General features: G+C 70.4%; 50 protein-coding genes (2 of these 50 running past the window's edge). 25 read left to right on the forward strand and 25 right to left on the reverse strand.

Features of this window, described 5'->3' with window-relative positions; translation table 11 throughout:
* Positions 1-117 carry the 5' end (the start) of a mandelate racemase/muconate lactonizing enzyme family protein gene (locus tag ABT147_RS08825; protein WP_351403532.1) on the reverse strand. Its footprint begins 1041 nt before the window's first position, so only the first 117 of its 1158 coding nucleotides appear in the window; its start codon is at positions 115-117; the stop codon falls past the left edge of the window.
* Between the two features lie 258 nt (positions 118-375).
* Between ABT147_RS08825 and ABT147_RS08830 the strand changes: the two genes are divergently transcribed.
* The 6 genes from ABT147_RS08830 to yjfF all read left to right on the forward strand — a co-directional run bounded on the left by ABT147_RS08830 (position 376) and on the right by yjfF (position 7592).
* On the forward strand, positions 376-1107 hold the full coding sequence (locus ABT147_RS08830; RefSeq protein ID WP_351403533.1) for an SCO2400 family protein: 732 nt from the start codon (positions 376-378) through the stop codon (positions 1105-1107).
* A 408-nt stretch (positions 1108-1515) separates the two neighbouring features.
* Positions 1516-2562 (forward strand): LacI family DNA-binding transcriptional regulator, encoded by a 1047-nt coding sequence (locus ABT147_RS08835; RefSeq protein ID WP_351403534.1) that lies wholly within the window; start codon positions 1516-1518, stop codon positions 2560-2562.
* 142 nt (positions 2563-2704) lie between these two features.
* Positions 2705-3718: a substrate-binding domain-containing protein gene (locus tag ABT147_RS08840; RefSeq protein ID WP_351403535.1), complete on the forward strand. Its 1014-nt coding sequence runs from the start codon at positions 2705-2707 to the stop codon at positions 3716-3718.
* Between the two features lie 159 nt (positions 3719-3877).
* Positions 3878-5410 (forward strand): sugar ABC transporter ATP-binding protein, encoded by a 1533-nt coding sequence (locus ABT147_RS08845; RefSeq protein ID WP_351403537.1) that lies wholly within the window; start codon positions 3878-3880, stop codon positions 5408-5410.
* Between the two features lie 11 nt (positions 5411-5421).
* Positions 5422-6558 (forward strand): ABC transporter permease, encoded by a 1137-nt coding sequence (locus ABT147_RS08850; RefSeq protein WP_351403630.1) that lies wholly within the window; start codon positions 5422-5424, stop codon positions 6556-6558.
* Positions 6558-7592 (forward strand): galactofuranose ABC transporter, permease protein YjfF, encoded by a 1035-nt coding sequence (gene yjfF / locus ABT147_RS08855; protein WP_351403538.1) that lies wholly within the window; start codon positions 6558-6560, stop codon positions 7590-7592. Before ABT147_RS08850 ends, yjfF begins: the two co-directional genes overlap by 1 nt.
* A 232-nt stretch (positions 7593-7824) precedes the next feature.
* Here the strand turns inward: yjfF and ABT147_RS08860 are convergent, their stop codons facing one another.
* From ABT147_RS08860 to ABT147_RS08875, 4 genes are all read right to left on the reverse strand, one after another.
* Positions 7825-10200 (reverse strand): zinc metalloprotease, encoded by a 2376-nt coding sequence (locus tag ABT147_RS08860; RefSeq protein WP_351403539.1) that lies wholly within the window; start codon positions 10198-10200, stop codon positions 7825-7827.
* Between the two features lie 303 nt (positions 10201-10503).
* Complete coding sequence (locus ABT147_RS08865; RefSeq protein WP_351403540.1) at positions 10504-10812, reverse strand: hypothetical protein; 309 nt, start codon at positions 10810-10812, stop codon at positions 10504-10506.
* Positions 10805-11848 carry a hypothetical protein gene (locus ABT147_RS08870; RefSeq protein ID WP_351403541.1) on the reverse strand — a complete coding sequence of 348 codons (1044 nt, stop codon included), beginning with the start codon at positions 11846-11848 and terminating at the stop codon, positions 10805-10807. The genes ABT147_RS08865 and ABT147_RS08870 overlap by 8 nt, the downstream gene beginning before the upstream one ends.
* Positions 11849-12094: 246 nt before the next feature.
* Entirely contained in the window at positions 12095-12532 is a 438-nt protein-coding gene (locus tag ABT147_RS08875; RefSeq protein WP_351403542.1) for a MarR family winged helix-turn-helix transcriptional regulator, read from the reverse strand.
* Between the two features lie 122 nt (positions 12533-12654).
* On the opposite strand from ABT147_RS08875, the gene ABT147_RS08880 reads away from it, so the two are divergent.
* Positions 12655-13677: an NADP-dependent oxidoreductase gene (locus tag ABT147_RS08880; RefSeq protein ID WP_351403543.1), complete on the forward strand. Its 1023-nt coding sequence runs from the start codon at positions 12655-12657 to the stop codon at positions 13675-13677.
* 156 nt (positions 13678-13833) lie between these two features.
* Here the strand turns inward: ABT147_RS08880 and ABT147_RS08885 are convergent, their stop codons facing one another.
* Both ABT147_RS08885 and ABT147_RS08890 read right to left on the reverse strand, forming a co-directional pair.
* Positions 13834-15018 carry a serine hydrolase domain-containing protein gene (locus ABT147_RS08885; protein ID WP_351403544.1) on the reverse strand — a complete coding sequence of 395 codons (1185 nt, stop codon included), beginning with the start codon at positions 15016-15018 and terminating at the stop codon, positions 13834-13836.
* A gap of 43 nt (positions 15019-15061) precedes the next feature.
* Entirely contained in the window at positions 15062-17614 is a 2553-nt protein-coding gene (locus ABT147_RS08890) for a M14 family zinc carboxypeptidase (protein WP_351403545.1), read from the reverse strand.
* Between the two features lie 280 nt (positions 17615-17894).
* On the opposite strand from ABT147_RS08890, the gene ABT147_RS08895 reads away from it, so the two are divergent.
* The 3 genes from ABT147_RS08895 (at position 17895) to ABT147_RS08905 (ending at position 20685) form a co-directional block, all read left to right on the forward strand.
* Positions 17895-18473 (forward strand): TetR/AcrR family transcriptional regulator, encoded by a 579-nt coding sequence (locus ABT147_RS08895; protein WP_351403547.1) that lies wholly within the window; start codon positions 17895-17897, stop codon positions 18471-18473.
* Positions 18474-18537: 64 nt separating this feature from the next.
* Positions 18538-19713 carry a GDSL-type esterase/lipase family protein gene (locus tag ABT147_RS08900; protein ID WP_351403548.1) on the forward strand — a complete coding sequence of 392 codons (1176 nt, stop codon included), beginning with the start codon at positions 18538-18540 and terminating at the stop codon, positions 19711-19713.
* Positions 19714-19860: 147 nt separating this feature from the next.
* On the forward strand, positions 19861-20685 hold the full coding sequence (locus tag ABT147_RS08905; protein ID WP_351403549.1) for an EI24 domain-containing protein: 825 nt from the start codon (positions 19861-19863) through the stop codon (positions 20683-20685).
* Between the two features lie 150 nt (positions 20686-20835).
* On the opposite strand, the gene ABT147_RS08910 is transcribed toward ABT147_RS08905, so the two are convergent.
* Both ABT147_RS08910 and ABT147_RS08915 read right to left on the reverse strand, forming a co-directional pair.
* Complete coding sequence (locus ABT147_RS08910; RefSeq protein WP_351403550.1) at positions 20836-22092, reverse strand: pyroglutamyl-peptidase I; 1257 nt, start codon at positions 22090-22092, stop codon at positions 20836-20838.
* Positions 22093-22251: 159 nt separating this feature from the next.
* Entirely contained in the window at positions 22252-22869 is a 618-nt protein-coding gene (locus ABT147_RS08915; protein ID WP_502983053.1) for a TetR/AcrR family transcriptional regulator, read from the reverse strand.
* 120 nt (positions 22870-22989) lie between these two features.
* Here ABT147_RS08915 and ABT147_RS08920 point away from each other — a divergent pair, with 120 nt between their 5' ends.
* Entirely contained in the window at positions 22990-25482 is a 2493-nt protein-coding gene (locus tag ABT147_RS08920) for a glycoside hydrolase family 3 protein (protein WP_351403552.1), read from the forward strand.
* Between the two features lie 79 nt (positions 25483-25561).
* Here the strand turns inward: ABT147_RS08920 and ABT147_RS08925 are convergent, their stop codons facing one another.
* Together ABT147_RS08925 and ABT147_RS08930 are read right to left on the reverse strand one after the other, a co-directional pair.
* Positions 25562-26554, reverse strand: a complete 993-nt coding sequence (locus tag ABT147_RS08925) for an aldose epimerase family protein (protein ID WP_351403553.1) — start codon at positions 26552-26554, stop codon at positions 25562-25564.
* 15 nt (positions 26555-26569) lie between these two features.
* Positions 26570-27475 carry an SGNH/GDSL hydrolase family protein gene (locus tag ABT147_RS08930; RefSeq protein WP_351403554.1) on the reverse strand — a complete coding sequence of 302 codons (906 nt, stop codon included), beginning with the start codon at positions 27473-27475 and terminating at the stop codon, positions 26570-26572.
* Positions 27476-27762: 287 nt separating this feature from the next.
* Between ABT147_RS08930 and ABT147_RS08935 the strand changes: the two genes are divergently transcribed.
* Positions 27763-28257: a DUF3145 domain-containing protein gene (locus ABT147_RS08935; RefSeq protein WP_351403555.1), complete on the forward strand. Its 495-nt coding sequence runs from the start codon at positions 27763-27765 to the stop codon at positions 28255-28257.
* A gap of 147 nt (positions 28258-28404) precedes the next feature.
* Here ABT147_RS08935 and fabF read toward each other — a convergent pair whose 3' ends face one another.
* The 5 genes from fabF to fasR form a co-directional block, all read right to left on the reverse strand.
* Positions 28405-29676, reverse strand: a complete 1272-nt coding sequence (gene fabF / locus ABT147_RS08940) for a beta-ketoacyl-ACP synthase II (protein WP_351403557.1) — start codon at positions 29674-29676, stop codon at positions 28405-28407.
* A gap of 102 nt (positions 29677-29778) precedes the next feature.
* Positions 29779-30027, reverse strand: coding sequence for an acyl carrier protein (locus tag ABT147_RS08945; protein ID WP_286257020.1), 249 nt, complete (start codon positions 30025-30027; stop codon positions 29779-29781).
* Positions 30028-30128: 101 nt separating this feature from the next.
* On the reverse strand, positions 30129-31160 hold the full coding sequence (locus tag ABT147_RS08950; RefSeq protein WP_351403558.1) for a ketoacyl-ACP synthase III: 1032 nt from the start codon (positions 31158-31160) through the stop codon (positions 30129-30131).
* A gap of 9 nt (positions 31161-31169) precedes the next feature.
* A complete protein-coding gene (locus ABT147_RS08955) occupies positions 31170-32084 on the reverse strand; it encodes an ACP S-malonyltransferase (RefSeq protein WP_351403559.1) in 915 nt (304 codons plus the stop codon).
* 89 nt (positions 32085-32173) lie between these two features.
* Complete coding sequence (fasR, locus tag ABT147_RS08960) at positions 32174-33376, reverse strand: fatty acid biosynthesis transcriptional regulator FasR (RefSeq protein WP_351403560.1); 1203 nt, start codon at positions 33374-33376, stop codon at positions 32174-32176.
* 62 nt (positions 33377-33438) lie between these two features.
* On the opposite strand from fasR, the gene ABT147_RS08965 reads away from it, so the two are divergent.
* On the forward strand, positions 33439-34104 hold the full coding sequence (locus tag ABT147_RS08965; RefSeq protein WP_351403631.1) for a pirin family protein: 666 nt from the start codon (positions 33439-33441) through the stop codon (positions 34102-34104).
* Between the two features lie 7 nt (positions 34105-34111).
* On the opposite strand, the gene ABT147_RS08970 is transcribed toward ABT147_RS08965, so the two are convergent.
* From ABT147_RS08970 to ABT147_RS08980, 3 genes are all read right to left on the reverse strand, one after another.
* Positions 34112-35998, reverse strand: a complete 1887-nt coding sequence (locus ABT147_RS08970) for a serine/threonine-protein kinase (protein ID WP_351403561.1) — start codon at positions 35996-35998, stop codon at positions 34112-34114.
* A 124-nt stretch (positions 35999-36122) separates the two neighbouring features.
* Complete coding sequence (locus ABT147_RS08975; RefSeq protein WP_351403562.1) at positions 36123-36950, reverse strand: serine hydrolase domain-containing protein; 828 nt, start codon at positions 36948-36950, stop codon at positions 36123-36125.
* Between the two features lie 19 nt (positions 36951-36969).
* The gene (locus ABT147_RS08980; RefSeq protein ID WP_351403563.1) at positions 36970-37446 is read right to left on the reverse strand and encodes a GNAT family N-acetyltransferase; all 477 of its coding nucleotides are present in this window, start codon (positions 37444-37446) and stop codon (positions 36970-36972) included.
* Positions 37447-37542: 96 nt separating this feature from the next.
* Between ABT147_RS08980 and ABT147_RS08985 the strand changes: the two genes are divergently transcribed.
* Positions 37543-38037 carry a MerR family transcriptional regulator gene (locus ABT147_RS08985; RefSeq protein WP_351403565.1) on the forward strand — a complete coding sequence of 165 codons (495 nt, stop codon included), beginning with the start codon at positions 37543-37545 and terminating at the stop codon, positions 38035-38037.
* Positions 38034-39047 (forward strand): aldo/keto reductase, encoded by a 1014-nt coding sequence (locus ABT147_RS08990; protein ID WP_351403566.1) that lies wholly within the window; start codon positions 38034-38036, stop codon positions 39045-39047. The genes ABT147_RS08985 and ABT147_RS08990 overlap by 4 nt, the downstream gene beginning before the upstream one ends.
* Positions 39048-39186: 139 nt before the next feature.
* Here the strand turns inward: ABT147_RS08990 and ABT147_RS08995 are convergent, their stop codons facing one another.
* The 3 genes from ABT147_RS08995 to ABT147_RS09005 all read right to left on the reverse strand — a co-directional run bounded on the left by ABT147_RS08995 (position 39187) and on the right by ABT147_RS09005 (position 42126).
* Entirely contained in the window at positions 39187-40047 is an 861-nt protein-coding gene (locus ABT147_RS08995; RefSeq protein ID WP_351403567.1) for a DUF4429 domain-containing protein, read from the reverse strand.
* Between the two features lie 76 nt (positions 40048-40123).
* Positions 40124-41332, reverse strand: a complete 1209-nt coding sequence (locus ABT147_RS09000; RefSeq protein ID WP_351403568.1) for an alpha/beta hydrolase — start codon at positions 41330-41332, stop codon at positions 40124-40126.
* Between the two features lie 116 nt (positions 41333-41448).
* Positions 41449-42126, reverse strand: a complete 678-nt coding sequence (locus ABT147_RS09005; RefSeq protein WP_351403569.1) for a TetR/AcrR family transcriptional regulator — start codon at positions 42124-42126, stop codon at positions 41449-41451.
* Between the two features lie 100 nt (positions 42127-42226).
* On the opposite strand from ABT147_RS09005, the gene ABT147_RS09010 reads away from it, so the two are divergent.
* The gene (locus ABT147_RS09010) at positions 42227-43852 is read left to right on the forward strand and encodes an MFS transporter (protein WP_351403570.1); all 1626 of its coding nucleotides are present in this window, start codon (positions 42227-42229) and stop codon (positions 43850-43852) included.
* Between the two features lie 285 nt (positions 43853-44137).
* Positions 44138-44443 carry a small hydrophobic protein gene (locus ABT147_RS09015; RefSeq protein WP_351403571.1) on the forward strand — a complete coding sequence of 102 codons (306 nt, stop codon included), beginning with the start codon at positions 44138-44140 and terminating at the stop codon, positions 44441-44443.
* 204 nt (positions 44444-44647) lie between these two features.
* Here the strand turns inward: ABT147_RS09015 and ABT147_RS09020 are convergent, their stop codons facing one another.
* Together ABT147_RS09020 and aceE are read right to left on the reverse strand one after the other, a co-directional pair.
* The gene (locus tag ABT147_RS09020) at positions 44648-45403 is read right to left on the reverse strand and encodes a potassium channel family protein (RefSeq protein ID WP_351403572.1); all 756 of its coding nucleotides are present in this window, start codon (positions 45401-45403) and stop codon (positions 44648-44650) included.
* A gap of 97 nt (positions 45404-45500) precedes the next feature.
* The gene (gene aceE / locus ABT147_RS09025; protein ID WP_351403573.1) at positions 45501-48248 is read right to left on the reverse strand and encodes a pyruvate dehydrogenase (acetyl-transferring), homodimeric type; all 2748 of its coding nucleotides are present in this window, start codon (positions 48246-48248) and stop codon (positions 45501-45503) included.
* A gap of 414 nt (positions 48249-48662) precedes the next feature.
* Between aceE and ABT147_RS09030 the strand changes: the two genes are divergently transcribed.
* From ABT147_RS09030 to ABT147_RS09055, 6 genes are all read left to right on the forward strand, one after another.
* Positions 48663-49100: a DUF3052 domain-containing protein gene (locus ABT147_RS09030; protein ID WP_020115348.1), complete on the forward strand. Its 438-nt coding sequence runs from the start codon at positions 48663-48665 to the stop codon at positions 49098-49100.
* A 190-nt stretch (positions 49101-49290) separates the two neighbouring features.
* Positions 49291-49749, forward strand: coding sequence for a peroxiredoxin (locus tag ABT147_RS09035; RefSeq protein WP_351403633.1), 459 nt, complete (start codon positions 49291-49293; stop codon positions 49747-49749).
* Positions 49750-49862: 113 nt separating this feature from the next.
* Positions 49863-50438, forward strand: coding sequence for a calcium homeostasis/redox stress adaptation protein (locus ABT147_RS09040; protein ID WP_351403574.1), 576 nt, complete (start codon positions 49863-49865; stop codon positions 50436-50438).
* A gap of 139 nt (positions 50439-50577) precedes the next feature.
* Positions 50578-51153, forward strand: coding sequence for a TerD family protein (locus ABT147_RS09045; RefSeq protein WP_033527290.1), 576 nt, complete (start codon positions 50578-50580; stop codon positions 51151-51153).
* Between the two features lie 125 nt (positions 51154-51278).
* Positions 51279-52424 carry a DUF475 domain-containing protein gene (locus ABT147_RS09050; protein WP_351403575.1) on the forward strand — a complete coding sequence of 382 codons (1146 nt, stop codon included), beginning with the start codon at positions 51279-51281 and terminating at the stop codon, positions 52422-52424.
* A 114-nt stretch (positions 52425-52538) separates the two neighbouring features.
* Entirely contained in the window at positions 52539-53276 is a 738-nt protein-coding gene (locus ABT147_RS09055) for a TerD family protein (RefSeq protein ID WP_351403576.1), read from the forward strand.
* A gap of 136 nt (positions 53277-53412) precedes the next feature.
* On the opposite strand, the gene ABT147_RS09060 is transcribed toward ABT147_RS09055, so the two are convergent.
* A complete protein-coding gene (locus ABT147_RS09060) occupies positions 53413-54258 on the reverse strand; it encodes a TerD family protein (RefSeq protein WP_351403577.1) in 846 nt (281 codons plus the stop codon).
* A 190-nt stretch (positions 54259-54448) separates the two neighbouring features.
* Here ABT147_RS09060 and ABT147_RS09065 point away from each other — a divergent pair, with 190 nt between their 5' ends.
* Entirely contained in the window at positions 54449-55615 is a 1167-nt protein-coding gene (locus tag ABT147_RS09065) for an HpcH/HpaI aldolase/citrate lyase family protein (protein ID WP_351403578.1), read from the forward strand.
* A gap of 53 nt (positions 55616-55668) precedes the next feature.
* Positions 55669-57671 carry the 5' portion of a phosphoribosyltransferase gene (locus tag ABT147_RS09070; RefSeq protein ID WP_351403579.1) on the forward strand. 541 nt of this gene lie beyond the right edge of the window, so only the first 2003 of its 2544 coding nucleotides appear in the window; it begins with the start codon at positions 55669-55671; its stop codon lies beyond the right edge, outside the window.

A 57671-nucleotide genomic window follows, 5' to 3' on the forward strand; every position in this document is an offset into this window, starting at 1 on the left:
GCCCAGCATGCGGGTCTCGCCGACGCCGGTGAGTCCCTCGTCGGTGTGCACCTGGACGTAGGTCAGGTTTCGCCACGGCGTCCCGACCACGTGCGTGCTGATTCCCGTGATGCGCACGGTACTCCCTGTCCTCTGTGGTCTGTTCGAAATTTCGTCGCTCGTTCGAAATGCTGGTCGCGACAGTAAGGATGACCCGGTCGGAGTGTCAATGGGTCGAACGCACAACGGTTTCGCGTCGATGGCGCCGATGGCCGGGAACGCGCGCAAATGATCAGGACCGTACCCGCCCCCGCAGGCCGGTACACGAGGCCCCTACACAACCTTCACGGGCCCACCCGGGAACGTCACCGCTGCGGAACATAATCTTCCGGCGTCATGGATTACTGCCACCCGTGCCAACGGCACCTCAATGGCGCCCTCTCCTGCTCGGGGTGCGGCGCGTCGGCCGAAGAATGCCGGACCCACGCGGACGCGCTGGCCGCCAGGGACGACACGGCCGTGGACGAACGCGAGGACGCGTTCGAGGACGACACCCCCGAGACCCCCGGCGGCGGACGCCGCGCCCGGTCCCGGTCGCAGGGCCGGGGCCGCGGTGTGCGGGTCGGCCGGCGCGACCGCAAGGCCGCCGCGCACCGGCGCCGGCGCCGGCGGGTGCTGATGGTCGGGGCCGGGCTGCTGCTCGCCGCGGGCGGACTGAGCCTCGCCGAACTCGGCATGGAGGCACCCCCGACGGAGCCCCGCGCCGCCGTGGTGGACGACGCCTCCGACGCGTCCCCGACGGCTTCGGCGGACGACCCCGAAAAGGCCGAACGCGGCTCGGGCGACCCCACCGAGGCCGACAAGGACGGGAAGAAGCCGGACAAATCGGCCTCCCCGTCGGCCTCCGAGTCCGAGAAGTCCGACACCGAGGACGACGCCGAGGACACCGACAAGCCCAAGGACCGCTCGGAGTCCCACGCCACCGCGAGCCCCGCTCCTTCGGCACAGGACCCGACCTCCGACCCCGAGGACACCGACACCCCGACCGCCGGGCCGACCGAGGACGAACCCGCCCCGGAGCCCAGTCCCTCGGCGACGTGCAAGCAGTTCCTGTGGTGGTGTTCCTAGCCATCACCGCAGGTGAAAGCCCCCGGGCAGGGGTCCGTGCCCGGGGGCTTCGTCATGTCCCGGGCGGCCGTTCCCCGGCCCCCGTCGACCGTCGCGTTATCCAACCGTGACGACCTCCCTGACGCAGCCCTCTTGACCGCCATGAATTGTTAGCGCTCACAATGACCTCCGCATTCACCAGTCGACGCCCCAGGGCATCCGAGGAGGTACGAGCGCCGTGCCAGCAGCGCCCCAACTCGCCTTACCAGTGGCTGACCTGGGGCTTTCCGGAATCCCGGCGTGAGGCCGACGGCGCGGAACCATCCGCCCGCCGCACCCGGCTCGCCCGCGACAGGCGAGTTATCGGCAACACGGGACCCGTCCGCACCACCCGATCCGTCCACCGTCGTCCACCGAGGAGGTGTGGCCGTGACCCACTCGCAGCTCCGGCCGCCCACCATGGCCGACGTGGCACGCCAGGCGGGTGTCTCCCACCAGACCGTCTCCCGCGTCCTGGGGGACCACCCCAACGTGCGGGACGAGACCCGGGCCAGGGTGCAGCGCGCGATCGAGGAGATGGGCTACCGCCGCAACTCCTCCGCACGGGCCCTGGTGACCCGGCGCACCCAGACGCTGGGCGTGGTCGCCTCCAACACCACGCTCTACGGGCCGGCCAGCACGCTGTTCGCGCTGGAGGAGGCGGCCCGCGCCGAGGGGTACCTCGTCTCGACGGTCGGTCTGCGCGAACTGACCGTGGAGACCCTCTCCGAAGCCCTCGACCGCCTCAGTGACGGCGGTGTGGAGGGGGTGATCGCCCTCGCCCCGCAGCGGTCGGCGGTCGAGGCCCTCGCCGAACTCCGCCACCCCTTCCCGGTGGTGGCCGTGGGCACCGGCTCCGGCGCGGAGATCCCGAGCGTCAACGTCGACCAGCATCTGGGCGCACGGCTGGCCACCGGGCATCTGCTGGCCGCCGGGCACCGCAAGGTCTGGCATCTCGCCGGACCCGAGTACTGGCAGGAGGCGGCGGACCGGACCGCCGGCTGGCGGGCCACCCTCGAAGAGGCGGGCGTCGAACCGCCGCAGCCGCTGCGCGGGGACTGGAGCCCGCTGTCGGGCTACCGGGCGGGCCAGGAACTGGCCGGCTGGGTGGGCCGCGGCCTCACCGCCGTCTTCGTCGCCAACGACCAGATGGCGCTGGGGGTGTTGCGCGCGCTGCGGGAGGCGGGCGTACGCACGCCCCAGGACGTCGCGGTGGTCGGCTTCGACGACATCCCGGAGTCGGAGTTCTTCGCCCCGCCGCTCACCACCGTCCGGCAGGACTTCTCGACGGTGGGCCAGCGCAGCATCGCCCTTCTGCTCGACCTGATCGAGGGCCGGACCCCTGCCGGGCCGTCCCGGATAGCCATCGAACCCCAACTCGTCGTCCGCGCCAGCACTTTCCCGTACTTTCCCCAGCCGGGGACCGCTCCGGGCTGACGCGGCACCGAACGACCAAGCCCTTTCCCTCCATCAGCGTGGCCGACATTTCGAACAATGATCGACAGGTTGGACGTAGTGCGGCCGGTCCACCACGAGTACCAACGGTCCGTCCCCGGACCGGCTCTTCAAAGGAGAAGACATGCTCAACAGACGTAACTTCCTCACCGCGGCGGTCGGCGTGGTGGCCACGGCCGGTCTGGCGGCCTGCGCCAAGGAGGACGGCACCTCCACCGGTTCCGACTCCTCCTCCGGCGGCGGCAGCAAGAAGATCACCCTCGGCTTCTCCCAGGTCGGCTCGGAGAGCGGCTGGCGCAGCGCCAACACCGACTCGGTGAAGTCGGCGGCCGAGGAGGCGGGCTTCAACCTCAAGTTCTCCGACGCGCAGCAGAAGCAGGAGAACCAGATCTCCGCGATCCGCAGCTACATCACCCAGGGCGTGGACGTCATCGCCTTCTCGCCGGTGGTCGTCACCGGCTGGGACGCGGTGCTGAAGGAGGCCAAGGCCAAGAAGATTCCGGTCGTCCTGACCGACCGCTCCGTCGAGACCTCCGACGAGTCCCTGTTCGTCACCCTGGTCGGCTCCGACTTCACGGACGAGGGCCGCCGCGCCGCCAAGATCCTGGAGAAGGTCCTGGAGAAGGCCGGCCACAAGGGCAAGGTGAAGATCGCCCAGCTGGAGGGCACCACCGGTGCCGCCCCCGCGATCGAGCGCGCCAAGGGCTTCAAGGAGGTCATGGACGCCGAGCACAAGGACGACTGGGAGATCGTCGTCAGCCAGACCGGCGAGTTCACCCGCGCCGGCGGCAAGCAGGTCATGGCGGCCTTCCTGCAGTCCAACCCGGACATCGACGTGCTGTTCGCGCACAACGACGACATGGGCATCGGTGCCATCCAGGCCATCGAGGCGGCCGGCAAGAAGCCCGGCAAGGACATCCTGATCGTCACGGTCGACGGCGTGAAGGACGGCTTCATCGCCATGTCCGAGGGCAAGATCAACGCCATCGTCGAGTGCAACCCGCTGCTCGGCCCCCAGCTGATGGAGGTCGTGGAGAAGGTCAAGAACGGCGAGAAGGTCGAGCGCTGGATCAAGACCAAGGAGAGCGACTTCATGCAGGACCAGGCGAAGGACGCCCTCCCCACCCGCAAGTACTGACCCGCCCGGGACGTACGGATCCGACCGGGACCCACTGATCCGGCCGGTACGTACTGCCCCACCGCACCCACCGGCAGGGAGCCCCCTCCGACCGGACCCCCGGTCCAGGGGCTCCCTGCGGGCCGAACGCATTCGATGAATCGCATGAGGAGCGCTGCCATGGCAGAGCCGCGGCCCGTCCTGGAGATGACGGGCATAGTCAAAGAGTTTCCGGGGGTACGGGCTCTGTCGGGCGTCGACTTCCGGCTCTTCCCCGGCGAGATACACGCTCTGATGGGCGAGAACGGCGCCGGCAAGTCCACCCTGATCAAGGTGCTCACCGGGGTCTACACCCTGGACGGAGGAACGATCACCCTCGCCGGCGAGTCCGTGCGGTTCGCCAGCCCGCTGCAGGCGCAGCTGGCCGGGATCAACACGGTCTACCAGGAGGTCAACCTCTGCCCCAACCTGTCGGTGGCGGAGAACATCTTCATCGGCCGTGAGCCCACCCGCTTCGGCCGCATCCAGTGGAAGCGGCTGCGCAAGGAGGCCGCGGAGCTGGTCGACCGGCTCGGCCTCGACATCGACGTGACGGCCCCGCTGTCCTCGTACCCCCTGGCCGTGCAGCAACTGGTCGCGATCGTGCGGTCGGTGGGCACCGGCGGCGAGGAGGGCAAGGGCACCAAGGTCCTCGTCCTCGACGAGCCGACGTCCAGCCTCGACCGCGACGAGGTCCTCGAACTCTTCCGCCTGATGCGGCGGTTGAAGGACGAGGGCGTCGCGATCCTCTTCGTCTCGCACTTCCTCGACCAGATCTACGAGATCTGCGACCGCATGACCGTGCTGCGCAACGGCACCCTCGTCGGCGAGCACCTGGTGAGTGAACTCGACCAGGTCGGCCTGATCCAGCTGATGATCGGCAAGGACCTGGACCAGCTGGAGGAGCTGCACGAGCAGCAGCTGCACGCCGACGTCGGCGAGACCCTGCTGCACGCGGACGGCCTCGGCCGCACGGGCGGTATCGCCCCCTTCGACCTGGACATCAAGAAGGGCGAGGTCGTGGGCCTCGCCGGCCTGCTCGGTTCGGGCCGCACCGAACTCGCCCGGCTGCTCTTCGGCGCCGACCAGCCCGACAGCGGCAAGGTCACCGTGGGCGGCAAGCAGGTCCCGATGAACGCCCCGAACGACGCCATCGGCGCCGGGGTCGCGTTCTGCTCGGAGAACCGCAAGGCCGAGGGCCTGGTCCCCGATCTGACGGTCCGGGAGAACATCATCCTGGCCCTCCAGGCGTCCCGCGGCTGGACCCGCCCCATTCCGGTCGCCCAGCGCGACGAACTCGTCGCCAAGTACATCAAGGCCCTCGACATCCGGCCCGCCAACCCCGAGGCCCGCGTGGGCCAGTTGAGCGGCGGCAACCAGCAGAAGGTGCTGCTCGCCCGCTGGCTGATCACCCAGCCGAAGCTGCTGATCCTCGACGAGCCGACGCGCGGCATCGACGTCGGAGCCAAGGCCGAGATCCAGAAACTGGTCGTCTCCCTCTCCGAGGACGGCATGTCCGTCCTCTACATCGCGGCCGAGCTGGAGGAGGTCCTCCGCCTCAGCCACACCATCGGCGTGCTGCGCGACCGCAAGCTGGTCGCGAAGCTCACCAACGGGCCGGAGATCACCACCAGCAGGATCCTGGAGACCATCGCGAGCGGAGAACACCAGTGAGCACCCCACCCGTGGCGACGACGGCCACGACCGGCACGGCATCCCGCTGGCGGGCGCTGACACACCACCACCTGTTCTGGCCCGTCGCGGTCCTGGTGGCCCTGCTGCTGATCAACGTCCCCTTCACCCCCGACTTCTTCTCCATCAAGATGACCGACGGGCACCTCTACGGCAGCCTCGTCTCGATCGTGCTCTTCGGCTCGCCCCTGATCCTGGTGGCGGTCGGCATGACCCTGGTCATCGCCACCGGCGGCATCGACCTCTCCGTGGGCGCGGTCGTCGCCATCACCGGCGCCCTGACCTGCTCGTACATCAGCGACCAGGCCGACCAGAACGCGCTGGCCGGGGTGTTCCTCGCCATGGGCATCGGTCTGGTGGCGGCGGTGGTCTGCGGCCTGTGGAACGGCTTCCTGGTCGCCAGGATGGGCATCCAGCCGATCATCGCGACCCTCATCATCATGGTCGCGGGCCGGGGCGTCGCCCAGCTGATCACCGACGGCCAGATCATCACCATCAACAGCGAGCCGTACAAGCTGATCGGCGGCGGCTACTGGCTGACGCTGCCCTTCTCCATCTTCGTCGTGGCCGCCGTCGTCGCCGTCACCGTGGCCCTGACCCGGAAGACGGCCCTCGGCCTCCTCGTCGAGTCCGTCGGCGGCAACGCCGAGGCCAGCCGCCTGGTCGGCATCCGCTCCCGCCGCATCAAGATCATGGTGTACGTCTTCTGCGCCCTGTGCGCGGGCATCGCGGGCCTGATGATCAGCTCCAACACCTCGGCCGCCGACGGCAACAACGCCGGCCTGTGGATCGAGCTGGACGCGATCCTGGCGGTCGTCATCGGCGGCACGTCCCTCCTCGGCGGCCGGTTCTCGATCGGCGGCACGGTGATCGGCGCCCTGGTCATCCAGACCCTCACCACCACGATCTACACGATCGGCGTGCCCACCCAGACCAACCTGGTCTTCAAGGCCGCCGTCGTCATCGTCGTCTGCCTGCTCCAGTCCCCGAAGTTCCGCGCGAAGGTCTTCGGCGCCAAGTTCGGCCCCAAGTCCGGTGCGAAGAGCGGCGGCACGGGTACGTCGCCGGCGGCACCGGCGAAGACCGCCACGACGCCCGCCGACGCGGCCCCCAAGATGGAGGTGTCGTGATGACCGCGACCACCAAGACCCCGCCGTCCCCTGACAGCCGTACGGCACCGGCGCCCACGTCCAAGGTCTCCGCCCTGCTCGGCGACCGGCGCCTGCCGGTCCTGGTGACCGCCGCGCTCTTCCTCGCGATGTACATCGCGGGCCTGAGCCGCTACCAGAACTACGGTTTCGGCGAACCGCAGGTCTTCCTCAACCTGTTCATCGACAACGGCTATCTGCTGGTGGCCGCCGTCGGTGTCACCTTCGTCATCCTGTCCGGCGGCATCGACCTGTCCGTCGGCTCGGTGATCGGCTTCACGACGATGTTCACGGCCTGGCTGGTGGAGCGCCAGGGGGTGCCGCTGCCGCTCGCGGTCCTCCTCGCCCTGGCCGTCGGAGCGTTCGGCGGCTTCCTGATGGGTTATGTGATCCAGAACTTCGAGATCCAGCCGTTCATCGTGACCCTCGCCGGGCTCTTCCTCTTCCGCGGCCTGTGCCTGGTCATCAGCAAGGAGTCGATCTCGATCAGTGACTCCTCGGTGAGCAGTCTGGCCGAGACGCGGGTGCCGCTCGGCCTGGGGGAGCTGTCGATCGGTGCGATCGCGGCCCTGGTCGTCATCGCCATCGCGTTCTACGTGCTGCACTACACCCGCTTCGGACGCCGGGTGTACGCCATCGGCGGCAGCGAGCAGTCAGCCATGCTGATGGGTCTCCCGCAGGGCGGCACCAAGATCGCCGTGTACACGGTGAGCGGCTTCTGCTCGGCCTTGGCCGGCCTGCTGTTCATGCTGTACATCCAGTCCGGTGACCCGTTGCACGCCGTCGGCATGGAACTCGACGCGATCGCCGCGACCGTCATCGGCGGCACGCTCCTCACGGGCGGCTCCGGCTACGTCATCGGCACCCTCTTCGGCGTCCTCGTCCTGGGCCTCATCAAGAGCATCATCCAGTTCGAGGGCACCCTCAGCTCCTGGTGGACGAAGATCGCCACGGGCGTGCTCCTCTGCGCCTTCATCCTCATCCAGCGGGCGATGACGGCACGCAAACAGACCTGAACCGAGGAGCTCCCGGCCCGTCGGCTCCCGCGGTCCGTCGCACCCACCGTGCGGCGGACCGCGCGGTGTGCGCCGACATCGCGACGAATGGTCGGGCTCGATCTCAACCGAGCAAACCGGAAAGACCGAGCGTACGGCGGCGACGCGCTCCAACCGGCCACGGGCGACGGGCTGACCGGCTGACGGGCGACGGCCCCTGACATGTCGTCAGGGGCCGTCTGTCACTGCGGAGTCACCGGTCGGCGTGGCCCTCCGCGATCTGCTGCCTCTCCCACTGCACCTTGCGCACCACCTCGGGCTTGACCTGACGCTCCTCCAGGGTGGTGGCGAGCCCGTCCAGCAGGTGGGTCGCCGAGTCGCGTCGGCCCAGTTCGTCCAGGCCGACCGCGTAACGCGTCACGTCGTGCGTCAGACGGATGTGGCCGAAGGTGTCCGCCGCGGCCCCGAGGTCGCCGTAGGCGTGCTCGGCCAGTTGTCCGCCCGCCTCGGCGTCGGTCCCGGCCGCCTCGACGCTCACCGCGCCGTTCCGGGTCGTGAGGACCTTGCCGGGCACGGCGGCCGCGGTGGTGAGACACGCGGCCGAGTGCCTGGCGACCGCCGCGTCGGGGATCCGCTCGGTGACCTCGCGCAGCACGTCGTTGGCGTCATCCATGACGCGGCTGCCGCCCAGCGCGAGGACACGTCCCACGGTGTCGGTGAACACGTCGTCAGCGAGGCGTTCCTGATCACGGCTGGCCGGACGCTCCACCCGGACGGTGATCGGGTCCGCCAGGATCTGGCCGCCGGCGGGGTCGGTGGCGGTCGAGGCCCCGTCGCGCGCCGACCGCAGCGCCGCGTACACCTGGTAGGCGCCGGGCTCGGAGATCTGCCAGCCACCGAGACCCGAGGAGAGGACGACCTGCTCGTACAGCGATTCGTTCGGTTGCAGCAGGACGGGCTCCGGACGCAGGCAGTAGCGCAGGTACGGCTGCACCACGCGGGCCTCTGTCGTACCGTCCCGCTGGACGAGGATGCTGAGTTCGTCACTGCGCAGCGTCGCGCGGTTCACCATCGTGGGGACGCCGGAGGTGTTGGTCAGCTTCAGCTCCCCGATCACCGGCTCCAGCATGCCGAAGCGGTAGGCCTGTTGCCGGTCGGTGCCGCGGTTGAACCGCAGGGTGAGCTGCAACGGCCCCGTACCGGCGCTGCGTCGCGCCTGCTCGAAGCCGTGGTGGTCGAACCAGGGGATGTTGCCCTGCTGCACGAACCGCGCGGGAGCGTGCCGCAGGAAGCGGAGTTCGTCCTCGGAGAAGAAGTACCGGAAGCCGGCGAAGAACGCCCGCGGTCCGCCGGGGAAATCGTGCGGGTAGTTCATGAAGCTGAAGGCACGGGGCTCGTCGCGCAGCGGGATCCAGGGCGTCTCCAGCGACTTCTGCCACGAGTGCGCGAGGTTGAAGCAGTGACCGATCTCGTGCACCGCCGTCCAGTAGGCCATCCGGCGCGCGAACGCCTCGGGGTCGGGGTCGTTCGGCGGCCGTTCTGAGATGAACGACTTCGAGAACACCGCGCAGCCCTGCCGCTGGGCGGAGCCGATGTCGTCGAACATGATGCCGCCCAGGCCGGGGCCTTCGTCGTGCCGACCGGCGAAGAGCGTCCACACCTGCCACTGGGCGACCCCCTGCCCCGTGGGGCCGGGCTTCCAGGCGGACCAGTGCCGCTGCATGGCGTCGTGCATCTCGATGTCGGACCAGGTGCCGTTCACCGACTCGGAGAGCGGAATCTCGTTGCTGCCCCGGGTCCGCGTGACATGGATGCCCTGCCGGCTGAACGCGTCCTCCACGGTGAGGGTGGTGTTCGGGAGGTCGGGCGGCCGCACGGGGTGGTCGTGCAACGCGTACTCGACGGTCTGTTCGGCGTCGGAGACCCGGTCGTACTCGATCTCCACCTCCCGGAAGTGCGGCGTGACCTGCGCGTAGCGCACCACCTCGTCCGGGGCGTCCGGCCGTACGAAGGTCACCAGCGCGCCCATGGGCTGCAGGGGCGGAGTGCCCGTGAGCTGGACGCGGATCGCGGTGCCGGGCCGCAGGGCCGTGTTGCCGTCGCGGTACTTGATCGGCCCGGCGTACGTGCCGTTCGGCTCCTTGCGGACCTTGGCGAGCCAGGTGAGCCGGCCGCTGGTGAGCCGCCAGACCGTGCCGGAGACCGTCATGGTGGGGGCCGGGCCGTCCACGTCCACGCGCAGTTCCTCGAAGGAGACCACGGCGCTCTCGGGTGCCGCGATCTCGGCCGGCGCCGGGGCCTGACCGGACACGGCCTGCTGCGAGGCGAGCGTTTCGCCGTCGCCCGACGACACGGCCGGCATCAGGGGAAAGCCCACCGCCGCCGTCGGCACCGGCGCGGCCTCGACGGGGCGAACGGCCTCGGTGGCCTGCGCGAGGCCCCCGGGCGGCACGGGGAGGTCGAGGCGCAGATACACGCCGCTGCGCTCCGTCGCCGCGATGCCTCCGGCCTCCGCCGCCGCCTCGCGCGCGGCCTGCTCCTCGCCGCCCAGACGGCGGGTGATCGTGCCCATCACCGCGCTGACGAGCTGGTCGAACTCACTGCGCTGGCTGGATTCCTGGGTGGTCATGCTGCCTCCCGCTTCCGCCCGTGCGGAGCACGGGCGGATGAAGGTGAACGGTGAACGGCCGGGAGCCCGGACCGTTCCGGACCGGGGAAACGTGGCCTGAGCGACGTCGGCCCATGAGCCGGAGCCGTCGGAAGCGGCTGCGGGGGGCATCATGCGGGGAAACACGACGTCGGACGACGCACGGAATGTTGTGATTCACCCGACAGGCGGGTTTGTTCCCACTGGCCAGTCAAAGCCCGGCGGGGGAGAGCCGCAACCGGACCGAGGGGGCCTGAGGGTCATCCGGTCGTGCGGCGACGGGCCTCACGCATAGCCGCGAAGACCGCTGCCGGTCACGGCGTGGAGAGCGGCGTCGGCGGCACGATCGATCCGCACCCATCGGGTGACACCCGCGTCGACACGGATGTCCAGCCGCTCGACGCCGTCGACCCGCACACCGATCGCGTGGTCTCCCTCCGACAGGGGGACCGGAACCGAGCGGGCCAGGCCGATCTGCAGCCGGGTGCGGACCTCCGGATCGTCCAGGACGACGTCCCCGTCCACCACGACCACGACGTGCTGGCCGGTGAAGCCCTCCTCCAGCGCGATGGTCAGCTCATCCGGCTCACGCACGGCTCTGCCCTCCGTCGGGGGCTCGTCGCTCGGGCGGTTCGGACGGCGGCCGCCCCACGTCCGACAGCGTCTCGCGCGCGCGTGCGTCGACGAAACGGGTCACCAGATGCTGGGCCGCGCCGAAGATGACGGCCCACGCGACGATCTGCGGGCTGGAGTCCAGGTCGCTCAGACCGGGTACGAACGCGCCCCTGATGAGCAGCACCCCGATGAACGCGGTCAGCGCCCCGGTGGGGAACTTCAACAGGGCCGCCGCGAGCGGCAGCATGTACGGCGAACTCGTCCCCTGGATCCGGCGCAGGGACGCGATGACCGTGAGCGCCGCGCCGGCGAGCCCCGCGGCCTCCACGACGAGGACGTCGACGGACTCGGCGTAGTCGCTCGGTGCTTTTTCCTGGTCGTTCCGCCGGACCTCTCCGGAGGGGCAGGCCGCGAAGTCGCTCTTCGGGGGGAGAAAGCACATGTTCAGGGAATCGGGGCAGTACCAGCCCCAGGCCGCGAGCCCGCCCGCGCCGAGGAGGACGAAGAAGGTCGCGATCCGCAGGATGATGCTGAGGCTGCGCACCCTGCTGAACTCGCCGTCCAGCGCCTCGTAGGAGGCACTTTGGGCGGAGACGAGCAGTTCACGGTCGCCCGGGAGCCGTTCCCCCGCCTCCACGCGGCCGACGGCCTCGGCCACCTTCACCCGCAGCGGGTCGTTCGGGCGGAGGTGCTGCTCGACGTGGCTCAACACGTCGGCACCGCGGCCGATCAACTCCTGCTCCGAACACAACCTGAGCAGCATCACGTCGGTCGCGCGCACATTGGCCCAGGTTCTCTCCAGGGCGGCGGCTCCCGTGAACAGGCGGCGTCGCGCGGAGACGGCGTGGCGCGCTTCCTCCAGTTGCCGTGCGATCCCGTCCAGTGTCGTCTCCCGCTGACACTGCTCGGCCCGGTCCTCGACGACTCGGCATCTCTCACGGGCCGCCCGCTGTTCCAGATAGAGGATGTGGGCGACGGCTCGCTCGCGCCAGGCGGTTCTGTGCCCTCTGAACATCTCCTCGGAGGAGCGGGGGAGTTGGGAACGGGGGAGTCGGGAGCGCTCTTCCCGGTCCGGCGCCGGTGCGCGCCTGAGTACGTGTGAAGCGATCCACAGGAGAACGACGGCGGCGGCGCCGCTGCGGGACCCTTTCGCACCGTCCGCACCGTCGCGGGCTTTCCCGTTGGTCATCATGACCTCCAGCAAAGACGCCCCTGCTCAGCGTAGGACGGAGGGCCGACAGGTGCACCTACACCCCGTGCGCTAGGCCGCCAGCATCCGCCGCAGCAGATCCCGCAACGACTCCCGCTCGCTGTCGCTCAGCCCCGCCAGCGGCTCCCGGGCGAAGTCCAGGGAGTCCCGCAGGCTGCCCGCCACCCGGCGCCCCTCGGCAGTGGCGGCGGCCAGTTTCACGCGGCGGTCGTTCGGGTCGGGGCGGCGCTCCACCAGGCCTCGCGCCTCCAGCCGGTCCACGATCCCCGTCACGTTCGACGGTTCGCAGCGGAGTTTCTGGGCGAGGCGGCGCATGGGAAGCGGTTCCAGGGAAAGGAGCCCGAGGAGGCGGGCCTGGGCGCCGGTGAGTGTGTGCTCGGCGGCGGCGTCCTCGTACTCCTCGTGGTAGCGGGCCACCACCGTGCCGATGAGCTCGACGACCTCCATGGTCAGCGGGTCGATGCGGGGGGTCGTCTTCTGCGTGGACATGGATCGAGGCTACCTCTTTACTTGACAACATGAAATATTCAAGAGCATGGTTGTTTCAGGTAGTGAAGTAACCGCACGGTATGCACCACAGCATGTCCCCCGCACCCGCAGGAAGGCCCCCCATGTCCGACACCCCCGCCCTCCCCGCCACCAGCCGCGAATGGCACCTGCTGAGCCGCCCCGTCGGCTGGCCCAAGGACGAGGACTTCGCCCTGGTCGAGGCGGAGATCCGGCAGCCCGGCGCGGGTGAGGTCCTCGTACGGAACAAGTACCTCTCCGTGGACCCGTACATGCGCGGTCGCATGAGCGACGCGAAGTCGTACGTCGCCCCGTTCGAGCTGGGCAAGGTCATGCAGGGCGGCGCCGTGGGCGAGGTCGTCGCCTCGGCGGCCGAGGGCATCGCCGTCGGCGACCACGTGCTGCACTTCGGCGGCTGGCGCGAGTACGCCACGTTCGACGCCAAGCAGGCCGTGAAGGTCGACGCCGACGCCGCGCCGCTCTCCACCTACCTCGGCGTCCTCGGCATGACCGGCCTCACCGCCTACGCGGGCCTGCTGCGGGTCGGCGCCTTCAAGGAGGGCGACGCCGTGTTCGTCTCCGGCGCCGCCGGTGCCGTCGGCAGCCAGGTCGGCCAGATCGCCAAGCTCAAGGGCGCCTCGCGGGTCATCGGCTCCGCCGGCTCCGACGAGAAGGTCAAGGTGCTGATCGAGGAGTACGGCTTCGACGCCGCCTTCAACTACAAGAACGGCCCGGTCTGGGAGCAGCTCAAGGCCGCCGCCCCCGACGGCATCGACGTCTACTTCGACAACGTCGGCGGCGAGCACCTGGAGGCCGCGATCGGCGCGCTCAACCTGCGCGGCCGGGCCGTGATCTGCGGCATGATCTCCCAGTACAACTCGACCGAGCCGACCCCGGGTCCGCGCAACATGGTCAAGATCCTGCAGAACCGCCTCCGCGTCGAGGGCGTCCTCGTCGGCGACCACTACGACTTCCAGCCCCAGTTCGTCCAGGAGGTCGGCCCCTGGGTCGCCTCGGGCGAGCTCAAGTACCGCGAGACGGTCGTCGAGGGCATCGAGAACAACCTGGAGGCCTTCCTCGGCGTCCTGCGCGGCGACAACACCGGCAAGATGATCGTCAAGCTCTGACCCTCAAGCTCTGACCCTCAAGCTCTGATCGTCAAGGTTTGATCGTCAAGTTCTGATCCCGCCTCACCCGTGACGGACGCCCCTCATGTTCGTTGCACACGCGGAGCCCGCACCCCTGGACGTGGGGTGCGGGCTCCGCTCGTGTGTGCGGGGACCTCAGGGGGCCGGTGTCAGCGCCGCGCTGTGCACCGCCCGTACCAGCCCCGCGTTCTCCGGTGCCGCCCCGCCGGGGAAGGCCATCCGGCGGCGGGTGTAGCCGTAGGCGAGGCCGCTGCGGGGGTCGGCGAAGGCCTGGGAGCCGCCGGCGCCGCTGTGGCCGAAGGTGCCGGCGCCGAGGAACGGGTACAGCGTCTCGGCGGTCGCCTGGAAGCCCAGGCCGAACGCCTTGGGGGCACGGGCCACCAGGTCATGGCCGAGGGAGTGGATCTGGCCGACCTCCCCGATGGTGTCGGGCTTCAGCAGGGGCGGCCGGCCGTCCACCGTGCTGATGGCCGCCGCGTACATCCCGGCGAGCCCGCGCGCGGAGCCGACCCCGCCCGCCGACGACTGCCCGCTCGCGCGCACGACACGGGCGTTGGGGAAGTCCGTCAGCTCGCCCGGCTCCGGTACCTGGCCGTTGAACGCGATCGAGGACAGCGTGTGCGGACCGCTCGGTACGGAGTCCAGCTCGGCCTGCTGCGCGGGCGTCGGCGTCATCGGCAGTACGGTCCGGAAGCGGGGCTCGTGCTCGGCCGGCAGCCCCAGGAAGAGGTCGAGGCCGTACGGGGCGCGGACCCGCTCCTCGTACACCTCCTGGAGCGTGCGGCCCGTCGCCCGGCGTACGACCTCGCCGGTGAGCGCACCGATGACGAGCGCGTGATAGCCGAAGGCGGTGCCCGGCCGCCAGAACGGCCGCTGGACGGCGAGGCGTTCGGCGACGACACGGTCGTCCGCCAGCTCCTCCAGCGTGAACCCGGCGTCCGTTCCGACGAGCCCCGCCCGGTGCGTGATCAGCTCCCGCAGGGTCACCGCGCCCTTGCCCTCGGCCGCGAACTCCGGCCAGTAGTGGGCGACTTCACGGTCCAGCTCCAGCACGCCGTCCTGGACGAGGAGCGCGACGACGAGATGGGCGGCGCCCTTGGTGGAGGAGAACACGCCGTGCAGCGTGTCGCCGCCCGTCTCCGCCTCCTCCTCCGGGCCCGCCCACAGGTCCACGACCCGCCGCCCGTGCACATACGCGGTCAACTGCCCCTCGTAGTCGGGCCGTTCACCGGCCACGAACACGGCGAACTTCTCGCGCACCGCCTCGAAGCCGTCGGCGACCGTGCCGTGGACGGTGGCCGCCCGGTTCCCCTCGGTCATTCGCGCTCCTGTTCCTGTTCCTCGCGCCGGTTGCCCACTGCGCCTACACGGTCAGCAACGCCCGTCCCACCTGCGGGAATTCCCCCTTCGGATGGGCGCGGAACAGGGGTTCCGTGCCGAAGAGGACCGCGTTCGGGCCGCTGACCACGGAGGGCCGGCCCGCCGCCGCGGCCGGGCCGCCGGTGCCGTCGTCCAGCGGTCGCCAGTGCCCGGAGACCAGCGGGTTCCCGGTGCCGTACGACTGCTCGACGGTGACGCCGCCGCCGAGATCGGTGAACCACACGGGCGCGTAGACGAAGCTGTGATCGGGCGCGCCGCCGGTCACCGCACCGCCCGAATTCACCACGCGCACCACGCCGTTGGCGTCCCCGTTGCCCTGCACCGCCGTCGCCTTCAACTGCCCGGTGGCCGAGGCGAGCGCCGCGCCGGCCGCACCCCGGCCGACCAGCCCGTGCCCGGCGAGGAACCCGGTGAGGGCCGTACGGGCGGACGCGTTGAGCCCGCCGTACGACAGCCCCGACGACACGAACAGCACATCGGCCTTCGACTTCGGCCAGTCGAAGCCCGCGTTGAGGACCGCCGTCGACACCGGGACGACCTCGAAGTTCATCTCCCGCAGCGCGAACAGCTCACCCGCCGTGACGGCGGCGGCGACACGAACCCGGTGGAGGGGCGTGCCCTTCACGGTCCTGGTCGCGTCGAAGGCCACGTCGTACGACCGGGCGAGCGCCTCCGCCTTCCGCCGCGCCGAGGACGGTACGAGCGCGCTGCCGTCGGCGGCCTGCCGCACCGAAACCCCGTCCCTGAGAAGGGAGTTGAGGGCGGCGATCTCCTGCGGCGAGTCGAGGCGCAGCCGCAGATCGCCGCGCGGGGCGACGTACCCGACGCGGGCGGCGCCTGTCACCGGACGGGTGGGGATGCCGGCCGGACGGCCGCTCCTCACCTCCGCCACGGTGGCGCCCCACAGCCGCCCCAGACTCCAGCCGGAGATGTCGTACATCGCCGACACCTTGCCGCTGATGTCCCGCCCGTCGGCGAGCAGCACATTGGCCATGCCGCGCTTGGGCTGACGCATGTCGACGACGTACGAGCCCTTCGCGTACGACCGCCCGCCGAGCCGGAAGGAGTGGGTCGCCCGTGTCACGCGTACGTCGTTGGCGAGCAACTGGTCGACGAGCCGTGCGGCGGCCGTGGCGGACCGCTGGGCGGGGCCCGCCGGGATGACGTACGCGCGCGGGAACTCGGTCGTGTAGACGTCCTCGGGCCCGATGCCGGGCACCCCGGGGACGGTCGCCTCCGAGACCGGGACCTGGGCGGCGCCCGTGGCACCGCGCCGGAAGACCTCGATCTGGTCGGCGATCAGCGAAGTCCGCTTCTCCCGCACGAAGTCGAGGGTCGCGCGCAGGGCGGCGCCCGCCACGTCGACGTTGATCGCGGACCGGCGGCGAAGCTCCTCGACCGGCAGCGACTCGTACGCCGCGTTGTTCACCTGGAGCGGGATCTCCACGGTGTGCGCGGCGACCGTGCCGTGGAAGGCCGCGTACTGCGGGGTGAAGATGGGCGGCCAGTCGTCCCAGCCCTCCGCCGAGTCACGGAACGGGATCTGGGCCGGGTCGACGCCGTCCTTCCGGGGCGTGTAGCCGAGGCCGTTGACGGCGGACTCCATGCGCAGGGCGTTGGCGTAGGTGTTCTTCAGGAAGAGGTCGTACTCGTAGTTCTCGCCGTGCGGGGGAGTGGTCGGCTCGATGAGCGTGCCGTTGACGTACCCGTGGAGGTCGAGCATGACGGCCGGCTGCTTGTCGATCTCGATCTGCCGCATCGCCCGCACCTCGGGCTGCGAGGCGGTGACGAAGTCCCGGTTCATGTCGAAGCCGTTGGCGTTCGTGCGGGTGCCCGCGATCCGGCCGTCCGGGTTGGCGGTGATGTTGAAGTACAGCCGGGAGTGGGCGAGGAGGTCCTTCGTCCTCGCGTCGTTCGCCGTCGCGAGCCGCTCGATGAGCTTCAGGGAGGCGTCCGTGCCCTCCCACTCGTTGCCGTGGATGTTGTTGTTGAAGAAGACGGGCGTCTTGTACGTCTTCTTCACCGCCGAACTCCTGGCGGCCAACTGCGGCGCGGATTCGATGAGTTCACGCATCCGCGCCTGACCGCGCGCCTGGCGCGCGCTCTCCGGGGCGGTCACGGTGACGAGGTACAGCCGGTGCCCACCGGCCGACCGCCCGGCGACCTCCACACTCACCCGGTCGCCGAGCTGCTGAAGGGCGTTCAGCTTCGGCGCGATGGCGTGGTAAGGCGTCAGGCCGAGCTTGATGGACTTGTCGCCGGGGTTCTCCGGGTCGGGGGACAGGACCTGCTCACGGGGGTAACCACGCCCGGAGACACCCGTGTCGGCGAGCCCGGCGACCGGCGCGGTCAGCGCCCGCCGAGCCGCACTCTCCGGCGCCTTCGCCGCCCCCTGCGGCAGCGCGTCCCCCTCCCGGACGACAGGCCTCGGATCGGCCCCCGCGGGATGCGGCGCGATCAGAAGCGACCCTGCGGTGACAGTGACGGCGACGACGCTGAACAGTGCGAATCTCGAACCGGATCTCGGCGGACGCACGCTACCTCCTGGAGTGGGGTTCCTTGGACGTGCCGATGCGGGTGTCAACCACGGGCGGTCAACCACAGGTGGTCTACATGTTCGACTCCCTGGCAACAAGAGGGCACGACTGTCACTCGGCGGGAGGTCTGCACCGCAGGAAGTCGATGATCACCCGGTACGCCCCGTGACACCGCCAAGAAAATCCCCCTGGCACCCCCTAACGGATAATGGCGGTTGCCTAAAAGCTTTAGGCAACCGCATAATCGACCCCGTCGAACGGAAGGGCGGTGTCGCGGTCATGGCGCGCGTAGGGCTCAGCCCGGAGCGGCTTGCTCGGGCGGGGGCGGAGTTGGCCGATGAGATCGGCTTCGACGAGGTGACCGTTTCGGAGCTCGCCCGGCGCTTCGATGTGAAGGTCGCGAGTCTGTACTCGCATGTGCGGAACTCGCAGGACCTCAAGACCCGGATCGCCCTGCTCGCGCTGGAGGAACTGGCCGACCGGGGTGCCGCCGCGCTCGCCGGGCGGGCCGGGAAGGACGCGCTGGTGGCGCTCGGGAACGTGTACCGCGACTACGCCCGCGCACACCCCGGCCGGTACGCGGCGGCCCAACTGCGCCTGGACCCCGAGGCGGCAGCGGCCAGCGCGGGCGGCAGGCACGCGCAGATGACCAGGGCGATCCTGCGCGGCTACGACCTCACCGAACCGGACCAGACCCACGCCGTCCGGCTCCTCGGCGGCGTCTTCCACGGCTACGTCAGCCTGGAGTCGGCCGGCGGCTTCAGCCACAGCGCCCCCGACTCGCGGGAGAGCTGGGACCGCATCCTCGACGCCCTCGACGCCCTGCTGCGCAACTGGCCCGCCCCGCCACCCCGTTGACCGCCGGGCGCCGCACACCACTCATCGCCGGACACTCCGCCCCCACCGATCGTCAGGTTGAGCCATGCCCACGAACCCCCACTGGATCACCACCCCCCTCACCGCCGAACTGCTGCGCGGCGCCCTGGAGTTGGAGCGCACCGAGCACGGCGTACTGCCGCACCGGCTGCCCGCGTGGGCCCGCGCCCAGTGCACCGACCCGCAGCTGGCCATGGTCGAGTCCCAGCCCTCCGGCGTACGCCTGGTCTTCCGCACCCGCGCCACCACCGTCGAACTCGACGCCCTGCGCACCAAGCGGACCTATGTGGGCGCCCCGCCCCGCCCGGACGGCCTCTACGACCTCCTCGTCGACGGCCACCTCACCGCGCAGGCGAGCGTGCCGGACGGCAACACCATCACCGTCGACATGACCGCCGGCACGGCGGAGCACCGCCCCGGCCCGCCCGGCACCGTGACCTTCACGGACCTCCCCGACCGCCTCAAGACGATCGAGATCTGGCTCCCGCACAACGAGACCACCGAACTCGTCGCCCTGCGCACCGACGCCCCCGTCGAGCCGGCCCCGGACCCGGGCCGCAGGGTCTGGCTGCACCACGGCAGTTCGATCAGCCACGGCTCCGACGCCGCCGGCCCCACCGCCATCTGGCCCGCCCACGCCGCCTCCCTCGCCGGCGTCGAACTCATCAACCTCGGCTTCGGCGGCAGCGCCCTCCTCGACCCCTTCGTCGCCCGCGCCATACGGGACACCCCGGCCGACCTGATCAGCCTCAAGATCGGCATCAACCTCGTCAACCACGACGTGATGCGGCTGCGCGCCTTCACCTCCGCCGTCCACGGCTTCCTCGACACCATCCGCGACGGCCACCCCACCACCCCGCTCCTGGTCGTCTCGCCGATCCTCTGTCCCATCCACGAGGACACCCCCGGCCCCAGCGCCCCCGACTTCACCGACCTCGCCGAGGGCCGCCTCCGCTTCCGGGCCATGGGCGACCCGGAGGACCCCACCCCCGGCAAGCTCACCCTCCGCCTCATCCGCGACGAACTCGAGGACATCGTGGCCCGCCGCGCCCCCGAGGACCCCCACCTCCACTACCTCGACGGCCTCACCCTCTACGGCGAGCCCGACGCCACCACCCTCCCCCTTCCGGACGACCTCCACCCCGACGCCGAGACCCACCACCTCATCGGAGAACGCTTCGCGGACCTGGCCTTCACAGCCAAGGGCCCATTCGCGCCCTGAAGGGCCCCTCCGCGCCCTTGAAGGGCCGCAGGCCCTAAAGGGGCGCGGGGAACTGCGCGACCAGCCACCTACAACCCGCAGCCGCCCGACAACCCCACCCCCCCCGAGCTCTGATGCGCAAAGGGCCCGAACGATAAAGTTCGCCCCATGCGCGATCTAGGGGTGGGTTTCCAGTACCTCGTCCAGGGCCAACGATGGGTGGCCCGGCACGGGAAGCAATACGGCTTCGGCCTGATCCCAGGCCTGATCACACTCGTCCTCTACATAGCCGCCCTGGTGGCCCTGGCCGCCTGGGGCCCGGACTTCATCACCTGGGCCACCCCCTTCGCGGACGACTGGTCCAGCCCCTGGCTCGGCCTCTTCCGTGGCCTCCTCACCGCCGTCCTGTTCGGCCTCGCCCTGGCCCTCGCGGTCATCACCTTCACCGCCGTCACGCTCCTCATCGGCCAGCCCTTCTACGAGAACCTCTCGGAGAAGGTCGACCGGGACGTCTCCCCGGACGGCACCGCGCCGGAGTCCGGCCTGCCGCTCATGCGGGAGTTGTGGATCTCGGCCAGGGACAGCCTCCGTGTCCTCGGGCGGGCGCTGCTGTGGGCGGTCCTGCTCTTCGCGCTCGGTTTCGTGCCGTTCATCGGCCAGACGGTCGTCCCCGTGATCGGCTTCTTCGTGACCGGCTTCTTCCTCACCGAGGAACTGACCGCCGTGGCCCTCCAGCGCCGCCGCGTCGAACTCCGCGACCGCCTCGCCCTCCTCCGCTCCCGTAAGACCCTGATCTGGGGCTTCGGCACCCCGCTGGGCCTCGCCTTCCTGGTGCCGTTCGTCGCCGTCTTCCTGATGCCGGGCGCGGTCGCGGGCGCCACCCTCATGGCCCGCGACCTGCTGGGCGAGGAGACGACCGGCGAGGACGAACGGAACCGGGCGCCCCAGGGCCACCCGACCCCGATGTTCCGCAAGCCCGAGGTCGGCGCGTGACCGAGGCCGCCCCCGTGGCGTGACCGAGGTCGTATGCGTCGCGTGACCGTGGCCGTATCCGCCGCGTGACCGGGACCCCCGTCACGCGACGAGGTTCCCGGTCACGGGAGGCGAGGGCCGGGGCGGCGACGAGGAGGCCGCCCCGAGCCGTCACTCGGCCGAGTTGTCCACCGCCACCGTCACGATCGCCCGCACCTGCGCGATGATGTCCAGCCGGTTCCGCACGAAGTCGGGATCGGTCACCGCCCCGGTCGCCGGGTCGGTGTTGCCGGCCCCGAACTGCAGGACCGGCGTGTGCACATGCCCGCCCGGCAGGGACGCGCCCAGCCCCAGCCGGTCGCGCAGCAGGGTCGCCCGGTAGGCGATCTCGTTGGAGAGGTAGTCGCCGCCGCCTCCGGCCCGCGCGGTCGAACCCGGGGTGGGTCCGTCCGGCCGTACGACCGCCGTCGTGCCGCCCGCCGGGATCTCGGTCACGCTCGTGTTGTCGTACACCGGGAAGCGGCCGGTGTTCGCGGCGACGATGTCCGCGTACGGCAGGGTCGTGGTCGTCCACTGGGGCTGGGTGGCGGGGTCGGTCACCGGGATGGTCCCGGTACGGCCGATGGTGTCGTTGTCGCCGAAGCCGCCGCGCCAGGCCCCGTTGGTCCGCTCGATGTCGAACCGGCCCACCCGACCCTGGCTGACGGTCGCGAAGAGATCCACGCGGGGCAACTGCCCCCGGAGCGTGCGCTCGACCGTGCCGTCCGCGAAGTCCGCCCAGCGGACGGGGAAGACGGCGGTCTCGATACGCGCGAGCCCGTCGGCGGTCCGGACCACGGTGCCGTCGAGGGCGAGGGCCGTGGCTCCGGACGGGTTGGAGATCCGCACATCCCGGTCCAGTGTGAACGGATCGAACCCGGTGACGAGTATCTGCTTCACGCCCTTGCCGCCATGCGGGTACCGAAGGGAGTCCTGCCCGCGCGAAGTCCGCTCCAACGCGTCCAGCAGGTCCGCTCTCTGACGCTCACTCAGCCCGAACTCCGGCTCCCACCCCCGTACTTCCCGCGTCATCCCCAACCGCGCCCAGTACAACGGCCGGTCGTCGTCCCGGCTCAGATCCCCGCCCGCCGGCCCCCGCCCCTGAGCCCGGTCCACCGCCCGCGTCCACAACCGCGCACCCTGCCGTACGACGATCCGCTCGGCCTGCGCGTACGACCGCGCCCCGTCCAGCGCCCGCCCGAACTCCGGTGCCACGGAGTCGAATCCGGACCGCCGCAGGATCTCCTGAGGCACGGCCCGATCGAGCCGCTGCTCTTCGACGGTGGGGGCCGCCGAAGCGGCCGATGCCGAGGGCGAGGGCGGGACGGAGGCGGATGCGGAGGCGGGTGCGCAGAGACCGGCCAGCAGAGCCGCCAGTCCTATCGTCACCCCGCGTGCTCGTCGAGAAGTCGGAGAGGGGGGCGGTGGGGAAGTAGGCAGGAATCTCAAGGGAGTTCGGGTCCTTCCGTCGCTGTCGTGCCGTGGGGGTCTCGCTCCGGACGGCGGCAGTATCGCGCGACGGAAGGGTCGTACGCCATGCCCCGTGGCTCAGGTGACCCCACCCTCCCCACCCTCGTCCAACAGCCCCAGGAAGTCCCGGAACGCCTCCGCCATGTCCACGCCCCCCGGATCCAGCAGCCACTGGTACTGCAGCCCGTCCATCACGGCCACCAGCAGCGGCGCCGCCCGCTCGGGGGTGAGCCCGCCCGGCAGCCGGTCGCCGTACTCGGCGCGGAGCACCTCGGCCATGGCCCCCCGCACCCTCCCGTACCGCTCCGTGAAGAACTCCCGCGCGGGATGCCCCTCGGTGACGCTCTCGCCCAGCAGCGCGGAGAAGGTCTGCACGATCCCGGGCCGCATGGAGTTGTACTCGACGAGGGAGCCCAGCAGATCGAGCCGCAGCGGACTGTCGGGCACGGCGTCCCACCGGTCCCGTTCCTTGAGGACGGCGACGAGCAGCGCGTCCTTGGTGGGGAAGTAGTGCAGCAGCCCTTGCTGGGTGAGCCCGACGCGCTCGGCGACCGCGGCCAGGCTCGCCCCCCGGTAGCCGCGCTCGGCGATCACCTCCAGGGCCGCCAGCACGATCTCCTCGCGCCGCTCCGCACTCCTGACACCCCTGGTCCCGCGCGGGTTGCTGGTACCGCTCATGCCGAAACCGTACGGCATCCGGCCCCATCGGACAGCGCGAAAAGTAACGTCAGGATAACGAAACCTACCGCTCTACAGGTAATGGATGCACGATGGGAGACGGGACGATCAGACCGGACTCGACGAGGAGGCACCGCGATGGCGGCAACCCCGGGCACCCGCCCCACCCCGGCCGACGAGGGCCCAGTCGACGAGGCCTCGGCCGACGAGGCGCGCGAAGCCGCCGTGGAGGCGGCCCTCGCCGCGCTGGACCTCGACGCCAAGGCGAGGCTGCTCTCCGGCCAGGACATGTGGACCCTGCCCGCGCTCCCCGAGATCGGCCTGGACTCCCTCGTCATGTCCGACGGCCCCGTCGGCGTACGAGGGGTGCGCTGGACCTCCGACGACCCGTCCGCCGCGCTGCCCTCCCCGACCGCTCTCGCCGCCACCTGGGACCCCGAACTCGCCCGCAGGGCAGGCGTGTTGCTCGCCCAGGAGGCCCGCCGCAAGGGCGTCCACGTCCTCCTCGCCCCCACGGTCAACCTGCACCGCTCCCCGCTCGGCGGCCGCCACTTCGAGGCCTACAGCGAGGACCCGTACCTCACGGGCGAGATCGGCTCGGGCTATGTGACCGGCGTCCAGTCGGGCGGCGTCGGCACCACGGTCAAGCACTTCGTCGCCAACGACGCCGAGACCGACCGCTTCACGGTGAACAACCTGGTGAGCGAACGCGCCCTGCGCGAGCTGTACCTGGCCCCCTTCGAGGCGATCGTGGCGAACGCCCACCCCTGGGGCATCATGACCGCCTACAACCAGGTCAACGGCTCCACGATGACCGAGCACCGCTACCTCGTGAACGAGGTCCTGCGCGGCGAGTGGGGCTTCGACGGCTTCAACGTCTCCGACTGGCTGGCCGCCCGCTCCACCACCGGCGCCCTCACCGGCGGCCTCGACGTCGCCATGCCCGGCCCGGTCACCGTCTACGGCGAGGCCCTGGCGACCGCCGTCCGCGCCGGCGAGGTCACGGAGGCCGAGGTCGACGAGGCGGTCCGCCGCGTCCTGCGCCTGGCCGCCCGCGTCGGCATCCTGGAGGGCGCCGACCCGGTGGTCACCGAACTCCCCGCCCCCGTCGACGGCGAGTCCCTGGCCCGCGAGATCGCCCGCCGCTCCTTCGTCCTGGTCCGCAACGAGACGTCGGAGGGGCGGCCGGCCCTCCCCCTCCGGCCGGGTGCGAAGGTGGCCCTGATCGGCGCCGCCGCCCGCGACGCCCGCGTCCTCGGCGGCGGCTCCGCCACCGTCTTCCCGCCCCGGATCGTCTCCCCTCTCGACGGCCTCACCGCCGCCCTCCCCGAAGGCACGCTGACCTACGCCGTGGGCGCGGACCCCAACGAGGAACTCGTCGCCGCCGACCGGGGATTCACCCTCCGGGCCGTCTGCCGTGACAGCTCCGGCACGGTCATCGGCACCCGCTCCACCCCCAACGGCCACATCCAGTGGATGGGGTCGGCCCTCCCCGACGGCGTCACCCACACCACCCTGCACAGCGTCGAGGTGACCGGCACCCTCATCCCGCGCGAGAGCGGCACGCACACCTTCGGCATCAAGGGCCTCGGTGCCTACACCCTCACCGTCGACGGCATGACCCACTTCGACGCCGTCCACACCACCGACACGGACGATCCCTTCGTGTCGTTCTTCGGCGCCCCCGTCCCACGGGCCCGGGTCGAACTGACCGAGGGCACACCGGTACAGGTCTCACTCACCCACGTCGTGGAACCGGCCGCCGACGCCCCGCTCACGATGCTCGCCTTCTCCCTCTGCCACCAGGAGCCGCAGCGCGACGCCGACGACCTGATCGCCGAGGCCGTCGAAGCCGCCCGCGCCGCCGACACGGCCGTCGTGGTGGTCGCCACCACCGACCGCGTGGAGTCCGAGGGCTTCGACCGCGAGAGCCTCCACCTCCCCGGCCGCCAGGACGATCTGGTCCGCGCGGTGGCCGCCGCCAACCCCGACACGATCGTGATCGTCAACGCGGGCTCCCCGGTGGAACTCCCGTGGCGCGACGACGTCGCCGCCGTCCTCCTCACCTGGTTCCCAGGCCAGGAGGGCGGCGCCGCCCTAGCCGACGTCCTCACCGGCACCCACGAACCCGGCGGCCGCCTCCCCACCACCTGGGGCACCCTGTCCGACGCCCCCGTCACCCAGGTCACCCCCACCTCCGGCGAACTCGCCTACGACGAGGACGTGTTCATCGGCTACCGGGCCTGGGCCAAGCAGGGCAGGACCCCCACTTACCCCTTCGGCCACGGCCTCGGCTACACCGACTGGACGTACGAGTCCCTGGACGTCACCGGCACGACGGCGACGGTACGGGTCCGCAACACGGGCTCCCGCGAGGGCCGCGAGACCATCCAGCTCTACCTGGCCCCCACGCCCCCGGACGAGAACCGCCCGACCCGCTGGCTGGCAGGCTTTGCGACGATCGAGGCAGCCCCGGGCGAGACGAAGGAGGCGGTTATCCAACTCCCGCGCCGGGCTTTCGAGATCTGGGACGAGACGACCGACTCATGGACGTACGTGGCAGGTTCGTACGACCTGGAGGCAGGCCGCTCCATCGCAGACCCCCGCGCAACGGCAACTATCAAGGCGTAGGGGAACTGCAGCGCCCCCTTAGGGGCGCGGGGAACTGCGCGACCAGCCCCCACGAACCCGCACCCGACTACAACTACGACTACGAACGCACCCCGAACCCATAAACCGTCTCCGACCGATAAACGCCGCCCGGCCGCAACTCCGTACTCGGAAACCCCGGCCGGTTCGGCGAATCAGGAAAGTGCTGCGTCTCCAACGCGACCCCACCCCCGGGCCCGAACGGGCGCCCTTCCAGATGATCCGCCGTATAGAGCTGCATCCCCGGCTCGGTCGTGGCCACACTCAACACCCGCCCCGACCCCGCCTCCCACAACTCGGCGACCCCCTCCGCACTCCGCGTGACCCCCTTGTCGAGCACGAAGTTGTGGTCGTACCCACTCCCCACCTTCCGCGCCACCCGGAAGTCGAACCGAGTCCCCGCCACCTCCGCCAACTCACCCGTCGGAATCAGATCCGCGTCCACCGGTGTCACCCGCGACGCGGAGATCCGCAGCTCATGCCCACCCGCGCTCCCGGTGCCGGCCCCCGCGAGATTCCAGTACGAGTGATTGGTGAGGTTCACGACGGTCGGCGCGTCGGTGACGGCCTCGTACGCGATCCGCAACGCACCCCCGTCCGCGTCCAGCGTGTACGTCGCGGACACCTCCAGCCGCCCCGGAAACCCTTCCTCCCCGTCCGGACTCACCCGCGACAACCGCACCCCGGCCCCGTCGCCGACGGACTCGGCCTCCCACACCCGCTTGTCATAGCCGAGCGGACCACCGTGCAGGGAGTTCGGCGGGTTGTTGCGCGCCAACTCGTACACCCGCCCGTCGAGCGTGAACCGCCCGCCCGCGATCCGGTTGGCGTACCGCCCGATGAGCGCACCGAAGAACGGCCCCGGATTCCGCAGGTACCCGTCGAGATCGGCGAACCCCAGCACCACGTCCGCCGTCCGCCCCTCGCGGTCGGGCAGCTCCACCGACTGCACGATCCCGCCGTACGTCAGGATCCGCACCCGGGTGCCGCCCCGCTCCAGCGTCCACCGGTGAACGGGCGTGCCGTCGGAAAGTGTGCCGAAAAGTTCGCTCATGCGCGAAACCCTAGGTCACGACTCCTTGGCGCTGACGATCCGGTACGCGATCTCCGCCAGCCGCGCCTGCCCGTCCACACTCGGATGGAACCAGTCCCACTGGCTGAGCTGGGTCTGCCCGAAGCGGTAGTCGAAGACGGCGTCCCCGTCGTACCGGCAGTAGCGGTCCTTCTCGCAGACCTCGCGCAGCACGTCGTTGTACGCCTCCACCCGGTCCTGGACGGCGTCCCGCCGCTCTCCGGCCGCCGTGGTCAGGGCGTCGGGGTCGGCCAGCATGGACGGGCAGATGCCCAGCTTCCACACCTGCTTGCCCATCGGGCTCTTGCGGCCCTCGGACCACAGCCGCTTCAGATCCGGCACGCTCGCCACGAACACCTGAGCCTTGGGCAGGGAGTCCCGCAGGGTGGCCATCGCGTCCGCGAAGTCGGCGCGGAAGTCGGCGACCGGGGTCATGTCGGCGGCGGTCGCGCGGCACGCGTCGTTCGCGCCGATCATCACCGTGACCAGCTCCGGCTTACGGGTCACCGCCCGCGCCACCTGGCTCGGCAGGTCGGCCATCCGGGCCCCGGTCACCGCGTAGTTCCAGCTTCGCGACGCCGCGCCGGACGCGCCCAGCAGCCGTACGGCGAGACTGTCGACCGAGGCGTCGACGCCGGTCGCCCAGGACACCTCGGGGCAGTCGGAGAGCACCTGGCAGGCGTCGAAGCCACGGGTGATGGAGTCGCCGACGGCGGCCAGCGACTCGGGGGTGCTGTCCCAGGCGGGGGTGGGAGTGGGCGACGCGGAGGGCTTGGCCTTCGAGCCCGTCCCCTCGGGGCCGGGGGAGTCGCCACCGGTGGCGTCACAGCCGGTCACGGCCAGCAGGACCGCCGCCAAGGCCGCGCCGAACACCGCCTTCGAACGGTGGCGTCGCTTCCGCATCCCCTGGTCCCCTCGTCGGTCCTACACGTGCCAGTTCCCACCCATGACAACGCACGGGAGTTCCCGGTGAGGGAAAGCCTCGGGTCCGATGCGACAGCGATGCGACGGAAGGTGCAACTGTTCCATCCGCACAGGCGTCCCCTCGGGTGAAACCCGCGTTCATCCTGGCGCCTGCTCCGACGGTACGTCACACTCCTTGCCCCGCCGCACGGTAGCCTCGCCACGTGGCCGCGTCGCCACTGCCGATCCGTCGAATCGCAAGATGTCCTGCTCTGTGGAGGCCCCCGGTGACGACACGTGGAGTCCTGTACGTGCACTCCGCGCCGCGTGCGCTGTGCCCGCACGTCGAGTGGGCCGTCGCGGGTGTTCTCGGGACGCGCGTGAACCTCGACTGGATCCGGCAGCCCGCCGCCCCGGGCACCTGGCGCTCCGAGTTCTCCTGGCAGGGCCAGGCCGGCACCGCCTCCAAGCTGGCGTCCGCGCTGCGCGGCTGGCACCTCCTCCGCTTCGAGGTCACCGCCGAGCCCTGCGCCACCGCCGAGGGCGAGCGCTACAGCTGCACCCCCGACCTCGGCATCTTCCACGCCGTCACCGGCATCCACGGCGACATCCTCATCCCCGAGGACCGCCTCCGCGCGGCCCTCACCCGCTCCCGCAACGGCGAGACCGACCTCGAAGCCGACATCGCAAAACTTCTCGGCAAGCCCTGGGACGACGAGTTGGAACCGTTCAGATACGCGGGAGAGGGCGCGCCGGTGCGTTGGCTGCACCAGGTCGTGTAGCAGCCCCTTCCAAGCGCCGGGCAACCCCGGTCTCTCAGGGGCGCGGGGAACTGCGCGAGAAGCCCCACCGACCCGCACCCGACGTACAAACAGCTGTGGCCCGAATCCCTGAAAGGGACCCGGGCCACACTCGCGTCAGCGACCGAATCAGACCGTCCGGAACGCCAACACCACGTTGTGCCCACCGAACCCGAACGAGTCGTTCAGCGCGGCGATACGACCCTCGACCGGCAGCTTGCGAGCCTCCCCGCGCACAATGTCCGCGTTGGCCTCCGCCTCCGGGTCCAGGTCGTTCACATTGATCGTCGGCGGAGCCACCCGGTGGTACAGCGCGAGCACCGTCGCCACCGTCTCCACCCCACCGGCCCCACCGAGCAGATGCCCGGTCATCGACTTCGTCGCGGACACCGCGAAGTGGTCGGTGTCGTCACCGAACACCTTCCGCAGCGCCTTCAGCTCGGCGATGTCACCGGCCGGCGTCGACGTCCCGTGCGCGTTGACGTGCACGATCTCCGCCGGGTCCAGGTCGGTCCGGTCCAGCAGGTTCTGCAGGGCGTGGGCGATCCCACGCCCCTCCGGCTCCGGCTGCACGATGTCGTGGCCGTCGGCGGAGATGCCCTGGCCCACGGCCTCGGCGTAGACCCGGGCACCCCGCGCCGCCGCGTGCTCGGCCGACTCCAGGACGACGACACCGGCACCCTCGCCGAGGACGAAGCCGTCACGGCCGGTGTCGTACGGACGGGAGGCGCCCTGCGGGTCCTCGTTGTTCTTGGACATCGCCATCATGTTGCCGAACGCGGCGATCGGCAGCGGGTGGATGGCGGCCTCGGTACCACCGGCGATCACGACATCGGCGCGGCCGGTGCGGATCATCTCGATGGCGTAGCCGATGGCCTCGGCGCCCGACGCGCAGGCGGAGACCGGGGTGTGCACACCGGCGCGCGCGCCCACGTACAGACCGACGTTGGCGGACGGGCCGTTGGGCATCAGCATGGGCACGGTGTGCGGGGAGACGCGGCGTACGCCCTTCTCCTTCAGCACGTCGTACTGGTCGAGCAGTGTCGTCACACCGCCGATACCGGAGGCGATGACCGCGCCGACGCGGTCCGCGTCGACGGTGCCGTCGTCGGCCGAGGTCTCGGTGTAACCGGCGTCGGCCCACGCCTCCTTGGCCGCGATCAGCGCGAACTGCGCCGAGCGGTCCAGACGGCGGGCCTGCGGCCGGGGAATGACCTCGGACGGTTCCACGGCGATCTGAGCGGCGATACGGACCGCCTGGTCGGCGGCCCACTCCTGCTCCAGGGGACCGACGCCGGACCTGCCGGCGACCAGTCCCTCCCAGGTGGAAGTCGCGTCGCCACCCAGCGGTGTGGTTGCGCCGATACCGGTGACGACCACGGTGCGATTGGTCGAGCTCACGGGAATGTTCTCCAACGGTTACGAGGAATCAGCGGCGCCACCGCCGGGTGGCGGGGCAGACGGACTGCTCCGCGGGGACCGGGCCGGACCCGATCCGCCGGATCAGCCCTGGTTCTTGAGGATGTAGTCGGTCGCGTCGCCGACCGTCTTGAGGTTCTTGACGTCGTCGTCCGGGATCTTGACGTCGAAGCGCTCTTCGGCGGCGACGACGACCTCGACCATGGACAGGGAGTCGACGTCCAGGTCGTCGGTGAAGGACTTGTCCAGCTGGACGTCCTCGACCGGGATGCCGGCGATCTCGTTCACGATGTCGGCGAGACCGGCGACGATCTCTTCCTGAGTGGCGGCCATGTCGGGCGCTCCTTCGTAGTTTCCAGAGGGTTGGCGGCCCGCCGCGTCAGCGGCAGGTTGTGCGTTTTCCCGCGCCGGACCACAAGATCCGAAGCGGTTGCCTAGGGGAGGGTAACGACCGTCGCGGCGTACACGAGACCCGCCCCGAAGCCGATGACGAGCGCGGTGTCGCCGCTCTTCGCCTCACCGGTCGCCAGAAGCCGCTCCATCGCGAGCGGGATCGAGGCGGCCGAGGTGTTGCCGGTGGTACGTACGTCACGCGCGACCGTGACGTGCTCCGGCAGCTTGAGTGTCTTCACCATCGAGTCGATGATCCGCTCGTTGGCCTGGTGGGGAATGAAGACGTCCAGGTCGTCCGAGGAAAGTCCGGCGGCGTCCAGCGCCTCCTTCGCGACCTTCGCCATCTCGAACACGGCCCAGCGGAACACCGCCTGGCCCTCCTGCGTGATCGCGGGGAACTTGACATTGCCCTCGCTGTCGAGCGGGAGCCTTTCGAGGTCACCGATCCGGTACTCGTTCCACGGGACCGTCTGCTTGATCGTGCCGGACTTGTCGCCCTCGGAGCCCCAGACCGTCGGGCCGATGTGCGGCTCCTGGGAGGGGCCGACGACGACCGCGCCGGCACCGTCACCGAAGAGGAAGGCCGTGGCCCGGTCCTCCAGGTCGGTCAGGTCCGACAGCCGCTCGACGCCGATGACGAGGACGTACTCCGCCGAACCCTCGACGACCATGCCCTTGGCGAGGGTCAGGCCGTACCCGAAGCCCGCGCAGCCGGCCGAGATGTCGAAGGCGGCGGCCTTGGCGGTGCCGAGCTTGTCGGCGATCTCGGTGGCGACGGCCGGGGTCTGGCTGAAGTGCGAGACCGTCGAGACGACGACCGCGCCGATCTGCTCGGCGGAGATCCCGGCGTCGGCGATCGCCTTGCCGGACGCCTCGATGGACATGGCGGCGACGGTCTCCTCGTCGTTCGCCCAGTGCCGGGTCTCGATGCCGGAGCGGGAGCGGATCCACTCGTCGGACGAGTCGATCTTCTCCAGGATCACGTCGTTGGGCACCACCCGGACCGGACGGTAGCCGCCCACGCCGAGGATGCGCGCGTACGGCGCGCCCTTGCTCGGCCTGATCTTCGACATCCAGGGCTCCTAGTTCAGGTGCTCGGCGATGAGCGCGCGAGCGGCGTCGAGGTCGTCGGGTGTCTTGAGCGCCACCGTCGCCACGCCCGGCAGCGCGCGCTTGGCGAGACCGGTGAGCGTGCCGCCGGGGCACACCTCGACGAGCGCGGTCACGCCCAGCTCCTTGAAGGTCTCCATGCACAGGTCCCAGCGGACCGGGTTGGCGACCTGACCGACCAGACGGGAGAGCACCTCGGCGCCGGTGGCGACGGCCCGCCCGTCCTTGTTCGAGACATAGGTGACCGTGGGGTCCCCGGGCGTCAGCTCCTCGGCGGCCTTGGCGAGGGTGTCGACCGCGGGGGCCATGTGGTGCGTGTGGAAGGCGCCGGCGACCTTGAGGGCGACCACGCGCCGTACGCCCTCGGGCTTGTCCGCCTCCAGGGCGGCCAGCTGCTCCAGCGTGCCGGCGGCGACGATCTGGCCCGCGCCGTTCACGTTCGCCGGGGTCAGCCCCAGTTTCTCCAGGTGCGGGATCGTCACCTCGGGGTCGCCGCCGAGCAGCGCGGACATACCCGTCTCGGTGATCGCGGCGGCCTCGGCCATGGCCAGGCCGCGCTTGCGTACGAGGGTCAGCGCGGCGGTGTCGTCGAGGACACCGGCGAACGCGGCGGCGGTGATCTCGCCGACGCTGTGGCCGGCGACCGCGCCGGGGACGACGTCACCCAGGGCGGCGGCGGACAGCAGTCCGGCCGCCACGAGCAGCGGCTGGGCCACGGCGGTGTCGCGGATCGCGTCGGCGTCGGCCTCGGTGCCGTAGTGGGCGAGGTCCAGCCCGATGGCGTCCGACCACGCGGCGAGGCGGTCGGCGGCACCGGGAAGGTCGAGCCAAGGAGTCAGGAAGCCGGGCGTCTGAGCGCCCTGGCCGGGAGCGACGAGTACGAGCACTCTCACACTCTCTCTTGGGGACGGCTCAGGCCGCCCGTGAGGACAGGGACGAAGAACACGAGGGGGTTTTGTAGCCCTCCGACAAAACCCTAGAGCTGGGGATCCCCATCCACCAGACGCCCCAGGATCAGTGCGATCCGCAAGGTGAAGGCAGAGCGTACATCGGAGGGCGACCAGCCGGTGACGTCAGTCACACGTCGGAGCCGGTAGCGCACGGTGTTGGGATGGACGAACAGCATTCGGGCCGCGCCCTCAAGACTTGAGGCTTGTTCGAGATAGACGCTGAGCGTCTCCAGGAGAGCGGAGCCGGCCTCCTCCAGCGGTCTGTAGATCTCCTCCACCAGTTGCTCTCGCGCACTGGGGTCGCCCGCGATCGCGCGTTCCGGAAGCAGATCGTCCGCCAGAACGGGGCGGGGCGCGTCCTGCCACGCCGTACATGCCTTGAGTCCGGCGGCCGCGGCCTGCGCGGACCGGGTCGCGGCCAGCAGGTCGGGCACGATCGGCCCGGCCACCACCGGGCCCGCCGCATACGGCCCGATCAGCGACTTCGCCACCTGCAACGGGTCGTTGTTGCCGCCGGCGATCACCACGAGGCGGTCGCCGAGGACCCCGGTGAGCACCTGCACCTTGGCGTGCCGGGCCGCGCGCCGGATGGCCTCCACGGTCAGCTCGCTGTCGCCGTCGGGGGCGGTGCCGAGGACCACACAGACATGGTCGGGGGAGTTCCAGCCGAGCGCGGCGGCCCTGCTCACGGCGCCCTCGTCGGCCTCGCCGCTGAGCACCGCGTTCACGACCAGGGACTCCAGACGGGCGTCCCAGGCGCCGCGTGCCTCGGCGGCCTGCGCGTACACCTGCGCGGTGGCGAAGGCGATCTCCCGGGCGTAGACGAGCAGGGCCTCGCGCAGCACGCTCTCGTCGCCGGGAGCGGCCACCTCGTCGATCGCGGACTCCATGACCTCGATGGTCGTGCGCACCATCTCCACGGTCTGGCGGAGCGTGATCGCCCGGGTCAGTTCACGCGGCGCGGTCCCGAAGACATCGGTGGAGATGGCCTGCGGGGCGTCGGGATGCCGGAACCACTCCGTGAACGCGGCGATACCGGCCTGGGCGACCAGCCCGATCCACGACCGGTTCTCGGGCGGCATCGCCCGGTACCAGGGCAGCGTCTCGTCCATCCGCGCGATGGCCTGCGCGGCGAGGCTTCCGGACGACTTCTCCAGCCGCTTCAATGTCGCGACATGCGCGTGGACGGGCGGTGCGGATTCGGGCTTGCTGGTTTCGGGTTCGGGCACGGACCAAGACTGCCTCATCAGGAGGCCGACGTGCGGCGCGGGTCGCTACCGTGGAGTACGTGATGGACGTACGGCGCGCCGAATCGCGCTACCCCGGTGGGGATCCGGAGGCCGGGATCGCCTCCCTGCACGCGTTCTCCTTCGGGGCGCACTACGACCCCGACAATCTCCGCTTCGGCGCGGTGATCGCCTGCAACGAGGAGCGGCTCGCGCCCGGGGCCGGGTTCGACGAGCATCCGCACAGCCACACCGAGATCGTCACCTGGGTCGTCGAGGGCGAGCTGACCCATCGCGACACGACCGGGCACGAGACGGTCGTCCGCCCCGGGGACGTCCAGCGGCTCAGCTCGGCGGGCGGGGTCCGGCACGTCGAGCGCAACGACGGCTCCGAGCCGCTCACCTTCGTGCAGATGTGGCTCGCCCCGCTGGACCCGGGCGGCGACCCCGCGTACGAGATCGTCCACGGCATCGCCGACTCCACCCCGTACGCCGTCACCGAGGCCGGCGCCATGCTGCACGTCCGGCGGCTGGGCACGGCGGGGGAACGGACCGCCGTGCCGGACGCGGCCCGGACGTATGTGCATGTCGTCCGGGGTGCCGTACGGCTCGGTCCGCACGAGCTGGGGCCCGGGGACTCCGTGCGGGCCGAGGGGGAGAAGGGGCTGGAGCTGGTCGCCGTCTCGGGGCCGGTCGAGGTGCTGGTGTGGGAGCTGGAGATCGGCGGGTGACGGCCCGTCAGTTCTCGGTGACCGGCTCCTCCGCGTTGCGCCACACCGTGATGTCGACCGAGACGTAGTCGCTGGGGTCGCCGCTCGCCGCCGAGCCCTGGAAGGTCACCAGACCCATGTGGCCCGAGTTGGTGCGCACGCACATCTGGGAGCCCTTGGCGACCTGGCCGAGCTTGACGGTGTCCGTGTACCGGGTCTCGCTCCGGCAGGTTTCGAGGGAGCCCTTCTGGGAGTTGTTCAGGAGGACGAGCTTGTCGCTGCTGCTGCCCAGCTTCTTGTCCTCGAACAGCGAGTCCGAGTAGTAGTAGAAGTCCCCGTCGTCCTCGTACGACACGCCCAGCTCGCTGTCGAGGGGCTTGGGCGGGGAGTCCGCGAAGCGCACGTAGTAGTTGGCGGGGATGTTGACGCCCTTGAACGTGACCGGCTTGGGGTCGGTCTTCGGCTTGGACTCGGAGGAACCGCCGTCCGAACCGCCCGACGTACCGCCGACCGAGCCGCTGGAGGAGCTGCTCGAAGACCCGCTCGACGAATCCGTGAGGCCCTTCACGAGCGACGCGCAGCTGCCGAGCAGGCCGAGTCCGAACACCGCCGCGACACCGATCCCGATCCACTTGCCGACGTTGTTGCGCGGTGGCGGCACGGGCATCGGGCGAGGGTGTCCCTGCGGATGACCTTGCGGATGTCCTTGGGGGTACGGCTGCTGCCAGCCCCCCGGCTGCGGGTACGGCGCGTGGTGCCCGGTCGGCACGGTGTGCGGGCCCGACTGCGGCCCTGGCTGCGGATGGTACGGCGTCGACGGCGGGCCGACCGGACCCGGCGGAGGCGGGGTCGTCGGCCCGGAGTGCGGTGTCGGCGTCGCGAAGACCGTCTGCATATGGTGGTGGTCCACTGACGGTGAACTCAGCTGGGTCACCGGGGCGGTGGCCGGCGGGGCCTGGGTCGCCGAGGTGGCGGCCTCGCTGTCCTTCTTCCGCTCGGCCAGCAGGTCCGCCGACGCCGAGACCCGCCGGGTGATGTCGGCGCCGATCGCCTCCGGCAGCCAGGAGCCCGACTGCACCAGCGGGGTGGGCGACGCCTCCTGGCAGAGGGCGACGACCTCGGCGGGGGAGGGGCGGTCGGCCGGGTCCTTGGCCAGACAGCGTTCGATGAACCGGAGTTCGTCGGCGAGGCCGCTGAGGTCGGGCTCCTCGTGGACGATCCGGTACAGCACGGCGTGCGAGGGGCCGTCGCCGTACGCGCCGGAGCCGCGTGCCGCGAACGCGGCGACCTGGCCGAGCGCGAAGATGTCCGACGCGGGGGTGACCGGCTTCCCGGCCGCCTGCTCCGGCGACATGAAGGCCGGGGTGCCGATGGACACGCCGGTGCCGGTCAGGGCGGTGGCGTCGGCGGCCCGCGCGATGCCGAAGTCGATGACCCGGGGCCCGTCGGCGGCGAGCAGCACGTTGGAGGGCTTCAGGTCGCGGTGGACGATGCCCGCGCCGTGGATGACCGACAGCGCCTCCGCGACGCCGGCGAGCAGCAGCAGGACGGAGTTCAGCGGCAGCGCGCCGTGCTCGGCGACCGCCGCGTGCAGCGACGGGCCGGGTACGTACGCGGTGGCCAGCCAGGGCTGCGTGCCCTCGGTGTCGTGGTCGAGGACGGGCGCGGTGTACAGGCCCTGCACCCGCTGGGCGGCCTGCACCTCCTGCTTGAACCGGCGGCGGAACTCGGGGTCCTCGCTCAGCTCGGGCCGGATCGTCTTCAGCGCGATCGGGTGCCCGCCCGGCGTGTACGACAGATAGACGGTGCCCATGCCGCCCGAGCCGAGCCGCGCCGCGAGCCGGTAGCTCGCCACGGTCGTCGGGTCACCGGCCTCCAACGGCCGGAACTGCCCGCCCGCGCGAACCTCGCCCATGGTGCTCCCCCGAAAGCTGTGCGGCTGATGTGCAGGGGGGACGTTAGCCGACGGATCGGTGCCGGGGGCCGCTCGGACCGGTCACCCACTCCTTCCGTCGAAGAGTTGTCGCTTCCTTCACGAATCAGACACCGTTCCCGACCTCGGCGAGCACAGCGTCCGTGAACGGAGTCCAGGCCTCGACCGCCCACGGCCCGAACGCCCGGTCCGTCAGCGCGACACAGGCGATCCCGGCGACGGGGTCGATCCACAGGAACGTCCCCGACTGCCCGAAGTGCCCGAAGGTGCGCGGCGACGACGAAGTCCCCGTCCAGTGGGGGGCCTTGGAGTCCCGGATCTCGAAGCCGAGGCCCCAGTCGTTGGGGTTCTGGTGCCCGTAGCCCGGCAGGACGCCCTTCGTGCCCGGGTACTGCACGGTCATCGCCTCCGCGACCGTGCGAGGGTCGAGGAGCCGGGGCGCCTGCACCTCGGACGCGAACCGCACCAGGTCGTCGACGCTCGACACACCGTCCTTGGCCGGGGAGCCGTCCAGCGAGGTGGCCGTCATCCCCAGCGGCTCCAGCACCGCCTGCCGCGCGTACTCCGCGAACGGGATGTCCGCCGCCTTGGCCACATGGTCGCCGAGCGCCTCGAACCCGGCGTTGGAGTACAGCCGCCGCTCCCCGGGTACCGCCGTCACCCGGTGCTCGTCGAAGGCCAGCCCCGAGGTGTGCGCCAGCAGGTGCCGCACGGTCGACCCCGCCGGACCCGCCGCCTCGTCCAGCTCGATCGCCCCCTCCTCGTACGCGACCAGCGCGGCGTACGCGGCGAGCGGCTTGGTCACCGAGGCCAGCGGGAAGCGGTGCCCGGTGGGGCCGTGCGATCCGAGTACGGTCCCGTCGGCCCGTACGACGGCCGCGGCGGCCGTGGGAACCGGCCAGTTCTCGATCAGGGCGAGGCTCTGCAGTGACATGCCCACGAGCCTAAGCGGCTCAGAGGTCCAGCTGCATCAAGGGGTCGGGCCGGCGCCGGAAGCCCATCGACGCGTACAGCGGCTCGGCGTCGGGGGACGCGGTCAGATGCACGTATCCGGCGCCGACCTCGCGGAACCAGTCGACGAGGGCCTCCATACAGGCACGCGCGTAACCCCTGCGCCGGCACTCCGGGTCGGTGGCCACGCTGAAGACGTGCCCGACCCTGCCGCGCGGGTTGCCGGCCTTCCCGATCCGGTAGTCGATCGTCCCCACCACCAGCGCGGCGAGCGCGTCCGGCCGCTCCGGATGGTCGGCGACGAAGGCCGCGAACTCCCCGTCGGGACGGGCGAGTCGGCGGCGCAGCGTGGGCAGCGACTCGGTGTGCCAGTCCGTGGGACCGCCCGGCCCTCCGGCCACCATCGAGTCGATCATCACCTGGCGCAGCCGGAGCACTTCCTCCGCGTCCTCGGCCGTGGCACGTCGTACAAGACTCATGTCCGCACGCTAACGAGCGGGATCACGTCACGTCCCCATGTTTTCTTACCGGATTCGCTTGCTTGGAGCGCGCTCCAAGGTTTTAGCGTGGGGGTCATGACGGTGATGGAGACCACGAGCACCACGAGTACGACGAGTGCCACGAGTGCCGCCAGTTCCGACAGTTGTGCCGGTCCGCCGCTGAAGCCGCGGCGGCCGGACGGGCAGGACAGATACACGATCAGCGAGGTCGTCGACCTCACCGGTCTGACGGCGCACACGCTGCGCTGGTACGAGCGGATCGGCCTGATGCCGCACATCGACCGCTCCCACACCGGCCAGCGCCGCTACCGCAACCGCGACCTCGACTGGCTCGACCTCGTCGGCAAGCTCCGGCTGACGGGCATGCCGGTCGCCGACATGGTCCGGTACGCGGAACTGGTGCGCGAGGGCGACCACACCTACACCGAGCGCTTCGACCTGCTCAAGTCGACCAGGGACGACGTCCTGTCCCGGATCGCCGAGCTGCAGGACACCCTGAACGTGCTCGACCGCAAGATCAACTTCTATGCTGACGCCGGGCGCGCCCTGGCGTCGGAGAGGGCCTCATGACGGACGGCAGGATCGCGAAGGCACGGCTGGGCGCAGACGGCCCCGAGGTGGGCGTACAGGGCCTCGGCTGTATGGGCATGAGCTTCGCGTACGGCCCCTCGGACGCGGCGGAGTCCAGGGCCACCCTGGAGCGCGCGCTGGAACTGGGCGTCACGCTCTACGACACGGCGCACGCGTACGGCGCCGGGGAGAACGAGAAGTTCCTCTCCCCCTTCGTCAAGGCGCACCGCGACGAGGTCGTGATCGCCACCAAGTTCGGTCTGGCGGTCGACCCCGACGACGTGACCAAGCGGATCATCCGCAACGACGCGGCGCACATCCGTGAGTCCGTCGAGGGGAGCCTGCGCCGCCTCGACGTCGACGTGATCGACCTCTACTACATGCACCGCCGCGACGTGAACGTCCCGATCGAGGAGACCGTCGGTGTCATGGCCGACCTGGTCCGCGAGGGCAAGGTCAAGCATCTGGGCCTCAGCGAGGTCACGGCCGCCGAACTCCGTACGGCCCACGCCGTGCACCCGATCGCGGCCCTCCAGTCCGAGTGGTCCCTGTTCAGCCGCGACATCGAGACGAACGTCGTCCCCACGGCCCGCGAACTCGACGTCACCCTCGTCGCCTACTCGCCCCTCGGCCGCGGCTTCCTCACCGGCTCCTTCGCCAAGGCCGAGGACCTCACCGCCGACGACTTCCGCCGCCATCAGCCCCGTTTCACGGGCGACAACGCCACCGCCAACGCGGCCCTGCTCGACCCGATCCGCAAGGTCGCCGAGACCCACGGCGCCACCCTCGGCCAGATAGCCCTGGCCTGGGTCCACCGACAGGCCCCCCTGCACGGCCTCCCCGTGGTCCCCATCCCGGGCACCCGCAAGCCCGGCCGGGCGGAGGAGAACACGGCGGCCACGAGGATCGTCCTGGGCCCGGACGACATGGCCCTGCTCGAACCGATAGCGGCCCAGGTAGCGGGCGACCGCTACGCGGACATGCGCTTCACGTCGGCGGGCAGGGAGTAGGCCAGAGTTTCAGACGGGGCCACGCGAACTGTCCAGCCAGGGGCGGCGAGGGCTTCTGCTTTTAGGGGCGCGGGGAACTGCGCGATCAGCCACGACGCACCCGCACTCGGCAACGAGGCGCTCCCCGAACGGCGCGTGGCTAGAGCTCGGCCAACAACTCCGCCTTCTTCACACTGAACTCCTCATCCGTCACCAGCCCCGCCTCATGCAACTCCCCCAGATGCCGGATCCGGTCGGCGATGTCGGCCGGATCCCGCCGGGGCCCCGCCTCGACGGGAACCGCCGCAACCGCCGCACCCCCCGCGGAGCGAACCGCCGCCAGCACAGCCGCGGCGAACGGCAACGACTCATGCACCGGCCCGTACCCGAGCCCGAACACGACGGCGGCCGGATCATGATCCGGCTGTGCCGGCCGCTCACCGGCGGCGTCCCGCCGCAGCAGCCGCAGATACCCCTCGAACATCTCCGGCGACCGCCACTCGACCCCGCTCAGCGCCTCGACAGGGAAACTCTGGTCCCCGGCCTTCCACTTCGCCGACGACGCCCCCGTCCAGAACCACCGGAACGACACGGACCGCCCGTCGAAGGACGCCTTCCCGTCGTACGCCTTGAACTGCAACGGCACCTCCGGGGCCGCCACCAGAAAACGATCGGCGGGCCCCGACCCGGTCAACCGCGCCCGCAACTCGTCGGCGTAGTACTCCGCGAGCGTCTCCCGCTCGGCCGGCAGCACCAGCCGGTACGGATCGGATCCCTCCTTGAGCTGGTCCGCCGCCGCCTCCATCAGCGGATCGGCGCCCGGTCGCGGCACGGCACGCAGTACGACGGTGCCCCGCTTCCCGGGCGTCAGTGTCACCCCCGCGATCGCCTCCAGGGGGACGCGTCGCTCGCCGAGCGCCTGGAAGAGCTTCGGCGTGCGAATCCCCCGTTCGAAGCGGATGAGCACGGAGTCGGACTCGAACTCCCAGGCGGCATGAAATCCGGCCAGTACGTCACCCATGCGGCTCATCGTATGCGGGCGAAGCGGGGAAGTCCCGACCGAGGCGAACCGCACTTTTTACACTCCTCTACGCGCGTCAGGCCGCAGCGCTGTCGGACAGACCCGTCAGACACGCGTCGTCCTCCCGCGCACACCGCACCGACCCGTACGCGCCGATGCCGATCTCGGCGAAGTTGCTCAGGCTGTCGGTGCCCGGCTCGAAATAGCCGCTGTGCCCCCGGGCGTCGGCCGCGGACAGGATGCGCGCCCCGAACTCCGAGGAGACCGGGTCGGCGCCGTGGCCGAGCCCGCCGACCTCCAGGTAGGGCACGTCCTGGACCCAGTCGTCGGCGTCCCGCATGGCCCACACCCGGGCCGTCGTACCGAGTTGCCCGGCCGACTCGGCGCGCATGCCGGGGCTGCCGGCGACCGCGATGTCGGTGACCCGGGACGGCAGCGAGGACGCGGCGACCCCGCACACCACGGAGCCGTAGCTGTGGCACACCAGCGCCACGGTGGAGTCGCCGGGCAGGCTCCGCACCAGCGCGTTCAGCCGGACCGAGCCCTGTTCGGCGCGGAGCGCGGTGGCCGAGTCGAGGCCGAGGCCGGCGGGCGCGGTGTAGTCGGCCCAGGCGATCACCGCCGTACGGGTCCCGGGGCTCGCCGCGCGCTCCGCGTCGTAGAGCGATTCGGCCATGCCGACGGGCGCGGAGTACCGGCGGTTGGTGCGCTGGAAGTTGAGGAGGTCGGTGTCGACGCCGGGGACGACGACCGAGACCCGCTCGGCCTTGTCGAGGCTGCCGAAGGCCTCGGCGACCCGGCCGTTGCCCTCGGGGTCGAAGGCGAGGATGTGCCGTCGCTTCGCGGCGAGCATGTCGAAGCGGTGCATCCGGCGGCCGGCCTCGTGCCGGCCGTTCGCGGAGAGCCGCTCGTCGCGCATGCGCTCCCGTTCGTGCGCGCTCTGCTGCTTGAGGGCGATGCGGTTGGCCCGGTAGCGCAGCTTGACGGGGGCGCCGTTCATATTGCCGACCGCGAGCGCATAGCGGTGGGCGAGTCTCGTGCGCTGCCGGTCGGTGAGCGAGGCGAAGAAGGCGGCCAGGCGCTGCGGGGGCGATTCGGCGTCCGGCAGGTCGCGGCCGTCGAGGGTCCCGCGCTGCCACGCGGAGAGCGACGCCTGGAGCGGCGACGCCTCACGATGGCTGCGGATCGCGGTCCAGCCGGTGGTCGCCAGCATCACGAAAACCACGGCCAGCGCCAGCAGTGCGCGCCAGACGTTCAGTTGCGGGGAGGAGTCGAAGGAAGTCACTGAAAGGACACACTAAGAGAACGGAAGGGTCTCGCGTTAACCGAGTGAGGCGGATCACGTTTCGATCACGCCCGTTCCGTACGGTGCCGCAGAGAAGGTCCCGAAGGTGCCGTTCCCTAGGTCTTTCGGTCAGTACGCCACTTCTCGGCCAACGACGGCCGTACGGCGTCCAGATGCGCGGCGGTCAGTTCCCGCATGGCCTCCATGCTGAGGTCGCCGCCCAGGGCCCACAGGCGCTCGGTGACACGCATCACACCGCCGAAGACGGCCACCGCCACGCGCGGCCGGGGGTCGGTGTCCACGTCGAGCCCCTCGCGCTCGGCGATGATCCGCTCCATCTCCCGCGCCACCTCGTCCGCGCGGCGCAGGTGGGCGGCCAGCAGCGCGGGCGTCGACTCGACCATGCCGTAGGCGCGCAGGAAGAGCTCGGCGGGGACGACCTGGTCGACGGCCTCGCCGATGGCGTCCCAGCCCTCCAGGACGGCGTTGCGCATCGCCTCCAGCGGGGCCTCGTGCGAGGGCCGGGCGCGCACACCGGCCAGGAAGTGCCGCTGGGTGAGGTCGATGACCGCGAGGGCGGCCTCCTCCTTGCCCGCGAAGTAGCGGAAGAAGGTGCGCTGCGAGACGTCCACGGCCTCGGCGATCTCGTCGACCGTCGTCGCCTCGTACCCCTGGGTCGTGAACAGCTCCAGGGCCGCCCGCAGCAACGCGTCGTGGGTGCGCTGCTTCTTGCGCTCGCGCAGCCCGGGCCGCTCCTCGGTCGCCGCCGTCGTCGCCGTGGCCGCCGTCTCCATGAACCCTCGTCTCCACCCGCCCCTGCGGCGAGTGACGTGACAGTTACCGACTTGTGAATTGGTTTGTCAACTGTCAGTGGCTGTCATTAGCCTCGCGCGTATGACTAGTCAGACCACTGTCGACAAGACGGGACCGGGGGACAAGGCGCCAGTCGTCCCGTCGGACCCGACGACGAACCAGGGCCGGGGCCTGCGCGGCCATCCCTGGTTCACCCTCCTCACCGTGGCCGTCGGCGTCATGATGGTCGCCCTCGACGGCACCATCGTGGCGATCGCCAACCCGGTCATCGCGGACGACCTCAAGGCGAGCTTCGCCGAGGTCCAGTGGATCACCAACGCGTACTTCCTCGCGCTGGCGGTCACCCTCATCACCGCGGGCAAGCTGGGCGACCGCTTCGGCCACCGCCAGACCTTCCTCATAGGCGTGGTCGGCTTCGCCGCCGCCTCCGGGGCCATCGGCCTGTCGGACTCGGTCGCCTTCGTGGTGACCTTCCGGGTCTTCCAGGGCCTGTTCGGCGCGCTGCTGATGCCGGCCGCACTCGGCCTGCTCCGCGCCACCTTCCCCGCCGAGAAGCTGAACATGGCGATCGGCATCTGGGGCATGGTCATCGGTGCCTCCACCGCGGGCGGCCCGATCCTCGGCGGCTTCCTCGTGGAGAACGTCAGCTGGCAGTCGGTGTTCTGGATCAACGTCCCCGTCGGCATCCTCGCCGTCGCCCTGGGCGCCTGGATCCTGCTGGACCATCGCGCCGAGAACGCCCCGCGCTCCTTCGACGTCCTCGGCATCGCGCTGCTCTCCGGAGCGATGTTCTGCCTGGTCTGGGCCCTCATCAAGGCACCGGAGTGGGGCTGGGGCGACACCCAGACCTGGACCTTCCTGGTCGGCTCCATCGTCCTCTTCGCCGTCTTCGCCTTCTGGGAGACGAAGGTGAAGGAGCCGCTGATCCCGCTGGCCCTGTTCCGTTCCGTACCCCTGTCCGCGGGTGTCGTCCTGATGGTCCTGATGGCCATCGCCTTCATGGGCGGCCTGTTCTTCGTGACGTTCTACCTCCAGAACGTCCACGGGATGAGCCCCATCGACGCGGGTCTGCACCTTCTCCCGCTCACCGGCATGATGATCGTCGGCTCGCCGCTGGCGGGCGCGATCATCACCAAGGCCGGACCGCGCATCCCGCTGGCCGGCGGCATGGCCCTCACCGCGATCGCGATGTACGGCATGTCGACGCTGGAGACCGACACCGGCAGCGCCGTGATGTCCCTCTGGTTCGCGCTCCTCGGCCTCGGCCTCGCCCCGGTCATGGTCGGCGCCACCGAGGTCATCGTCGGCAACGCGCCCCTGGAGCTGTCCGGTGTCGCCGGTGGCCTCCAGCAGGCCGCGATGCAGATCGGCGGCAGCCTCGGTACGGCCGTGCTGGGCGCCGTGATGGCCTCCAAGGTCGACGGCGATCTGCCGGGCAACTGGGCCGACGCCGGCCTTCCGCCGCTCACCGAGGCCCAGCTCGGCCAGGCCTCCGAGGCCGTCCAGGTCGGTGTCCCGCCGGTCGCCGAGGGCACCCCGCCGGAGGTCGCCGCGAAGATCGCCACGGTCGCGCACGACACGTTCATGTCGGGCATGGGCCTGGCGTCGCTCGTCGCCGCCGGGGTGGCCGCGGTCGCCGTCCTCGTGGCGTTCCTGACCAAGCGCGGCGAGAACGCCGAGGCGGGTGCGGGAGCGGCGCACATCTAGCAACTCCGCCATTGCCTCGCGCGCGGGTTTCCGCCCGCGTTCGCCTATCAGGGTGACAAGTCTGAAGATCGCTTCCACCTGGTACGCGCCGCAGGTCACAGTGGGTCAAGTCCTCCGCACGGCATGGTCGTTGGCGGCGGAGTGACCCGGGGGTCTGCGGCGCGCTGCCGGAGGGGGGCAGCGCGCGCAGACGGTTCCGACACCATCCCCCGGTTTCAACCACTCCGCGGGGGTACTCGCCGTCCTGTACTCGAACTGACCGCGAGGTTCAGGGAGTTGTTGACGATGGCGGGCTTCGGACACGGTACGCGCAGGCACCCCCGATCACGTGGCTGGACGTGGTCACGGAGCGGGCCGGATCGCGCGACACTCGGGATCATCGGCGTCATCTGCGCGATCGCGGGATTCTTCGTCCTGGGCATCATTCTCGGCCCCGTGGCGATCCTGTGCGGCTGGCTGGCCATGAACCGCACCTGGTCCGGCGCCCGCCCCGTCCCCGCGATCATCGCGGTCGTTCTGGGTGCCATCGACACCGTCCTGGCCATCATCTGGCTGGCCGGCACGGCGACACCGGGGGCCGGCTTCTTCTGACCCCCGGGGTGAGCGAGAAACGGGGTGCGTTGTCGGGTGCGGGTGCGTGGGGCTTCTCGCGCAGTTCCCCGCGCCCCTGAAAGAGCAGGGGCTGCGCCCCTGCTTTTTCAACGGCCCGCAGGGGCCGTTGTCTTCAGGGGCGCGGGGAACTGCGCGACCAGCCCCCACGCACCCGCACCCGCCGACGCACCCCCACCCCTACGGTCACCGGCGCTGCTCAGGCACCCCTTCGACGGACTTCAACGACGCCACCTCGGCCCGCAGCAACCGAACCTCCTCGGCCAACTCCGCTATCGCGGCTGTCTGCCGCCGCTCCTCCGCGTCGTCCTTCTCGAACCGCGCTATGAACCACGCCGCGATGTTCGCCGTCACCACACCCAGCAACGCGATCCCCGACAGCATCAGCCCGACCGCCAGCACCCGCCCCAGCCCGGTCGTCGGCGCGTGATCCCCGTACCCCACCGTGGTCATCGTCGTGAACGACCACCACACCGCGTCGTCCAGCGTGTCGATGTTCCCGCCGGGGGCATCCCGCTCCACGGACAGCACCGCGAGCGACCCGAACATCAACAGCCCCAAGACCGCCCCGCCGACATACGTCGTGAGCCGTATCTGCGAGGCCATCCGCGCCCGCTGCCCCACCAGCAGCAACGTCGCCACCACCCGCAGCAGCCGCAGCGGCTGGATCATCGGGAGCACCACCGCGCACAGGTCCAGCCAGTGCGACCGTACGAACTCCCGCCGCCGCTCGGCGAGGAGCAGCCGGATGACGTAGTCCAGGGCGAACGCGCCCCACACCCCCCACTCGGCGGCCTCGCACCACCACCTCACCCGGTCGCTCGCGTCCGGCCGCACGATCGGCACGGCGTACGCCACGGCGAACACCGCCGCCAGGCAGAACAGAGGCCGCTGTGTGCGCTCTTCCCAACGGACCTGGGCCGGTACCGATCGCTGCTTCATGCCCGCATCGTAGGAAACGTGAAGGGGTGGTGAACCCACAGGTTCACCACCCCTTGACACCACCGGCCGTTCTGACCGGCTCGGCCCAGCGCAGCGACTACGCGTCTCCGCCCGCCGCGCCCGGGTCGGCCGCCGCCACGTCCAGCAGCTGATAGCGGTCGATGGCCTGCTTCAGCACCGAGCGGTCGACCTTGCCCTCACGGGCCAGCTCGGTCAGCACCGCGACCACGATCGACTGCGCGTCGATGTGGAAGAACCGCCGCGCCGCGCCCCGCGTGTCCGCGAAGCCGAAACCGTCCGCGCCCAGCGACTGGTACGTGCCCGGCACCCATCGCGCGATCTGGTCCGGCACCGACCGCATCCAGTCGGAGACGGCCACGAACGGCCCCTCGGCGCCGCTCAGCTTCCGCGTCACGTACGGGACCTGCTGCTCCTCCTCCGGGTGCAGCAGGTTGTGCCGCTCCACGTCGACGGCCTCGCGGCGCAGCTCGTTCCAGGAGGTCGCCGACCAGACGTCCGCCTTGACGTTCCAGTCGGCGGCCAGGATCCGCTGCGCCTCGATCGCCCACGGCACCGCGACACCGGAGGCGATGATCTGCCCCGGGATCGAGCCCGACTCGCCGGCCTTGACGCGGTGGATGCCCTTGAGGATGCCCTCCACGTCCACGTCCGCCGGCTCGGCCGGGTGCTGGATCGGCTCGTTGTAGACGGTGAGGTAGTAGAAGACGTCCTCGCCGGGCTTGCCGTCGGCGGTCTCGCCGTACATCCGGCGCAGACCGTCCTTCACGATGTGCGCGATCTCGTACCCGTACGCCGGGTCGTAGGCGACACAGCCCGGGTTCGTCGAGGCGAGCAGCTGCGAGTGGCCGTCCGCGTGCTGGAGACCCTCACCGGTCAGGGTCGTACGGCCGGCGGTCGCGCCCAGGACGAAACCGCGCGCCAGCTGGTCGGCCATCTGCCAGAACTGGTCACCGGTGCGCTGGAAACCGAACATCGAGTAGAAGACATAGACCGGGATGAGCGGCTCGCCGTGCGTCGCGTACGCCGAGCCCGCCGCGATCAGCGAGGCCGTACAGCCCGCTTCCGAGATGCCGTCGTGCAGCATCTGGCCCGTCGGCGACTCCTTGTAGGCGAGCAGCAGATCGCGGTCGACCGCCTCGTACTGCTGGCCGAGCGGGTTGTAGATCTTCGCGCTCGGGAAGAACGAGTCCATACCGAAGGTGCGGTACTCGTCGGGCGCGATCAGCACGAACCGCTTGCCGATCTCCTTGTCCCGCATGAGGTCCTTCAGCAGTCGGACAAACGCCATGGTGGTGGCGATGGACTGCTGACCGGAACCCTTCTTCACACTCGCGTACGTCTTCTCGTCCGGCAGGGCCAGCGGCTTCGCCCGCACGACACGCGTCGGGACGTACCCGCCGAGCCCCTTGCGGCGGTCGTGCATGTACTGGAGCTCCTCCGAGTTCCGCCCCGGGTGGTAGTACGGCGGCACGCCGGACTCCAGCTCCTTGTCGGAGATGGGCAGGTGGAGGCGGTCGCGGAAGCCCTTGAGGTCGGCGACCGTCAGCTTCTTCATCTGGTGCGTGGCGTTGCGGCCCTCGAAGTTCGGGCCCAGCGTCCAGCCCTTGACCGTCTTCGCCAGGATGACCGTCGGCTGGCCCTTGTGCTCGTACGCCGCCTTGTACGCCGCGTAGATCTTGCGGTGGTCGTGACCGCCGCGGCCCAGGTGCAGGATCTGGTCGTCGGTCATGTTCTCGACCATCGCGCGCAGCCGGTGGTCGTCACCGAAGAAGTGGTCGCGGATGTACGCGCCGGTCTCGGTGGCGTACGTCTGGTACTGGCCGTCCGGAGTGGTGTTCATCCGGTTGACCAGCACACCGTCGCGGTCCTGTGCGAGCAGCGGGTCCCAGGAGCGGTCCCAGACGAGCTTGATCACGTTCCAGCCGGCGCCCCGGAAGACCGACTCCAGCTCCTGGATGACCTTGCCGTTGCCGCGCACCGGGCCGTCGAGGCGCTGGAGGTTGCAGTTCACCACGAAGGTCAGGTTGTCGAGGCCCTCGCGGGCGGCGATCGTGAGCTGGCCGAGCGACTCCGGCTCGTCCATCTCGCCGTCCCCGAGGAACGCCCAGACATGGGACTTGGAGGTGTCCGCGATACCGCGCGCCTCCATGTACCGGTTCATCCGCGCCTGGTAGATGGCGCCCAGCGGACCGAGGCCCATGGACACGGTCGGGAACTCCCAGAAGTCCGGCATCAGCCGCGGGTGCGGGTAGCTGGACAGACCGTACGGCGCCTTCGACTTCTCCTGGCGGAAGGCGTCCAGCTGCCGGTCGTCGAGCCGGTCCAGCATGTACGCGCGGGCGTAGATGCCGGGGGAGGCGTGGCCCTGGAAGAAGATCTGGTCGCCGCCGTCGCCCTCCTCCTTGCCGCGGAAGAAGTGGTTGAAGCCCACGTCGTAGAGGGAGGCGGAGGACGCGAAGGTCGCGATGTGGCCGCCGACCCCGATGCCGGGGCGCTGGGCGCGCGACACCATCACGGCGGCGTTCCACCGTGTCGCGTTGAGGATCTTCCGCTCGATCTCCTCGTTGCCCGGGAAGAACGGCTCGGCCTTGGTCGGGATGGTGTTGACGTAGTCCGTGCTGCGCATCTCGGGCACGGCCACACGCTTCTCACGGGCCCGCTCGATGAGCCGGAGCATCAGGTAGCGCGCGCGCTCACGGCCGCGCTCGTCCACGGCGGCGTCGAGCGAGTCGAGCCACTCCTGGGTCTCCTCGGGATCGAAGTCAGGGACCTGACTCGGAAGGCCGCCAATGATGATCGGATTGCGATCGGATCCGGAAGCCACGCTGTTCCTTAGCTGTCAGAGGGCCGCTCTTCAGGGTTTTTCATGGGTGTTCTCTAGGTGCCTGCACCGCCCCCCATCGTGTACCTCGGGGACGCAAACGTCATCTCTACCGAGAGGTAACCAGGGCGGTAGCTTGCTCGGCAAAGGTAGTAAAGGTATTCGATGCTCGTACCCCCCTATGGTTGCCGAATGCACAAAACGGGCAGAACGGTGTGGCGTGCGTCACGTGAAGCTGAGAATCCGCGCAGAGAGTTGCGGTGACACGGCCCGGATCGTCACCGTTTCGGCGGTCTGGAAGGCTGGGTACTTGCGCGATCCGTCCCGCCCGTGTGGACTACGGCCAACGCTTCGCGCACGCGCGTGGCTGAACTTCCCCGGGGGCAACCCCACCCGAACATGATCAGGAGGCAACCCGTGAGCGCGACCGCGGACCACGCGGAGGAGCGGACGAACCCTGCCGCGAGGCTGGGGTTCCAGCCCGAGCAGGTGGTCCAGGAGATCGGCTACGACGACGATGTCGACCAGGAGCTCCGCGAGTCCATCGAAGAAGTCGTAGGCAGTGAGCTCGTCGACGAGGACTACGACGACGTGGCCGATGCCGTCGTGCTGTGGTTCCGAGACGACGACGGCGACCTGACCGACGTACTGGTGGACGCCACCACGTACATCGAGGAGGGTGGCTCGATCCTGCTGCTGACGCCCAAGACCGGGCGTGACGGCTATGTGGAGCCCAGCGACATCTCCGAAGCCGCGACGACCGCGGGACTGTCCGCGTCGAAGAGCGTCAGCGTCGGCAAGGACTGGAGTGGGAGCCGGCTGGTGACGCCGAAGGCGGCGAAGTCGAAGAAGTAGTCAAGCAGTGACGTTCGCCTGAGAGCTCGATGGGTTCTGTGCGGTGGCGGCCTCGGTTTCGTCGTGGCTTGTCGCGCAGTTCCCCGCGCCCCTGGAGAGGGCCCCTTCGGGGCCACCCCTCCGGGGGCGCGCCGTTTCTCGTGCGTAGGCTGGGACACCCGAACGGTCCATGAAGGGACTCAGGAAGATCATGGCGATCCAGGTCGGCGACAAGGCTCCCGACTTCGAGCTGAAGGACAACCACGGCGCCACCGTGCGGCTCTCGGACTTCCGGGGCGAGAAGAACGTGGTGGTGCTCTTCTACCCGTTCGCGTTCACCGGGGTCTGCACCGGGGAGCTGTGCGAGCTGCGGGACAACCTGCCGAAGTTCGTGAACGACGACGTACAGCTGCTGGCGGTGTCGAACGACTCGATCCACACGCTGCGGGTCTTCGCCGAGCAGGAGGGCCTGGACTACCCGCTGCTGTCGGACTTCTGGCCGCACGGCGAGGTCTCCCGGGCGTACGGCGTGTTCGACGCGGACAAGGGCTGCGCGGTGCGCGGCACGTTCATCGTGGACAAGGAGGGCGTCGTCCGCTGGTCGGTCGTCAACGCCCTGCCGGACGCCCGCGACCTGAACGAGTACCTCGCGGCCCTCGACACCCTGTGATTCTTCGGTTCCAAGCCCTACGGCGAACGGGAACCCGTCACTAGGATCGACACGTTGATCCGACACCAACGCACGACGGGGCTCCCCGCCCCTGAAACCAAACGGAGGACTTCGTGGGAGTCAGCCTCAGCAAGGGCGGCAACGTATCGCTGACCAAGGAGGCGCCGGGCCTGACCGCGGTCATCGTCGGTCTGGGGTGGGACATCCGCACCACGACCGGCACCGACTTCGACCTGGACGCCAGCGCCCTGCTGCTGGACTCGTCGGGCAAGGTCAGCAGCGACGCCAACTTCATCTTCTTCAACAACCTGAAGAGCCCCGACGGCTCGGTCGAGCACACCGGCGACAACCTCACCGGTGAGGGCGAGGGCGACGACGAGCAGATCAAGGTCAACCTCGCGGGTGTCCCGGCCGAGATCGAGAAGATCGTCTTCCCGGTCTCGATCTACGACGCCGAGAACCGCCAGCAGTCCTTCGGCCAGGTCCGCAACGCCTTCATCCGCGTGGTGAACCAGGCCGGCGAGGCGGAGATCGCCCGCTACGACCTGTCCGAGGACGCCTCCACCGAGACCGCCATGGTCTTCGGCGAGCTGTACCGGCACGGCGCCGAGTGGAAGTTCCGCGCCATCGGCCAGGGATACGCCTCGGGCCTGCGCGGTATCGCCCAGGACTTCGGTGTGAACGTCTGAGTCACGGGGGAAGTCCCCCTGGACACCGACTCACCACGTCCGGCGCCGCTGTCATCACCGACCGCGGCGCCGGACGCGCTCGTACGGACAACTGAACAGTTGAGCAACTGAAGCTCGAAAATCGGGGAGGACCAGCACCATGGGCGTCACACTCGCCAAGGGAGGCAATGTCTCCCTCTCCAAGGCCGCGCCGAACCTCACTCAAGTGTTGGTCGGGCTCGGCTGGGACGTCCGGACCACCACCGGAGCCCCCTTCGACCTCGACGCCAGCGCGCTGCTGTGCCAGGGCGGCCGGGTGCTGGGGGACGAGTGGTTCGTCTTCTACAACAACCTCAAGAGCCCCGACGGCTCGGTCGAGCACACCGGCGACAACCTCACCGGTGAGGGCGACGGCGACGACGAGTCGCTGATCATCGATCTCTCCCGGGTGCCGGCCACCGTCGACAAGATCGTCTTTCCGGTCTCCATCCATGACGCCGAGAACCGCGGTCAGGCCTTCGGCCAGGTCAGCAATGCCTTCATCCGTGTCGTCAACCAGGCAGACGGCCAGGAACTCGCCCGTTACGACCTCTCCGAGGACGCCTCCACCGAGACCGCGATGATCTTCGGCGAGGTCTACCGCTACGGCGGGGAGTGGAAGTTCCGCGCGGTGGGACAGGGGTACGCGTCCGGTCTGCGAGGCATCGCACTCGACTTCGGAGTGAACGTCTCGTAGCGCTATAAGCGCAAAAGCCGGGGCCGTGTGGGGTGCGAGGGGTACCCGACTAGACTTCGGGTTCAAAAGTTCGTAAAGCCGCGCGCGGCGCGGGGGAACCCCGTACACACACGATTGGGTAGCCAGTGGTTCTGAAAACCTTCGGCTGGTCGTTCGCGGTCACCGCGCTCGGCTTGGTCGCAGCGGTTCTCTACGGTGGATGGGCCGCGTTCGGTATCGTCGCGATCCTGTCCGTCCTGGAGATCTCGCTGTCGTTCGACAACGCGGTGGTCAACGCCGGGATCCTGAAGAAGATGAATGCCTTCTGGCAGAAGATCTTCCTCACCATCGGCATCCTGATCGCCGTCTTCGGTATGCGGCTGGTCTTCCCCGTCGTCATCGTCGCCATCAGCGCCAAGATGGGTCCGATCGAGGCCGTCGACCTGGCGCTCACCGACAAGGACCAGTACCAGCAGTACGTGACCGACGCCCACCCGTCGATCGCGGCCTTCGGCGGTATGTTCCTGCTGATGATCTTCCTGGACTTCATCTTCGAGGACCGGGACATCAAGTGGCTGGGCTGGCTGGAGCGTCCGCTGTCCAAGCTCGGCAAGATCGACATGCTGTCGGCCTGTATCGCGATGATCGTCCTGCTGATCACCTCGATGACCTTCGCGACCCAGGCCCACCAGCACGGCGGCGCCCATGTCGACAAGGCGCAGACCGTTCTGATCTCCGGTCTCGCGGGCCTCATCACCTATCTCGTCGTCGGCGGTCTCTCCGGGTTCTTCGAGAACAAGCTGGAGGAAGAGGAGGAGCGCGAGCACGAGGAGGAGGAAGCGGCGGAGCGCGAGGGCAAGCCGCGTTCGGCCGTGGCCCTCGCGGGCAAGGCCGCGTTCTTCATGTTCCTCTACCTGGAGGTCCTGGACGCGTCCTTCTCCTTCGACGGTGTCATCGGCGCCTTCGCCATCACCAACGACATCGTCCTGATGGCGCTGGGCCTCGGTATCGGCGCGATGTACGTCCGGTCGCTGACCGTGTACCTGGTCCGCCAGGGCACCCTCGACGACTACGTCTACCTGGAGCACGGCGCGCACTACGCGATCGGCGCTCTCGCCGCGATCCTCCTCGTCACCATCCAGTACGAGATCAACGAGTTCATCACCGGTTCCGTCGGTGTCATCCTGATCGCCTGGTCCTTCTGGTCCTCGGTGCGCCGCAACAAGGCGCTGGCGGCCGAAGAGGGAAAAGCTGACGCCGCCGACAAGTCGGAGGTCTCCTCCGGGGTGTGACCACCCGCGGGGTGAGGGCAGGCTCTGAGCGGGGCGGCCGACGAGGACTCGTCCTCGTCGGCCGCCCCGCTGGTGGTTGACGCGACGACACGGCTAGTTGTGGGGCGGGCGGGCATGAGTTTCCTGGACAACCTCTGGCGCGGGCGGGCCTCGGAGTTCGACGCGGGCAACGCGGCGACCAACGCGATCGAGCTGACCAAGCGGCACCAGAAGGTGTCCCTCTCCAAGCAGAACGCCGCGGCGGGCCATCTGCGCGTCAACCTGTCCTGGCGGATGCGGACGTCCGACATCGGCGGGCCCAAGCGGCAGAGCGTGCTGCGGCACCCCTTCAAGGCCCTGCGGCCGGAGGAGGTGCAGGCGCACAGCCAGAGCATGGTCAACGTCGACCTCGACCTCGGCTGTCTGTACGAGCTGGCCGACGGGACGAAGGGCGTCGTACAGCCGCTGGGCGGCTTCCTCGGGGACATCAACGACCCGCCGTACATGCGGCTCAGCGGGGACGACCGGTTCGGGTCGGGGTCCGGCGAGACGATGTACATCAACCTGGACCACCGGGACGCGTTCAAGCGGATGCTGGTGTTCGTCTACATCTACGACCAGACGCCGGCGTTCGACCGTACGCACGCCGTGGTGACGCTGTATCCGAGCAACGGGCCGCGGATCGAGATAGGCCTGGACGAGAGGCATCCGCAGGCCCGGTCGTGTGCGGTGGTGATGATCGAGAACGTCAAGGGGGAGATCACCGTGCGCCGGGAGGTGAAGTTCGTCTACGGGTTCCAGGCGGAGCTTGACCGGTTGTACGGGTGGGGACTGCAGTGGGGGCGGGGCTACAAGACCAAGGCGGAGCGCTGACGAGCGTGTTGGCCGGGCCGCCTTCGAGCTCGGGACGGCAGGTGCGTCGGCGGCTGCGGGTCGGTGGGGGTTGATCGCGCCCACGCGGCGGAGCCGCATATAGACACAGCCCCGCGCCCCTTGCGGGGCGCGCCCCTCAGCGGCCGATGAACTGAGGGCCCTGCGGGGGCAGGCGGAAGTTGGGGTCCAGGGCTGCCGCTGTGGGCTGTGGGTAGCCGTAGGCCGGGCCGTTGGCGGTGGCGGGGACCGGCTGGGGGTGCGGATAGCCGTAGGCCGGCTGGGCGGGCGGTTGGGTCGGGGCCGCCGGAGGGTAGCCGTACCCGGGCTGGGACGGGACGCCCGACGGGGGCAGCTCGGGGGGCAGGGGGGCCGAGATCTCGGGGGCCGGTGTCTGGGCCGTGGCCGTCCGGTCGGCCGCCGCCGCCGTCTCGTCCACCAGGATGCCGAAGTTCGTGGCGAGGCCCTGGAGGCCGTTGGCGTACCCCTCGCCCAGGGCGCGGAACTTCCAGCCGCCGCCCCGGCGGTACAGCTCGCCGCAGATCAGGGCGGTCTCCTCGCCGGTCTCGGGCTTGACGTCGAAATACGCCAGCGGCTCGGCGTCGGCGACCGTGGCGTCGTACAGCAGGATGCGCAGGGACCGTACGCGGTCGAAGGAGACGGGCTCCCCCTGGACGTCGTCGGCGGAGGCCACGATGAGAATCTGGCCGACGGCGGACTCGACACCGGCCAGATCGGTCTGGATGGTGTCGGTGAGGCCGTCCGCCACACGCTTTTTGCCGAGCCGCCACACCTTGCCCGACGGGTGGCGCGGCTGGTTGTAGAAGACGAAGTCCTCGTCGGACCGTACGCGTCCGTCGGGGCCGAGGAGCAGCGCCGAGGCGTCGACGTCCGGGGAGTCCTGGCCCGCCGCCCAGCGCAGCACGGCGCGGACCGCCGTGGCTTCGATCGGGACGTTCGACCCCTTCAGCATCGCGTGCGTCATGCGGTCATCCTGCCCTCTCGGTCCTGATCACGACAACGCGGGGGCGCCGAAACGTCGGTGAAAGCGTCCAGTGCCCGACATGGCCGGGTTACCAGAACTTCACGCCCGGCGGGAACTGATGTCACACATTTGTACGTACTATTACCGGCCACGATCGTGACCGGACGCCTAGCAATCACGGGGGAATCACATGCGTCATTTCGGGCACATCGCCCCTGAGGAGCGTCAGCGTCTCTTCTACCGGGAGCCGGGCGTCTTCGACGCGGACTCCCCGGCCCGTGTGCTGGCCGCCGCGCTCGGTGCCACGCTCTACAGCCCGGCGACCCGGGAGCGGCTGGCCGACGACATCGTCAAGCAGGCCGGGCGCGGCGTGGTCTCCATGGTGCTGTGCCTGGAGGACTCCATCGACGACGCGGAGGTCGTGGGCGCCGAGGAGAACCTCGTCCGGCAGTTCACCGACCTCGCCGGGCGGCCGGACGCCGAACTTCCGCTGCTGTTTATCAGGGTCCGCTTCCCCGAGCAGATACCCGACCTCGTCCACCGGTTCGGCCCGGCCGTACGGCTGCTGTCCGGATTCGTGTTCCCGAAGTTCACCGAGGAGCGCGGGGTGGCGTTCCTGGAGGCACTCACCGCCGCCGAGGCCGCGAGCGGGCGACGGCTGTTCGGGATGCCCGTGCTCGAATCGCCGGAGCTGATGTACAGGGAGACGCGCGTAGAGGCGCTCCAGGGCATCGCCCACACCGTCGACAAGTACCGCGACCGTGTTCTCGCGCTGCGGCTCGGCGTCACCGACTTCTGCTCCTCCTACGCCCTGCGCCGGGCGCCCGACATGACCGCGTACGACGTCCAGATCGTCGCCTCGGTGATCGCGGACGTGGTCAATGTGCTGGGGCGCGCCGACGGCACCGGGTTCACGGTCACCGGGCCGGTGTGGGAGTACTTCCGGGTCCAGGAGCGCATGTTCAAGCCGCAGCTGCGCACCAGCCCCTTCCTCGCGAACCGGGCCGGGCAGTTGCGCGAGTCGCTGATCGAGCACGCGCTGGACGGGCTGCTGCGCGAGATCTCCCTCGACCAGGCCAACGGGCTGCTCGGCAAGACCTGCATCCATCCCTCGCACGTCCTGCCGGTGCACGCGCTGTCCGTGGTCAGCCACGAGGAGTTCGGCGACGCCCAGGACATCCTGCGGCCCGACCGCAACGGCGGCGGGGTCCTGCGGTCCGCCTCCCGCAACAAGATGAACGAGGTCAAGCCGCACCGCGCCTGGGCGGAAAGGGTTCTGCAACGCGCCGAGGTGTTCGGTGTCGCCAACGAGGACATCGGGTTCGTGGACCTGCTGGCCGCGGGTCTGCCCGACTGACCTTCCCGCTCCACGCCGATGACCGTCTTCACGTCGTACCGACTAAGGAATCGATGATTAACGCAGCGAACGACACGACCGGCACGTCCGACCCCTCCGGCGGGGTCTGGTCCGGTGCCTGGGTGGGTGAGCGGCTCGGGGTCGAACTGGTCGGGGACGAGGAGCTGAGCGCACTGCTGGGGCTCGCGCTGCGGCGCAACCCCAAGCGGGCGCATCTGCTGGTGTCGAACGTCCTCGGCAAGCATGTGCCGCAGTCGCCGGCCGTCGTGCACGGGCACGGGTTCGCGCTGGGCCGCCGGGTGCGGGAGCTGCTGGGTCCGGCGGGGGCACGGACGGCGGTCGTCCTCGGGTACGCCGAGACGGCCACCGGGCTCGGGCACTCCGTCGCGGACGGCGTGGGCGAGGCGCCCTACCTCCACTCCACCCGCCGCCCGGTCGAGGGCGTCCACCAGGCCGGCGGCTTCGAGGAGTCCCACTCCCACGCGACCTCGCATCTGCTGCTGCCGGAGGACCCCACACTGCTCGCGGGGCGGGGACCGCTGGTGCTCGTCGACGACGAGTTCTCCACCGGGAACACCGTCCTCAACACCATTCGCGCGCTGCACGAGCGGTATCCCCGGAAGCGGTACGTCGTCGTGGCGCTGGTCGACATGCGGTCGGCCGCCGACCAGGGGCGGCTGGACGCGTTCGCCCGGGAGATCGGGGCGCGGGTGGATCTGGTGGCCGCGGCGAAGGGGACCGTGCGGCTGCCGGACGGGGTGCTGGAGAAGGGGCAGGCGCTGGTCGCGGAGTACGAGGCGGCCCCGGTGCCGGTGGGCACGGGTGCCGCTTCGGTGGTCAGGCGGGTCGAGCTGGGCTGGCCGGCCGGGGTGCCGGACGGGGGGCGGCACGGATTCACCCCCGCGCACCGCTCACGTCTGGAGAGCGCGCTGCCCGCCATGGCCGGGCGCCTCGCCGACACCCTGCCGCCGGGGGCCCGCCGGGTACTCGTCCTCGGCTTCGAGGAGCTGATGTACGCGCCGCTGGCACTCGCGCGGGAGCTGGAGAAGACCGTCGCGGACGGGGTGGAGATACGGTTCTCCACCACCACCCGGTCGCCCGTGCTCGCCGTCGACGACCCCGGCTACGCGATCCGCAGCCGCATCGTCTTCCCCGCGCACGACGACCCCGCGGACGGGCCGGGGGAGCGGTACGCCTACAACGTGGCCGGCGGTGGCTTCGACGCGGTGGTCGCAGTCGTCGACTCGACGGCGGACACCCCCGCCCTGCACGCCGCCGACGGCCTCCTGGCCACCCTCGCCGCACACACGCCCCGCGTGCTCCTCGCCGTGGTGCCGTCGTACGTCCCGTCGACCACCTGGCCGCCGAGGCCGGTCACCCGCCCCACCGAGCCCCATGCGCCGACGTCCCCGACCCCGACCGTCACCGAAAGGTCCTCCATGCTCCCCGAGCCCCTGCGCGGCCCCGACTTCTCCTCCTACGCGCCCGATGAGGTCGGCTGGCTGCTCCAGGATCTCTCGGACGTGACGCTGGAGGCGCCGACCGAGGAACGGGAGGAGGCGATCCAGAGCGGGGGCGCGCACTACGCGGAGTCGCTGCCGGTGGAGTACCAGCCCAGCGAGCAGTACCAGGAGCTCTTCCACAGCGCGCTGGAGGGGGCCGCCGACCGGATCGCGCTGGCGGTCGGCATCGTCACCGAGACCGTGCTCGCCGAGCGGTCGGCGCGGCCCGTCCTCGTGTCGCTGGCGCGGGCCGGCACACCGGTGGGCGTGCTGATGCGGCGGTGGGCCCAGTACCGGCACGGGATCGAGGTGCCGCACTACGCCGTGTCGATCGTGCGCGGACGCGGTATCGACGCCAACGCGCTGCGCTGGCTGGCCGCCCATCACAACCCTGCCGACGTCGTGTTCGTCGACGGCTGGACCGGCAAGGGCGCGATCACCCGTGAACTCGCCGCCGCCCTGCTGGAGTTCGAGGAGTCCGACGGCGTCACCGGCTTCGACCCGGAGATCGCCGTGCTCGCCGACCCCGGGTCGTGCGTGCGGACGTACGGCAC

Source organism: Streptomyces sp. NPDC001868 (genome assembly GCF_040297125.1).
Taxonomy (GTDB): domain Bacteria; phylum Actinomycetota; class Actinomycetes; order Streptomycetales; family Streptomycetaceae; genus Streptomyces.

Excerpts from the sequence above, each read along its gene's own strand:
- ABT147_RS08885 (WP_351403544.1), bottom strand. The coding sequence starts at position 15,018 with ATGACCGAGGGGAACCGGGCGGCCACCGTCCACGGCACGGTCGCCGAC.
- ABT147_RS08875 (WP_351403542.1), bottom strand. The coding sequence starts at position 12,532 with ATGTCCACGCAGAAGACGACCCCCCGCATCGACCCGCTGACCATGGAG.
- ABT147_RS08975 (WP_351403562.1), bottom strand. The coding sequence starts at position 36,950 with ATGTCACTGCAGAGCCTCGCCCTGATCGAGAACTGGCCGGTTCCCACG.
- ABT147_RS08930 (WP_351403554.1), bottom strand. The coding sequence starts at position 27,475 with ATGCGGAAGCGACGCCACCGTTCGAAGGCGGTGTTCGGCGCGGCCTTG.
- ABT147_RS08945 (WP_286257020.1), bottom strand. The coding sequence starts at position 30,027 with ATGGCCGCCACTCAGGAAGAGATCGTCGCCGGTCTCGCCGACATCGTG.
- ABT147_RS08905 (WP_351403549.1), top strand. The coding sequence starts at position 19,861 with ATGCGCGATCTAGGGGTGGGTTTCCAGTACCTCGTCCAGGGCCAACGA.
- ABT147_RS08845 (WP_351403537.1), top strand. The coding sequence starts at position 3,878 with ATGGCAGAGCCGCGGCCCGTCCTGGAGATGACGGGCATAGTCAAAGAG.
- ABT147_RS09015 (WP_351403571.1), top strand. The coding sequence starts at position 44,138 with ATGGCGGGCTTCGGACACGGTACGCGCAGGCACCCCCGATCACGTGGC.
- ABT147_RS09065 (WP_351403578.1), top strand. The coding sequence starts at position 54,449 with ATGCGTCATTTCGGGCACATCGCCCCTGAGGAGCGTCAGCGTCTCTTC.
- ABT147_RS08840 (WP_351403535.1), top strand. The coding sequence starts at position 2,705 with ATGCTCAACAGACGTAACTTCCTCACCGCGGCGGTCGGCGTGGTGGCC.
- ABT147_RS08860 (WP_351403539.1), bottom strand. The coding sequence starts at position 10,200 with ATGACCACCCAGGAATCCAGCCAGCGCAGTGAGTTCGACCAGCTCGTC.
- ABT147_RS08925 (WP_351403553.1), bottom strand. The coding sequence starts at position 26,554 with ATGAGCGAACTTTTCGGCACACTTTCCGACGGCACGCCCGTTCACCGG.
- ABT147_RS09055 (WP_351403576.1), top strand. The coding sequence starts at position 52,539 with ATGAGTTTCCTGGACAACCTCTGGCGCGGGCGGGCCTCGGAGTTCGAC.
- ABT147_RS08870 (WP_351403541.1), bottom strand. The coding sequence starts at position 11,848 with ATGTTCAGAGGGCACAGAACCGCCTGGCGCGAGCGAGCCGTCGCCCAC.
- ABT147_RS08995 (WP_351403567.1), bottom strand. The coding sequence starts at position 40,047 with ATGGGTGACGTACTGGCCGGATTTCATGCCGCCTGGGAGTTCGAGTCC.
- ABT147_RS08900 (WP_351403548.1), top strand. The coding sequence starts at position 18,538 with ATGCCCACGAACCCCCACTGGATCACCACCCCCCTCACCGCCGAACTG.
- ABT147_RS09045 (WP_033527290.1), top strand. The coding sequence starts at position 50,578 with ATGGGCGTCACACTCGCCAAGGGAGGCAATGTCTCCCTCTCCAAGGCC.
- ABT147_RS08965 (WP_351403631.1), top strand. The coding sequence starts at position 33,439 with ATGGACGTACGGCGCGCCGAATCGCGCTACCCCGGTGGGGATCCGGAG.
- ABT147_RS08830 (WP_351403533.1), top strand. The coding sequence starts at position 376 with ATGGATTACTGCCACCCGTGCCAACGGCACCTCAATGGCGCCCTCTCC.
- ABT147_RS08950 (WP_351403558.1), bottom strand. The coding sequence starts at position 31,160 with ATGTCGAAGATCAGGCCGAGCAAGGGCGCGCCGTACGCGCGCATCCTC.
- ABT147_RS09060 (WP_351403577.1), bottom strand. The coding sequence starts at position 54,258 with ATGACGCACGCGATGCTGAAGGGGTCGAACGTCCCGATCGAAGCCACG.
- ABT147_RS08895 (WP_351403547.1), top strand. The coding sequence starts at position 17,895 with ATGGCGCGCGTAGGGCTCAGCCCGGAGCGGCTTGCTCGGGCGGGGGCG.
- ABT147_RS08880 (WP_351403543.1), top strand. The coding sequence starts at position 12,655 with ATGTCCGACACCCCCGCCCTCCCCGCCACCAGCCGCGAATGGCACCTG.
- ABT147_RS08920 (WP_351403552.1), top strand. The coding sequence starts at position 22,990 with ATGGCGGCAACCCCGGGCACCCGCCCCACCCCGGCCGACGAGGGCCCA.
- ABT147_RS08980 (WP_351403563.1), bottom strand. The coding sequence starts at position 37,446 with ATGAGTCTTGTACGACGTGCCACGGCCGAGGACGCGGAGGAAGTGCTC.
- ABT147_RS08970 (WP_351403561.1), bottom strand. The coding sequence starts at position 35,998 with ATGGGCGAGGTTCGCGCGGGCGGGCAGTTCCGGCCGTTGGAGGCCGGT.
- ABT147_RS08990 (WP_351403566.1), top strand. The coding sequence starts at position 38,034 with ATGACGGACGGCAGGATCGCGAAGGCACGGCTGGGCGCAGACGGCCCC.
- ABT147_RS09010 (WP_351403570.1), top strand. The coding sequence starts at position 42,227 with ATGACTAGTCAGACCACTGTCGACAAGACGGGACCGGGGGACAAGGCG.
- yjfF (WP_351403538.1), top strand. The coding sequence starts at position 6,558 with ATGACCGCGACCACCAAGACCCCGCCGTCCCCTGACAGCCGTACGGCA.
- ABT147_RS08985 (WP_351403565.1), top strand. The coding sequence starts at position 37,543 with ATGACGGTGATGGAGACCACGAGCACCACGAGTACGACGAGTGCCACG.
- ABT147_RS08915 (WP_502983053.1), bottom strand. The coding sequence starts at position 22,869 with ATGCCGTACGGTTTCGGCATGAGCGGTACCAGCAACCCGCGCGGGACC.
- ABT147_RS09005 (WP_351403569.1), bottom strand. The coding sequence starts at position 42,126 with ATGGAGACGGCGGCCACGGCGACGACGGCGGCGACCGAGGAGCGGCCC.
- ABT147_RS09020 (WP_351403572.1), bottom strand. The coding sequence starts at position 45,403 with ATGAAGCAGCGATCGGTACCGGCCCAGGTCCGTTGGGAAGAGCGCACA.
- ABT147_RS09035 (WP_351403633.1), top strand. The coding sequence starts at position 49,291 with ATGGCGATCCAGGTCGGCGACAAGGCTCCCGACTTCGAGCTGAAGGAC.